The sequence below is a fragment of the Novosphingobium guangzhouense genome, from assembly GCF_002896965.1.
GTDB classification, from domain to species: Bacteria; Pseudomonadota; Alphaproteobacteria; order Sphingomonadales; family Sphingomonadaceae; genus Novosphingobium; species Novosphingobium guangzhouense.
In genome coordinates this window covers 1-49,266 of record NZ_LYMM01000045.1, presented here as the reverse complement: position 1 = coordinate 49,266, position 49,266 = coordinate 1, and the positions used below count along the sequence as shown (strand labels likewise).

Here is a 49,266-nt window from a genome sequence, read left to right as displayed (position 1 = left end):
ATGACCGACGTCAGGGTTCGCGTCTTGAGCGGCCATGGGTCATCCGGGATAGGACATCCGATGTCCCGCCGTATGTCGCAGGATCAGGCAGATGCCACCTTTCCAGAAGCCGAGAGGACGGTCCGGGTCTTCGAACGAACGCGTGGGGTGCGTGATCACGGCTTTTGAAACCGCATCCCGGCCCACGACGCCGACCCGATACACCGGGGCGACGTGTACCTCGTCACCCCGGATGCTGGGCCATATAGCCTATATGGTTATAAATGTCAAGGTTTCACGGGCGGGTTCGGATAGGCGATCACCAGCGAAAGCGGTTCATCACCGCGCTGCCAGATGCCCACCACGGCACCGTCGTAAAGGTAGGCCGTCATGCCCGGGGTCAGCTTCGCCCGCTTGCCATCGGACAGCACTTCGCCCTGGCCTGAAAGTACGTAGTAAACTTCGTCATGCGCGATGGGATGTTCGCCGATGGCGGCACCCTTGTGCAGCACGCGGCGACGGAATTCCATGGTGCGTGGCGGCGGCGCGGCGTCGGAAATACGATAGGCGGTGCTCATCCCGATTGCACCGTGCGGAGGGGCCTCGTCGCGCACGGTGTCGCGCTCATCGATCACCGCCATCGGTGGCGCCGCCGCCGCTGCAATGCTTTGCGCATTCACTCCAAGTATCAGATATATAAGCAGAAATACGAATTTTTGCGCGCCGTTTTTCATGGCCGATCTCCCGTGAGCAGAGGTTCTTGACACCGCGACCTCACTGCTGCACATATTGATGACACCGGTTACCAAGGATCGCAAGGATGATCTTCGGAGCGGGTGCGGCGATTTTGGAGGTCGTCTGAGGTGCTCCTTACAGGGGCGGGAGTAGAGGTGCCGGAACAATGCGCGCGTTAGCCGCGCTTCCTTCTGACACCGGTATCATTATTGGCCCGATGGGGTCGTGAGGGGATGTTGCCATGCGCCAGCATGTTACCGGAATTTCGCTTTTGAAGGCTGCCCTGTTTGCGGGCAGCGCACTCGTTTCCTCGGCGGCGATGGCGCAGGATGCGGCGCCCGCACAGCAGGACGCGACCGATGTGGCTGCGCCTGCGCCTGCGCCTGCGGATGAGGCCGCCAGTGCCAACGACATCATCGTCACCGGTTTCCGCCAGTCGCTGCAGGCCGCGCTCAACGTGAAGCGCGATTCGATCTCGGCGGTCGATGCAGTCGTGGCCGAGGACATGGCCAAGTTCCCCGATCAGAACCTTGCCGAATCGCTGCAGCGCATTCCCGGCATCTCGATTCAGAAGGACGGCGGCGAAGGTCGTGCGATCACCGTTCGCGGCCTGGGCGCGCAGTTCACCCGCGTGCGCGTGAACGGTCTGGAAACGATCGCAACCAGTTCCGACGGCGCTTCGGCCAACCGTGACCGCGCGTTCGACTTCAACGTCTTCGCCTCGGAACTGTTCAGCAGCCTCGTCGTCCACAAGACTGCAGAAGCCAGCCTCGACGAAGGTTCGCTGGGCGCGGTGGTCGATCTCAACACCGGCAACCCGCTGGCGGGCAAGAAGGGCCTGACCGCCGTTCTCAACGTCCAGGGTTCGTACAACGACCTGTCCGAAAACGTTGGTCCGCGCATCGCCGGCCTGCTGTCCTGGCGCAACGATGCGGGCACGTTCGGCGTCAATCTTTCGGCCGCTTATTCGCACACCGACACGATCGAAAGCGGCAACAACTCCGTCCGCTGGTCGCAGGCCTATTTCAATTCGGTCAACGGCAATCCGTGCTTCTATTCGGACGTCGGGCCGAGCGGCGGCAACCCGGTCAGCAGCGGCGGTGGCTACCGTCCTTCGGCATCGTGCGATGAGGCTGCGCTTTCGTTCCACCCGCGCATTCCGCGCTACGGCGTGGTCGAGCACGACCGCCGCCGTCTTGGCCTGACCGGCTCGATCCAGTTCGAGCTCAGCGACAAGACCAAGTTCTCGATCGACGGGCTCTATTCCTCGTTCAAGGAAACCCGTGCCGAACAGTGGCTTGAAGTGCTTGCCCGTTCGAACGAGCGCCGCTTCGACGTGGTGGACCCGGTCTACGACGACAACGGCAACATGGTCAGCGCGACCTTCAATAACGCCTATGTCCGCACCGAAAGCTACCTGCGCAAGTCGGAAACCGAGTTCTGGCAGGTCGGCGCGACCTGGGACCAGGAGATCAGCGACACCTTCCGCTTCACTGCGCTGGGCGGCATGTCGCAGTCGAACGCGGACATCCCGGTCGAGACGACTTTCGCCTACGACAACAAAAACGCCAACGGCTTCAGCTACGACTATTCTGACATGAAGTCGCCGGTACTGAGCTATGGCCTCGACGTTACCGATCCGGCGAACTTCCAGCTCGCTGAAATCCGCGATCGTCCTTCGTATGTGAAGAACAAGTTCAAGACCGCGCAGCTGCGTACCGAGTGGGACATGACCGATGGTCTCACGGTGAAGGCGGGCGCGGTGTGGCGTCGCTATGACTTCCGCACCCAGCTGTTCCAGCGCGACACGGCGGCTTGCGGCGCCAACGGCACGCAGGACCTGATCCTTGGCACCGTGACCTGTTCGTCCAGCGTCTACGGCCTGCCGGTGACTTCGGACATCTCGCAGCTGATCAACCTTGGCGATGCCGGCCAGCCGAGCGGCACCACCAACCAGTGGCTGGTGGCCGATATCGCCAAGGCGGCCGCCTACACCAACCTCTACGGCCGCACCGCGGTGGAGGATCTGGGCAACAACCGTCAGGTGCGCGAGACGACTTCGGGCGGCTACGTGCAGTTCGACGTGAAGGGTGAGATCTTCGGCCTCGAATACGCGGGCAACGCGGGCATGCGCTATGCCCACACCAACCAGGTTTCCACCGGCTACACGGCGGGCATCGCCAAGACCGTCGAGCGCAGCTACGACGACTGGCTGCCGGCGATGAACCTGGCGTTCTACCCGCACCGCGACGTGATCCTACGCGGCGCCATCGCTAAGGTCATCACCCGTCCTTCGCTGGGCAACCTGAATCCGGGCGGTTCGGTGGACGGCTTCAACTACCGCATCACCTTCGGCAACCCCGAACTCAAGCCCTATCGCGCGACCAACTTCGACCTTTCGGTCGAATGGTACTTCGCTCCGCAGGCGCTGTTCTCGGTGGCCGGCTTCGTGAAGAAGATCGAGAGCTTCCCGGTTGCCGGCTCGTATGAATCGACGCTGCCTGCGATGGGCTTCGACCGTTCGGTCCTTGGCGCCAGCACGCCCGCGTACATCAATTATGATCCCAACCAGGTCTATGTGGTGTCGACGCAGGTGAACGGCGAAGGTGCGACGCTGAAGGGCGTGGAAATCGCGCTGCAGATGCCCTTCACCTTCCTGCCGGGCATCCTCAGCCACACCGGCTTCCAGGGCAACGCCACCTTCATCGACAGCGATGCGGACTACACCATCACCGGTCCTGCCGTTTCGGCCTGCACCCGTAACGCAACCACCAACGCGTGCGGCCTGAGCGGCGTCTCGCAGATCTACAACCAGACGCTGCTGGGTGTGTCGAAGAAGGCATGGAACGCCACGCTGTACTACGACGACGGCAAGTTCTCGATCCGTGGTTCGGTCAGCTATCGCGGTCCGTTCGTGGATGCCACCAGCGCCACGGGCAACATCTTCGAAGGTTACGGTTCGTACACCAGCGTCGATGCAGCGATCCGCTACAAGGCGACCGAATGGCTGGAGCTGTCGATCGACGGCAACAACCTGACGGACGAGTATCGCTATCGCTTCAACGACGTCTACGCGACGCGCAGCTACGAAAACAATCACTTCGGGCGCACGATCCTGTTCGGCGCGCGCGCGAAGATCTGATCTCCTCCACTAAGGCGGGGTTCGCGGGCTTCGGCCCGCGGACCCCGCTCCTTTTTGTTTCCCATGGGAGCCTGATGTGGATTTCGATCGCAGAACCCTGATCGCAGGCTCTCTTGCCGCTGCCGGCCTTGCCGCAAGAGCCCCAAGTCCAGCCAACGCGCAGACGCCGCCGCCCGCCGCTTCCAAAGCGCTGCCGCCCGGCCTGCCGCAGCCGACCGAAACCATCGATCTGTGGCCCAAGGGCGTCCCCGCGCGCCTTAAGGCGTCGCTGACCGAGACGGTGGACGAGCGTTCGACCGATGCCCTTGTCACCGACCGCGCGGTCTATGGGATCACCCGTCCGCGCATGGCGGTGTTCCGTCCCGACCGGCCAAACGGTGCGGCGGTGATGATCACACCGGGCGGTGGCTATCGCTGGATCGTGGTCGACAAGGAAGGCTATGAGATCGCCCGCTGGCTGACCGCGCGCGGCTTCACTGCCTTCGTCCTGTTCTACCGCCTGCCGGGCGAGGGCTGGTCGAGCGGCCCGGATACCTCGCTGGCCGACGCGCAGCGCGCCATGCGCCTGATCCGCCACCGCGCGAAGGACTTCGCCATCGATCCCGAACGCGTCGCGGCGATGGGCTTTTCCGCAGGAGGGCACCTCTGCGCCGATCTTGGTGCGCGGTTCGCCGCCAAGGTCTACGAGCCCGTGGATGCGGCCGATGCGCTCTCTGCCAAGCCGTTCTGCGCCGCGCCGATCTATCCGGTGGTGAGCATGGAGCCCGCGATCGCCCATGCCGGATCGCGCAATCTGCTGCTTGGCCCTTCGCCGACGGCCGAGCTTGAGGCCGCGCATTCGCCCGACCGCGTGGTGCCGGCCGATGCGCCGCCGCATTTCCTTGTCCATGCAGAGGACGACGATGTCGTGCCTGCGGAGAACTCCGTGCGCCTGCGCGCAGCGCTCAAGGCCCGCAAGGTGCCGGTGGAAGCGCACTTCTTCGCCAATGGCGGTCACGGCTTCGGCCTGCGCCGCGCGATCGGCAAGCCGGTGGAGATCTGGCCGGAGATGTGGCGCGCCTGGGCGCGGACCGTCGGGTTCGGGTAATCCCGCGAGGGGGCAGGCGCTACGCCCGCACCACCATCGTCATGGCCAGCGTTTCATCGGGCTCCAGCGCGGTCATGCCGCCCTCCGCCCGCCCGAAAGCATCGGGCATCGCCGTGGTGGGCTCGATGCACATGAAATCCTCTCCCGGCGGGGCGTAGAGGTGCACGAACCCGGCCTGGGGCGCGGTCACTTTGACGGTTCCCAGCCGCGCTTCACCCTGCCAGCCGAACCAGCAGTTGTCGGTGAGCATCACCGGATCGGGCACCGCTCCGCCTGCGAAGTCTCCGAAGGTATCGGCAGGTGCGGTAACGCTGGGGATCATCCGCGCGTCGCTCAGCCAGACCCCTTGCGCGGCGAAGGTCACCTGCGCACCGGGTTCGCGTACGAAGTAGGGGTGCTGGCCCAGCGCGCAGGGCATGGCGCGGTCTGACCGGTTTACGACCTCCAGCGTCACATGCAGGGCGCCGTCTTCCAGCACGAAAGTCTGCGTCGCCATCCAGTCCCAGGGCCAGTGCGCGTCGGCCGCATGGATGCAGGCAAGCACGGCGCGGTCGGTATCTTCGGCGCGGACCATCCACGGCATGATCCAGCCAAGGCCGTGGATCGGGTGCTCGAAGCCCGCGACGTTCTGGGGCACGGCGTAATCCTCTCCGGCGAAGGAGAATCGCCCGTCGGCGATGCGGTTGGCGTAAGGCACCAGCGGGAAGCAGGCGGCGTCCAGCGGGCTTTCGGCGGCCGCAGAAGTCGGGCGCAGGATATCCCTGCCCCCGACCGCGAAGGAGCCGATCGATCCGCCCAGATGCGGCAGCAGCGTGGCTTCGCTGCTGCCCGAACGCAGCTGGATCAAGCCGCCATCTCCTCAAGCGTGCGGCCGCGCGTCTCGGTGACCATGGCACGTACGAAGAAGAACGAGAGGAACGCGCTCAACGCATAGAACCCGTAAGTCAACGGCAGGCCAAGCCCGGCGGCCATCGCCGGGAAGCTGACCGAGATACCGAAATTGGCGATCCACTGGGCAAAGCCCGATACCGCCAGTGCGGAGCCGCGAATCTGGTTGGGGAACATTTCTCCCAGCATCACCCACATGACCGGCCCCCAGCTGACGTTGAAGAACACCACATAGGCGTTGGCCGCGATCAGCGCTACCGTGCCGGTCTGGTCGGAAAGGGTCAGGTGGCCGTCCACGAAGCTGCCGCTGGCAAAGCACACCGCCATCGTGCCCAGCGTCACTGCCATGCCCGCAGAGCCCACCAGCAGCAGCGGCTTGCGGCCCAGCTTGTCGATCAGCAGCACGGTGACAAGGCAGGCCAGGATCGAAAGCGTGCCCGACAGGATGTTGATCAGCAGCGCATCGCTTTCGGAAAAGCCGACCGACTGCCACAGCACCGCGCCGTAATAGAACACGATGTTGATGCCGACCAGCTGCTGGAACACGGCAAGGCCGATGCCCGCCCAGACCAGCTTGCGCAGGCGGCCGGTGGCAGGGTCCTTGAGGTCGGCGAAGCTGGGGCGGTGGTGGTCGGCTGCGATGGCAAGCAGGCTGGCACGGATGTCGGCGATCATCTTGGCGGCGGTTTCCGCGCCGAAGATGCGGGTAAGCACCGCCTGCGCCTCTGCCTCGCGCCCGCAGGCGACAAGGAAGCGCGGGCTTTCCGGGATCAGGAACAGCGCCACAAGGTAGATCACGGCCGGGATCACCTGCATCCAGAACATCCAGCGCCAGGCGGGCAGGTCAAGCCACAGCGGGTCGGTGCTGGACCCTGCATGGCGCGCCAGTGCCCAGTTGGCCACGAAAGCGCCGGTCAGGCCGGTGATGATCATGATCTGCTGCAGGCTGGAAAGCCGTCCGCGGATTGATGCGGGAGTGACTTCGCTGATGTAGACCGGCGCCAGCACGCTTGCCGCGCCGACGCCGACGCCGCCGATGAAGCGGGCGATGATGAACAGCAGCGAACTTGTTGCCGCGCCCGCGCCCAGTGCGCTGACGACGAACAGCGCCGCGCCGATCATCATCACGCTGCGGCGGCCCCAGACGTCGGCGAGGCGACCCGCCACGAAAGCGCCCACTGCGCAGCCCAGCAGGATCGCGCCCACGTTGAGCCCGGTGCCCAGTGCGGAAAGGTCGAAGGCGCTCTCCAGCCCGTCCTGCGTGCCGTTGATGACCCCGCTGTCGTACCCGAACATGAAGCCGCCGATCGTCGCCACTGCCACGATCATGGCGACGAAGGCCATGTTGACCTTGCCGCCGTACTCCACACCAGAAGGCGCGCCGCCCATGTCTATCGCCGCCATTCGTTTACATCCTCTATGCTTGTTCTTGTCGTTACGGCCCGCTCAGGCTGTGGGGTATCCCGGCGGGAGGCCCGGCACCGCCAACGTGAAGGTGAAAAGGTCTCCGGCGTGGGGTTGTGCCGCCAGTTCGGCCGCTGACAACCCCTTGCGCGCGGTTGTCGCATAGACCGTGGTGAGGTCCGCGCCGCCGAAGGCGATCTTGGTGACATTGGCGACCGGGAACTCCACCCGGCCCAGAAATTCGCCATCGGGGGCAAACCGCGCGACGCCCCAGCCGCCGAACAGGCCGACCCAGACGATGCCCGCGCTGTCCACCACTGGTCCGTCGGGATAGCCCATGCCCTCCGGCAAGCGGGCGAAGAGCCGTGCCTCGCCGGGGTGCCCGTCTGCGCCGATCTGCGCCGACAGGATCACCCGTTCCAGCGTGTCGACGAGATAGACGGTGCTGCCATCGGGCGAAAAGGCGGGTCCGTTGGTGATGACCATCGGGTCCGGGGACAGGGCGGTGCAGGCACCGGCGTGCAGGCGGTAATAGCCGCCGCTCGGCGCTTCCTCGGCGTTGTCCATGGTGCCCAGCCATACCGATCCGTCCGGGTGGACAGCGGCGTCATTCAGGCGGTTGCCGGGCAGGTCAGGCTCTACCGCGTGGAGCAGCGCGAAAGCGTTGTCCTCGAAGCGGTGCACACCCGATTGCGCCCCTACCAGCAGTGCGCCGTCGGCCAGCGGGATCACCCAGCCGGGCTCCTCGGGTGCGTCGATGGTCTCCAGCGCGCCAACGGACGGATCGAAGCGGTGGAGCTTGTGGCCCTTGATGTCCACGAACCACAGCCAGCCGCGCGCGGCGTCCCACATCGGGCCTTCACCCAGCGTCGCGCCGACCCTGCAGGCAACCTGCGGTGTCATGGAAAGCGTCATCTCAGCGCCAGCCGGCATCGACGAAATACTCGTGGCCCGTGCACATCCGCGCATCGTCGGAGGCGAGGAACAGCGCCAGCGCCGCCACGTCGGCAGGCTGGACGCGGGACTTGAGGCACTGCGCATCAAGGATCTCGCGCTCGCCCTCGGGAGTGTACCACTTTTCCTGCCGGGGGGTCTGGACGTTGCCGGGCACGATCGCGCAGACGCGGATATTCCGCTCGCCCAGTTCGCGGGCCATGGCGCGGGTCATCCCCTCGATCGCGGCCTTGGCGGTCTGGTAGAGCGAGAGCTGATCGAGCGCGAGGTGCCAGCTGATCGACCCGAAGTTCAGGATCACGCCGCCGCCGGCCGCCTCCATGAAGGGAACGGCGGCCTGCGCGGCGAAGAACAGGTGGCGCAGGTTCACCGCCATGCGGTCTTCCCAGTATTCCGGCGTCACTTCTTCCAGCGCGTGCCGGTCGTCGTTGGCGGCGTTGTTGACCAGTACGTCGAGCCCGCCAAGCGCGGCGTGCGCGGCAGCGACCTGCCCCTTCACGAAGTCGAGATCGCGAAGGTCGCCTGCCACGAAGCGGGGGGTGAACTCCACCGCGCCGTCAAGGCTGGCGACGAGCGCCTCCGAAGGGCCGGCAGCGATGTCGACGAAGAACACTTTCGCGCCCTGCCGCGCGAACGCCTCGACCAGCGCGGCGCCGATGCCGGAGCCGCCGCCCGAAACGAACACCCCCTTGCCCGCGAGCGAGGGAAAGCGCGCAGTCTGGACGGCGGGAGAGGGGGTGGTGGTGGTCAACATGATGGTCCTTGAAAGCCGAAAGAAGAGGTCAGGCGACCGCGTGCGCGGCGGTCTTGAGCAGCCCGCGCGCGGCGAGGTTGCGGTAAAGGGCGGTGATGCCGGTTTCCCATGGCGGCGCCTCGCCGGACGTGGCGACGGTGTTGACCAGCGTGCCGAGCCGGTCGCTGGAAATCGCCACGACGTCCCCGATCCGGTGGGTGAAGCCGCGCCCCGGCGCCTCACGGTCCTGCGTCGGCGCGAACAGCGTGCCCAGGAACAGCACGACGCCGTCGGGGTACTGGTGCTCGGAGAAGCACTGGTGCAGCAGGTCGAGCGGCGGACGGCTGATTTCCGACATGCGGCTTTCGCCTACGAGCAGGAACCCGTCGCGCCCCTCGATCCGCAGCAGGACTTCGGCGTTCTCCACGTCGGCCATCGTGTAGCCTGCGTCGAACAGGCGCACGAAGGGGCCGATCGCGCAGCTGGCGTTGTTGTCCTTCGCCTTGCCGAGCAGCAGGGCGGAGCGCCCTTCGAAATCGCGCAAGTTGACGTCGTTGCCCAGCGTGGCGCCCACGGCCTTGCCGCGCGCGTCGGACAGGATGACGATTTCGGGCTCGGGGTTGTTCCAGTCCGAATCCGAACGCACGCCGATCGTCGCGCCCGTGCCCACGGTGGAGAGCACCGGTGCCTTGGTGAAGACTTCCGCGTCCGGCCCGATCGCGACTTCAAGGTACTGCGACCACATGCCGTCCTCGATCAGTGCGGCCTTGAGCGCTGCCGCTTCGGCGGTGCCGGGCCCGACCGAGCGGATCGAGCCGCCGATGCGTTCTTCCAGCCCGCCGCGCACCGCCTGCGCCTTGGCGGCATCGCCGCGTGCGCGTTCCTCGATCACGCGTTCCAGCGCCGATACGGCGAAAGTGACGCCTGCCGCCTTGACGCACTGCAGGTCGATCGGGCTGAGCAGGGTGGCTCCGGCCAGAACGTCCTTGGCCGCACCAAGCGCCTTGCCCTGCGCGGGGTCGAAGGCGGCCGCGTCGACAAGGTCGGCAACGGTCGGGGCCACGCGGCTCATGTCATATACCGTGCCGCCGCTCAGCAGCACGGGGGTCGGCCCTTCACCAAGGTCGATGCGGCCAAGGAACAGGCCGTCCTTCCAGTCGGCGGGGAGCATGGAGAGAGTGTCGGTCATCGCGATATGTCCCTTCAGAGCGCGCGGAACTTGAAATTGCTGAAGCGGGCCTCACCTTGTCCCGCCGAGTAGAGCCCCGGCCGCAGCATCAGGAAGCCGCCGCGCACATTATGATGATACCCTGAGACTTCCATGCCCCGGTCGAAGCGCTTCCACGTCTTGCCGCCGTCACCGCTGGTGTGGAACGACACGATATGGCGGTCGTTGCGCACCCGCATCAGCATCTTGCGGCCGTGGTAGTTGGCGGGGCGCCCACGCTCGATACCGTACTGGTGCGTCACGAACTTGGCCGCGTCGAAGCCGAGGCCGCAGTAGAGTTGCTGGTCGTAGAACAGCAGCAGCCCTGCGGTGACGCCGGGGTCGATGTCGATCTCGCAGCTGAATTCGTAAGCCTGATCGCCCGCGATCAGCAGCAGCGGCGATGAATCGACCGGGGCCTTGCCGGTGGCGGTCAGATGCAGGGTGTTGTTTGCCACCCGCGCGCGGTCGCGCTCGGTGGGAGAGGGTTTGAAGAAGTTCCAGCGGCGGCCGATCTCCAGCGTCGAGAAATCGTCCGACAGCGGCAACCCGTGCGGCCCCGCCTTGCGTCCGCCCCTGGGGGCGCGGATCGGCTTCGACAGGTCGCCGCCTTCCATGCGGAACCAGCCGTCCGCGGTCCAGCTGATCGGATCGAGCAGGGTCTGGCGGCCCAGCGTCCAGAAGTCCTTTTCATAGCCGTGGTAGACCGACCACCAGTCTCCGCCCGGCCCTTCGAAAAGGGTGGCGTGGCCGCGCGACCACCAGGCTTCGGACAGGTCGGTGGTGCGCACGATCGGGTTGTGCGGGCAGTTTTCCCAAGGGCCGTGGATCGACTTCGAGCGCGCGGCGATGACCATGTGCCCGGTCGGCGGACCGGCGGTGCCGCCCACGGCCGTGACCAGGTAGAAATACTCACCGCGTCGCACGATCTTGGGGCCTTCGGGCGAGAACCCCTCGACGTCCCAGTCCTCCGGATAGTGCCAGGGATCGTAGACGTGCTCCACCGCGCCCACGGTGGAGAGGCCGTCCTCAGACAGCCGGATGCGGTCGCCGCCCGAAAGGAACAGCCAGCGCGAACCGTCCTCGCCTACGGCGTGGCCGGGGTCGATGTGATCGGGCAGGCCGAGGCTGACGGGCTCGCTCCACGGGCCTTCGGCCTTGTCCGCCCAGACGACGTATTGCGCGTTGGGCGTAGCCTTGACCGTGAAATAGATGAAGAAACGGCCGTTGTGCTTGCTGATGTCCGGCGCCCAGACCGAGCCGAGGTTCTTCGTCAGCGCCGCAGTCAGGGGCCGCCAGTTGATCAGGTCGGCCGAATGCCACACGACCAGCCCCGGATAGGAATCGAAGGTCGAGAAGGTCATGTAATAGTCCTTCCCGTCCCGCACGATCGTCGGGTCGGGATGGTCGCCCGCCATCAGCGGGTTGAGGTACGTGCCGTTGCCCTGATCGGGGATGCGCTGGTCATCGAACCCGCGACGATACTTCGAGGCACCGGCGGAGGGCTTGGCAGCCGACGATGCAGCTGCCGTGGCAGCGCTTGCACTGCCGGCCAGCGCCCCCAGCGATGCTGCGCCGCCTGCTGCGCCCAGCGCTGCCGTGAACAGGGCCTCTCGGCGGTCGAACTTCATGCCTCTCTCCGGTTTGATCTGATTTATGCTAGCGCTATCATTTGTACCGGGGCTGTCAATGAAAATTGCAGGAATGCTTGATCGTGCCAGCGCAGGCCATACAAGCCTAGCGATGCAAGAAATCCCTGCAAGACCGCGCGAAGGCGACCCGACGATAGAGGATGTTGCCGCCGCCGCCGGGGTGTCGATCCGCACCGTTTCGCGCGTGCTCAACAAGTCGCCCAAGGTGAATGCCGAGACGCGCGCCCGGATCGAGGCGGCGATCGCCGCGCTCAACTTCCGGCCGAGCGCACGGGCGCGGGCGCTGGCGATGCGGCGCTCCTTCCTGATCGGGCTGATCCACAACGATCGCAATGCGCTGGTGCTCGATTCCATCCAGCGCGGCGTCGTCGCCCTGACCGCGCCGCGCGGCTACGAGGTGATCGTCCACCCCACCCCGCTGGAGGCCGAAGCGGCGATCCGTGACGTGCTGGGCTTCGTCGAACGATCGCGCGTGGATGGGCTGGTGATCCTGCCGCCGGTCTCGGGCGTACCGGGTCTGGCAGAGGCTCTGGCCGAAGCGCAAGTACCGGTGGCGGCGCTGTCCGCTGTGCCGATCGCGGGCTTTGCCGATGTCATCGTCAGCGAGGAGCGGGCGGCGGGCGCGCAAGTCGCGCGGCACCTGCTCGATCTGGGGCACCGGCGGCTGGGCATCGTCAATGGGCCTGCCGACACCGCTTCCGCCATGGAGCGCCGCGCGGGGTTCATCGAGGAAGCAATGCGGGGCGGGGCCAGCGTGGCCGAAGCGCCGGGCGACTACGATTTTGCCTCGGGCGTGGCAGGGGCAGAGCAACTGCTGGCGCAGGCAAACCGGCCGACCGGCATCTTCGCGGCGAACGACATCATGGCGGCGGGCGTGCTCAAGGCTGCAGCGACGCGGGGCATTGCGGTGCCCGCCGGGCTGTCGGTGGTCGGCTTCGACGGCAGCCTGGTGACGCGGATGCTGAGCCCGGCGCTGACTTCGGTGCTGCGCCCCTTTGGCGACATGGCGGCGGCAGCGGCGGAACGGCTTATCGCCAGGATCGAGGGAGGGGAGGCGCCGCAACCCTTCGACGTGGAATTGCGCGTAGTGGCGGCGGAATCGACGGGACCGGCGCCGGATTTCTGACCGACGCCGATTTTCTGACCGACGCCGGCCCCTTTCGACAACCTCAGGCCGTCACGCCCTCCAGCCGTCCCGCTTCCAGTGCGGCCAGCCCGGCTTCCACGGCGCCAACGAAACGCCCGTCAGAGCCGAGATCGCCGAATACTTCGCGCATCGCAAGAACGCTGCGCCAGTCGCTCGCGCGTTCCAGCAGCCCGGCGGCCAGCGGGTCGGTGATCGTGCGGCCATCGCGCGCAGCGCCGGCAAGGAAGCGCAGCCATGCCGCGATGGGCAGTGCCAGCCGCTCCACCGGACGGCCGGCTGCAAGCGCATCGCGCGTGGTATCGAGCAGGCGATAGGGCAGCTTCTGCGACCCGTCCCAGGCGATCTGCGACAGCAGGTGGCGGATCTCGGGATTGCGGAAACGTGCCAGCACGTCGGAGATGTAGCCGCCAAGGTCCAGCCCCGGTGGAGGCGTGATCGACGGCGCGATGTCCTCACGCATCAGCCGCTCGGCAAAGGCGGCCAGTTCGCTGTCTGCCATCGCCTCACCAACGGTTTCAAGCCCGCGGCCAAGACCGATATAGGCGAGCGAGGAATGTGCGCCGTTGAGCAGGCGCAGCTTGGCCTTTTCGAACGGGCGTACTTCTGCGGCGAAGGTCACGCCTGCAAGATCCAGGGCGGGGCGTTCCCCGGCGAAGCGGTCCTCGATCACCCATTGGGTGAAGCGTTCGCGCTGGATCGGCCAGGCGTCTTCCAGCCCGGTGGCCGCAGACACGCGGGCGCGCAGGGCATCGTCGGTGGCAGGCGTGATCGAATCGACCATCGCATTGGGGAAGGCGACGTTATCGGCAATCCAGCGCGCGGTGTCGGGATCGATCGCCTCGGCCAGAGCGATGGTGGCGGCTTCCAGCTTGCGGCCGTTGTCGGCAAGGTTGTCGCAGCACAGCACGGTCACCCCCGGCAACCCGGCCAGGCGCCGTGCCTGCAGTCCGCGCACCAGCCAACCGGTGAACGAACCCGGTGTCCAGCCTTCCGTGCGCGAGGCATCGAGATCTGCCCTGATCGCCGCGTTCGCGAAGTCCAGCGCGCCGTCCGCGCCGAGGCAGTAGCCCTTTTCGGTCACGGTAGAACTGACGATGCGGGTGTCCGCATGGGTCAGCGCGCCGAGGATCGCGGCCGGATCATCCTTGGTGAGCACGCCGCCGATGGAGCCGATCACGCGGTATGCGACCTCGGTGTCGAGCAGGGCGAGGGTATAGAGCCCATCCTGCGGGTTCAGCGCATCGGCCACCCCGCGCGAATTGAGGCTCACCCCGGTCAGCCCCCAGCGCGGGTCCTGCGTCAGCAGCGTGTCGAAGGCGGCGGCCTGATGTGCACGGTGGAACGCGCCCGGCCCGAAATGCACGACGCCGCGCTTCACCGCCGAACGGTCGTACTGCGGCTGGCTTATACCTGCGGGAAGGGCGGTGAGGGTTGTTTGCGAAAGACGGGTCACGCCGGTTCCACCTCACGCGCCGGAGCTTCCAGGTTGTAGGCCTTGCGGACCAGCCCGACGGTCAGTTCGTGGGCAAGTTCGGCTGCTTCCCAGTCCTCCATGCGGTGTTCCGCGACGAGACGAGCAAGGAAGCCGCAGTCGATCCGCCGCGCGACGTCGTGGCGCGCCGGGATCGAAAGGAACGCACGGGTATCGTCGTTGAAGCCCACGGTATTGTAGAAGCCTGCCGTCTCGGTGGTCATCTCGCGGAAGCGGCGCATGCCTTCGGGGCTGTCGTGGAACCACCACGCCGGGCCGAGCTTGAGGCACGGATAGTGCCCCGCCAGAGGCGCCAGTTCACGGGCGTAAGTCGTCTCGTCCAGCGTGAAGAGGATGACCTTGAGGTCGGGCTCGTTGCCGAACAGGTCGAGCATCGGGCGCAGCGCTTCGACATATTCGGTGGCGCGCGGAATGTCGGCGCCCTTGTCGCGGCCGTGACTGGCGAAGAGGCGGGCGTTGTGGTTGCGGGTGGAGCCGGGGTGGATCTGCATGGTCATGCCGTCCTCCACGCTCATGCGCGCCATTTCGGTCAGCATCTGGGCGCGGAACAGCTCTGCCTCGTCGGCGTCCGCTTTTCCGCCCATGACCTTGGCGAACAGCGCCTCACACTCTGCGGTCGAGAGGTTGGCGGTGCGGGCGGTGACGAAGCCGTGATCGGTCGCTGTCGCGCCCATCGCGCGAAAGTCCGCACGGCGCTTACGGTGCGCGGCAAGGTAGCCGGTCCAGCTCTCGACGTTTTCGCCCGAAAGGTCGGCAAAGCGCACGATATCGCGCGCGAAGCTGTCATGCTCGGGGTCGATCACCGAATCGGGGCGGTAGGTGGTGACCACCTTGCCCTGCCAGCCCGATGCCTGAATCGCCTTGTGATGCTTCAGATCGTCGCCCGCGCCCTCGGTGGTGGCAAGCAGTTCGATGTTGAAACGCTCGAACAGCGCGCGCGGGCGGAACGCGGGAGAGGCAAGGGCCTCGCCGATGGTGTCGTAATAGAAGTCCGCCGTGCTCTCATCGAGCGCCACGTCGATGCCGAAGACTTCGCCGAACACGTGGGGCAGCCACATGCTCGACGGGGTGCCGCGGAACAGCTTCCAGTTGGCGGCGAACAGGCGCCACGCCTCGCGCGGGTCGGTGGCGGGCATGACGCCGCCCTTGCGGGGAACCGCCAGCGCGTCGAGATCGACCCCTTGCGAATAGAGCATGCGGAACAGGTAGTGGTCCGGGGCCAGAAGCAGTTCAGTTGCGTTGGTCCAGGCTGCGTCAGTGGCGAACCATTCCGGGTCGGTGTGGCCGTGCGGGCTGATGATCGGCAGGCCGGCGACTTCGGCATAGAGTTCGCGGGCAATGGCGCGCGTCGTCGGGTCGGCCGGCAGCAGGCGGTCGGGGTGCAGCGAGAGCTTGGGCATCCTTTAGGCTCCTCGAAGAGTGCGTTTGCCGCTCGATTACCGAGTTGTGCCAGCGCTGGCAATGCTGTATCGGCGGGGCATGATCGAAACGCTTTCCAAACCTGTCATCGTGATGCGGATTTCCGCCGAGGATCACGTCGCCGTCGCCCTGCAGCCGCTTGAGGCGGGCGCGGAGGTCGTGGTGGACGGCCAGGCGGTAAGGTTGATCGATGCGATTCCGGCGGGGCACAAGTTCGCCGTCGTGCCGATTGTGGCTGGCGCGCCGGTGCGTCGCTATCGCGCGCCGATCGGCCTTGCCACGCGCGACATCGCGGTGGGTGAACATGTCCATGTCCACAACGTCCACACCGCGTTGTCGGGTGAAAAGGCCTATGCCTTTTCCGGCGCGCAAGTTGAGGAGCACGCGGCACAGTCCTCGCGCACGTTCCGGGGCTACGTCCGGGCCGATGGCAGCGTGGGCACCCGCAACGAATTGTGGATTCTGCCCACGGTCGGCTGTGTCGGCCGGCTGGGGGAACGTCTGGCGGCGAAAGGCAATCTGCGGGCGCCGGCGAACGTTGATGGTGTCCATGCCTTCAACCACCCGTTCGGCTGTTCTCAGCTGGGGGCGGACCTTGACGGTACGGCCGCGGTGATCGCCTCGCTGGCGCTCAACCCCAATGCGGGCGGCGTGCTGCTGCTGGGGCTGGGCTGCGAATCGAACCAGCTGGAGGAACTGCTCAAGCGTATTCCGGAGGATCGCCGAGATCGTCTGCGCGTGCTGCGCGCCCAGTCCGAGAGTGATGAGTTCGCCGCGGGGGAGGCGCTGATCGACGAACTGCTCGGCCTGATGGTCGCCGACGAACGCGAGGAAGTGTCGCTTTCCAAGCTGCGCCTGGGCGTGAAGTGTGGCGGATCGGATGCGATGAGCGGGTTGACCGCCAATCCTCTGATCGGGCTCATGGCCGATGCCGTGACCGAAGCGGGCGGGGCAGCGATCCTGACGGAAATCCCTGAAATCTTCGGCGCCGAGAACCTGCTGCTGGAGCGCGCGACCAGCGAAGAGGTGTTCGAAAAGCTGTCCGGTCTGGTCAATTCCTTCAAGCGCTACTTCATCGAGAATGGAGAGCCGGTTTCGGAGAATCCCAGCCCCGGCAACATCGCGGGTGGCATCACCACGCTGGAAGAAAAGTCGCTCGGCGCGGTGCAGAAGGGCGGCCTTGCCCCGGTGTGCGACGTGATCGGCTATGGCGAGCGGATTGCCACGACGGGGCTTACCGTTCTGGAAGCCCCCGGCAACGATGCCGTGTCCACCACTGCGCTGGCGGCGGCAGGGGCGACGATCACGCTGTTCTCCACGGGCCGCGGAACGCCGCTTGGCAGCCCTGTGCCGACGATGAAGATCGCCTCCAACCACGCGCTTGCAGAGCGCAAGCCGGGCTGGATCGACTTCGACGCGGGACTTGTGCTGGAAAAGGGCATGACCGGCGCGGCGGACTTGCTGCTGGACCGCATCATTGCCGTCGCCAGCGGGGAACCGGCCCGCAACGAAAGCAACGATGAGCGCGCAATCGGCATCTGGAAACGCGGCGTTACGCTGTAAGGCCTAGTGCCGGAATTCGGGTGAGACGGTGAAGCATGCCCCCTTATCGCTGGGGGCAAGCGATATTTCCAGATGATGCCGCTCTGCGATGGCCCGGCACAGCGCCAGGCCCAGCCCCGCGCCTTCGGTGCCCAGCGAACTGCCGCCACGCGCAAACTTCTCGAAGATGCCATCGCGGTGTTCTGGCGCGATGCCGGGCCCATCGTCGCTGACGATCAGCACCGGGCCGCGCCGAAGCGTCAGGCGGACTGTGCCGCCCGGCGGCACAAACTTGAAGGCGTTGTCCAGCAGGTTGGTGACCAGCCGGGTAAGCGACATTTCCTCGCCCGCGATCGCCACGCCGGCTTCGATGTCAAGGATCAGGCGGTGGTCGGATTCTTCGGCGCTGTCGGCGTAGAGTTCGCCCAGCCGGGCGGTGAGCGCGCTGAGATCGACCGGCGAAAGCCCGTGGCGGTCCCCCCGCCGCGCTTCGCTTGCAGCGATGTCGAGCAGCGATTCCAGCATGCGGATGATCCCACGGATTTCGGTGCGGGCATCGGCGATGCGGGCGGCGGTTTCGGCATCGGGCGTGGCCGCCAGCGCCTTCACCAGCCGATTGTCGAGGTGCATAAGCGGGGTGCGCATTTCGTGCGCGACATGGTCCGTCGTTTCGCGGTGGGCGGCGGCGAGGCGCTTGAGGCGGGCAAGCGCGTTGCCGGAATGGGCGGTGAGTTCGTCGATCTCGTCATGCCCGGCGGACCCTCGCGCCAGTTCTTCCAGAGCCAGGTCGTCCGGCTGGCGGAAGGCGGCATTGATTCGTTCCAGCCTGCCCGCCAGCCGATGCGCGGCCGTCCAGCCGCCCAGCGCAACGGCCAGCGTTGCCAGTACGCCGCCGGTCAGGAACACCAGCGCGACTTGCCGAAGGAGTGTCGAAAGATCGCGATACTCGTGGGCAACCAGAAGCTTCAGATCCGGGCCAAGTTGCGTTGCGCGCGCGAAGGCCAGGTTGCCGCTAGTGATACGAATGTCGGCGGCCTGCGAGGTGCTGGCGCGCAAGCCCGGCCATTGCGTCAGGTCGCCGGCAATCCGCCTGCCGCGCCCATCTGCGAGGAGATAGTGCGCCGCATCCCCGTTGCGCGGCGCGAGCGCCAGACGGTCCTTGATGCGCTTGGTCAGTTCTTCGCGGTCGCCGCTGGCGTAGATATCGACCATGCCGGCAAGATCGACGTCGACCGCGCGTTCCAGTGCCTGCCGGTTGGAGCGCTCGATCGTGGCGTTGGTCAGCAGCCAGAGACCGAACGTGATCACCGCCGCCGTGGCGATGGCCCAGCCGACGATCTGCGCGAAGATCGAATTGCGGATGAACGCCAGCCGCTTCATGCGCGATGGCGGCGCCCCGGCGCTTTCACCGTCCGTCCAGAAGCCTGTAGCCGGAGCCCCAGATGGTTTCGAGCGCAGGCGTATCGAAGCCGTCTTCCAGCTTGCGGCGCAGGCGGCCGATGTTGACATCGACCACGTTGGTCTGGGGGTCGAAGTTCATCTTCCATACGTCGCGCAGCAGCATTTCGCGGGTCAGGACCTCGCCCGCATTTTCCATGAAGTAGCGGAACAGCTCGAATTCCTTGGGGCTGAGCGGGAGGTGGCGGTTTTCGCGAAAAGCAGTGCGCGCTTTGACGTGGCATTCGAAGGCACCATGGAGGATGACGGCGGAATGCTCGCGCCCCGAAGCCCTGCGGTGTAGGGCGCGCAGGCGGGCAAGCAGTTCTTCTCCCTCGAAGGGTTTGGCAAGGTAATCGTCCGCACCCGCATCCAGTCCTTCGGCGCGGTCGGTCGTGCGGCCGAGCGCGGAAAGCAGCAGGACCGGTGTGCCGACGCCGCTTTCGCGCAGGCGCGACAGGATCGTGATGCCGTCGATGTCGGGGAGCATGCGGTCAAGGACGATAACGTCGAAGCGTTCGCCGCCTGCACGTTTGAGGCCGTCCTTGCCGCTTGCGCACCAGGTCAGCTTGTCACCGGAATGGGCGGCCAGCTCCTCCACTTGGGAAGCTGCGCGCGTGTCGTCCTCAATATAAAGGATGTTCAATGCGTTCATCAGGGTGCTTCCGCAATGAACTGATATTTTGCTGGCTTCAGCCTCGGTAATTTATGTCCGAAGCCATGTCCTCTGACAATGCCTGTCATTGCGGCGCTGTTATGAAAAAGGCGGGCCTTGGGCCCGCCTTCCATGATTTTATCTTCCGTTGCGCTTCAGCCGAAGAAAAAGTTCCAGATGCTGCTGATCCTTGCCGTTCCGGTATCCAGATTTCCCGGTATGGTTTCAATGGCCCGCGTATTGGCGGCTGTTGCCGAAAGAACAAGTGCCAGACTTGCTGTGGCAAAAGCAATTTTCTTCATCGAAACGGCCCCTTTCGATCATCGGAAATGACGAATCTGAACATGTCATCGTTCAATAAACTGAAGATACGCTTCGTCTCATGTCCGTCAATAAAAAGGTAAGCTGCCAAACTACTGCGCTTTGGGCGCCGCAGCAGAAGCATCAACGGGCAGTCCGCCCAGTTGAGTGACGAGCTTGGTGTAGGCATCGAGATAGGCCAGCACGATGATCTGGCCGATCTGTGTGTTCTGGTATCCGCCGCCACCGACCGCGCCGAACGTGCCGCCGAAGAAGCCGCCGCCGCCGCCACCGCCGCCGAAGCTGACGTCGGACTTGCGGGCATAGCCCTCGGTCAGCGCTTCTTCCACGGTCGTGCGCGAATTGACGATCGACAGCGTGACGTTCGCCTCACCCTTCTTGATGTTGAGGCCGCCGGCGATGGCGCCCACGCCACGGCCGAAGAAGCCGCCGACACCGCCCAGCACGCCGCCAAGGCCGCCGCCGCCGGAGTTGTTGTTGGTAGAGACGATATCGGGTTGGAGGAAGTAATCGGCGGCCTTGATCTGGCCCTTGCCGATGTTGGAACCCTTCTGCAGTTCGCCCTGTTCTGCCAAGGCGCGCTCCATGGCGCTGTTCTGCAGCGAGCGACCGCGGTTGACCATGGTGAAGCAACCGGACTTCTGTACGAAGACGCGCAGGATCGCCTCGGGGCTGCCCAGGCTCAGTTCGCGCCACCACTGGCTGTCGGGCTCGATGATCGCGACGGTGCCCAGGTTCTTCGTGCAGACGGGGATCGCCTGCTGCCCCTTCTCCTGCAATTTGCGGCCGGAGGACTGGTCGGCAAAAGCGGGGGTGGCCGAAACGGCGACAAGCGCGGCAAGCGCGCAGACGAACGACTTCATTGGTAGGCTCCCTATTCTATCGCGCACAGGCGCGATTTGCCCAATCCCCAGGGCGACGAACTGCTTATGCCTTCACTCTTGCACGAACAAATGACGATGTCTGTGAGAATCTTTCGCAAATTCAATACGGCTAGGGGTTTACTGCCATGTTGTCGATCAGTCGGGCAGGGCCGATCCGGGCCGCCACGATAAGGCGCATGGGCCGGTGGGAGCGCGTGTTCAGCACCTTCAGGTCATCAGCATCGCGCAGTTCGGCGTAGTCGACCGAGCGGAAACCGCCCGCCACGATATCCGCTTCCAGCGCCGCCAGCGTCGCAGGCACATCCGCGCCGCCCTCGATCGCGGCGATCGCCGTGCGCATCGCGGTGGGAAGAGAGACTGCCGCTGCGCGCTCCTCGGCCGAAAGGTAGGCATTGCGCGAGGACATGGCGAGGCCGTCCGCCTCGCGCACGGTGGGAACGCCCAGAATCGCGTCGGCCGCCGGGCGCGTCAGGTCAAGGTCGCGGGCCATGCGGCGGATCACCGCCAGTTGCTGCCAGTCCTTTTCCCCGAACAGGGCGATATCGGGCATGACCTGGTTGAACAGCTTGCAGACCACGGTGGCCACTCCGTCGAAGTGACCGGGCCGCGATGCGCCGCACAGGCCCTCGCTTACCCCGGCGACCGAAATGTTCGAGGCGAACCCGGCCGGGTACATCGCTTCTGCCGTGGGTGCCCACAGGATATCGACCCCTTCGGCCTCCAGCAGCGCCGAATCGCGGGCAAGCTGGCGCGGATAGGCGTCGAGATCCTCGTTCGCACCGAACTGGAGCGGGTTGACGAAGATCGAGACGACAACCGCCGCGCCGCGCTTTTTCGCCTCGCGCACCAGCGTCAGATGGCCGTCATGCAGTGCGCCCATTGTGGGGACGAGCGCGACCGGGGCGGCCGTCCGCAGTTCGGAAACCGCATTGCGCAGTGGATCAAGGGCGTGGACGGTTTGCATTGGGCTTGGCTGCTCCGGTATGATGGTCAGGACCGAAAGGTGCGTTTCGGGCCTTAGCCCCGGCGCACCTGCGGGGGCAATGATTTCAACGTCGGGCCGGGTTCGGTCCCGCGAGCAGGATAACGGTCACGTGACAGCGCATCGCATCGTCTTCGCCAACGAGAAGGGCGGCACCGGCAAGTCCACCACCGCCGTCCATGTCGCCATCGCGCTTGCCTATCAGGGCGCCAACGTGGCCTGCATCGACCTCGATCACCGGCAGCGCACGCTCTATCGCTATCTTGAGAACCGCATCGAGACGGAGCGCAAGCGCGAAATCGCGCTGCCCGGCGCGCGTTTCGCGGTCTATGATGGCGACGATATCGCCGAGCTTGACGATCTGGCCGAACAGATCGCGGACGGGTACGACTTCCTGGTGTTCGACACGCCGGGCCGCGACGATCCTTTCGCCCGCCACGTCGCCACCACCGCCGACACGCTGGTGACGCCGCTGAACGACAGCTTTGTCGACTTCGACCTTCTGGGGCAGGTGGAAAGCGAGACTTTCAAGGTCAAGCGCCTGTCGTTCTATGCCGAAGTCATGTGGGAGGCGCGCAAGAAGCGCGGCCTCAAGACCATCAACGAAGGGCGCCGCGAACTGGACTGGGTTGTGGTCAGGAACCGCGTCCAGCACGTCGAAGCGCGCAACATGCGGCGTATCGACGGGGCTCTTCAGGAACTCTCGAAGCGGGCGGGCTTCCGCGTGGCGGCCGGCCTTTCCGAGCGCGTCATCTTCCGCGAACTGTTCCCTTCGGGGCTGACCCTGCTCGACAAGGGACATCTTGGCGATCTTGGCACCAGCCATCTTGTGGCGCGGCAGGAACTGCGTGGGTTGGTTGCGGGGCTCAACCTGCCGGTGCCGGCACGGCGGGAGCCGGAAGCGGCCTTCGCCGCCGCAGGCTGACGGGGGCGGAGATGATCAAGCTGCTCTGGCTGATTGCGCTGGGCTGCATCGTCTGCCGGATGCTTCTTGGTCGCTGGCCGTGGGAAAAGAAGCGCAAGGTGGCTGGCCCGTCCTTCGAGACGGCGCAGGCGCGGGCGCTGCTGGGCGTGGACGCCGGGGCGGATCGTCGCGAGATCGTGGAGGCGCATCGTCGCCGCATCGCGCTGGTCCACCCTGACCGTGGCGGCAGCTCCGAGCAGGTCCACGAGGCCAATGCCGCGCGCGACCTGCTGCTGGGGCTGCTTTGCGCCGATTAATTGGTGCGTGAGACCTGGAAACCCGCGAACGACTGGTTCACCGGCATCAGTTCCAGCGTGTTGATGTTGACGTGCGGGGGAAGCGTGGCAACCCACAGCACGGTCCCGGCGATGTCGTCCCCGGTCATCGGGTCGACGCCTGCGTAGAACTTGTCAGAAGCACCCTGATCGCCGCCGTTGCGGACCACGGTGAATTCGGTTTCGACCATTCCCGGCTCGATCGAGGTTACGCGCACCCCGGTTCCGTTGAGGTCAGAGCGCAGACCCAGCGAGAACTGGCGCACGAAGGCCTTGGTGCCGCCATAGACGTTGCCGCCGGTGTAGGGGTACGTCGCCGCGACCGAGGACAGGTTCACGATCGCGCCCTTGCGCTCGATAAGGCCCGGCAGCAGCTTGTGAGTGAGGGAAACCAGCGCGGTGACGTTGGTGTCGATCATTGTCTTCCACTGATCGAGGCTGGAAACCTGCGCAGGGGCGGCACCAAGGGCGAGGCCCGCGTTGTTCACCAGGCAATCGATCTGCGCGAAGTCGCCGGGAAGGGCGGCCAGCGCGGCATCGCGGGCGGCTTCGTCACGCACGTCGAAGACGGCCGGGTGGAACGCGTCCGCTCCCAGTTCGTCCACCAGTGCCTGCAGCCGTTCGGCGCGGCGGCCGGTGCCGACGACGCGCCAGCCGGCCTTGGTGAAGGCGCGGACACAGGCTTCGCCGATCCCGGAGGTGGCGCCGGTTACAAGGACGGTCTTCATGGGGCAGGTTCCTTCAGTCTGCGGAAAGGACGGTCACATCCATGCGGAAGCTGCGCCCTTCGCCGGGCGGCAGCGTGACAACGCCGGGCTTGTCGCGAAAGTCGCCGGTAAAGCCAAGCGGGTCGGCATGGCCTTGCCATGGCTCGATGCACAAGTAGGACGCACCGGGTTTCTGCCAGATGCCCAGCATCGGCGTGTCCGGGAAGGCGATCGCCAGTTGGGTTCCGCCCGGCGCTCCGTAAGTCAGCGCGCGGCTGGAAAGGCGGTCCCAGATCAGCGCGTCTTCCTCGAACAGCGCGCCGTCCAGCGGCAGGATATGCCCGTCGACGGGCGTTGCCAGCGGTTCGGGCAGCAGCAGGCCGCTGGCGCCGTCGATGCGGCGGATGGGCTGCGGTTCGGGCTGTTCGAAGGCGATGACGTGGTCGGCCTTGGCCGCGCCTCCCGGCAGAGGCCAGGCGAATGCCGGGTGGAAGCCGAAGCTGAAGGGCATCGGCTCGTCTTCGTGGTTCTGGACGATGGCTTCCATCGAGAGCGTGGTGCCCGCGATCCGGAAGCGCATCTCTAGCACGAAGGCGAAGGGATATGCGCCCTTTGCGTCTCCGGTGAAGATGGCGAAGCGGGCGATGTCCGGGCCTGCTTCCAGCACTTCGAACATGGCGTGGCGGGCGAATCCGTGCTTTGGCAGCGAAAATTCCTCGCCGTCCAGCCGGAAGCGATTGCCGTTCAGTGCGCCGACGATCGGGAACAGCAGAGGTGCGTGGCCGGTCCAGAATGCCGGATCGGCGTTGGTCATGTATTCGCGGCCGAAGCTGTCGGTGAGCGACCAGAGTTCGGCGCCAAGCGGGTTGATCCGGGCGGTAAGATCGCCGGAGGAAATGGTCACGAAGTCCACGTCAGGCACCGGCAATCTCCGTCATGATACACGTCCTTGCCCCGTCCCGTCATTCCCGCCTTTGCGGGAATGACGGAGTTCGAGCAGCATTACCCCCGCAGCACTGCGCCAAGCTTGGCCGCAGCTGCGGTCACCTTCTCGCTGATAGCCTTGAGGTCGGCTTCCTTGTAGCTGGCCTCAATTGGCTGGAGGGTGACCTCCAGCGCCAGCGACTTCTGGTCTTCGGGCACGCCGGCCCCGCGGAAATCGTCGAAGAGGCGCACGGCAACGATGTTTGCCTTGTCCGACCCCTGCACCATGCGCACCAGATCGCCCGCGGGCAGATCGGCGGGCACCAGGAAGGCATAGTCGCGCGTTACCGCCTGCAGCGCCGGCGGCGCGTAAGAGACGCGGGCAAAGCCGGGTGTGCCCTTCTTGCCAGGAATCGCGTCGAGGAAGAGTTCCGCAACCGCCACCGGTCCATCGACGTCGAACTGCTTTGCGGTCTTGGGGTGCAGCATGCCGAAGCGCGCCAGCACCGTCTTGGGGCCGAGGCGCAGCGTGGCCGACTGGCCGGGGTGGAACTGGGGGCCGGCCTCACCCATGACCTGCAGCTTGTCGACTGGGGCACCGGCTTCGGCCAGCAGCGCCAGCACTTCGGCCTTGGCATCGTAAGCATCGAACGAAGTCGCCTTGCCGGTCGCCCAGCCACGTGCGGTCTTCTCGCCCGCAAGGACGACGCCCAGCGTCAGGCGTTCATCGCTGATGCCGCCGTTCCCACGCAGGTAGCGGCGGCCGATCTCGAACAGGCGCAACGATGCCGCACCGCGATCGAGGTTGCGCTTGGCCGCCATCAGCAGGCCCGGCAGCAGCGAGGGGCGCATGGCCTTCATGTCTTCGCTGATCGGGTTGGCGAGCACCCACAGCGGACCTTCGGCGAAGGCTTCGGCAGCGGGTTCGGGCAGGAACGACCAGGTGACGGCTTCCTGCAGCCCGCGCGCAGCAGCGGCACGGCGAACGCGGCGCTCCTGCGCCTGCGCCGGGGTGGCGGTGGGCTTTGCCACGCCGTCTGCGCGGGGAAGCGGCACGCTCTCCACCTTGTCGAGGCCGTGGATACGCACGACTTCCTCTACGATGTCGGGGGCGCCGTCCACGTCAGGGCGCCAGCCGGGGACGGTGACGGCCCAGTCGTCGCCCTCGACCACCGAGAAGCCGAGGCTTTCGAGAATGCGCTGCTGTTCGCCGGGAGTGACGGTGACGCCGCCCAGCTTCTCGACCAGCGAGGGCGCGAAGTGGACGATCTTGGGCGTGCCCGGAGCGGCACCCGCGCGCACGATCTCTGACACTTCGCCGCCGCACAACTCGACGATCAGGTTGGTCAGCAGGGCCAGCCCGGTGTCGAGGAACTGCGGGTCGATCCCGCGTTCGAACCGTCCACGCGCGTCGGAGGTGAGGTTCAGCTTGCGGCCGGTCCTGGCGATGCGCTCGGGATCGAAGTAGGCGATTTCAAGCAGGACGTCGGTGGTGGCTTCGGTGCAGCCCGAGTGCTGGCCGCCCATGATGCCCGCGATATCGTGGACGCCGCTGTCGTCGGCGATCACGGTCATCTCGGCGTCTAGGGTGTAGGTCTTCTCGTTCAGCGCCTCGACGGTCTCGCCTTCCACGGCGCGACGGGCAACGACGGCGCCGGTCAGCTTGGCAATGTCATAGGCGTGCGCCGGGCGACCATACGTGAGCATCACGTAGTTGGTCGCATCGACCAGCGCCGAGATCGGACGCTGGCCTGCAGACTTGAGCGCATCCTGCAGCCACTGCGGCGAGGGGCCGTTCGTTACGCCCTTGATGACGCGGCCGTAGAATGCCGGGCAACCCTCGGCGTCGTCGGTGCGCACTTCGACGGGGCACGGGAACGTGCCGGCTGCCTCAGGCGCGACGATGGGCTTCAGTGAGCCAAGACCCGCCGCCGCGAGATCGCGCGCGATGCCGTAGACGCCCATGCAGTCCGGGCGGTTGGGGGTGATCGCCACGTCGATGACCGGATCGGCGCCGTGATACTGCGCGAAAGGCGTGCCGACCGGCGCATCCTCAGGCAGTTCGATGATGCCGTCGTGGTCTTCGCCCAGCTCCAGCTCGCGCGTGGAGCACATCATGCCGTTCGATTCGACGCCGCGCACGGCGGCAACCTTCAGCGCCATGCCGTTGACCGGCACTACCGCGCCCGGCAGGCCGAGCACGCCGACCAGCCCCGCTCGCGCGTTCGGCGCGCCGCAGACCACGGTGAGCACCTTGTCGCCGGTATCGACGGTCAGCACCTGCAGCTTGTCCGCCTGCGGGTGCTTTTCAGCCGTGAGCACCTTTGCCACGCGGAAGCCTTCCAGCTTCGCGGCGGGGTCTTCGATGCCTTCGACTTCAAGGCCGATGGCGTTGAGGCTGGCAGCGATCTCCTCGATCGTCGCTTCGGTTTCCAGGTACGTCTTGAGCCAGGAGAGAGAGAACTTCATCTTTGTATCCTTCCCGCCTTAGGCCGGTGTACCGACGCCGCCCGAAAGGGTCGGCACGTCGAGGGCGGAGAAACCGTAGTGGGAGAGCCAGCGCACATCGCCGTCGAAGAAGGCGCGCAGGTCGTCCATCCCGTACTTGAGCATGGCAAGGCGATCGACGCCGATGCCGAAGGCGAAGCCCTGCCATTCGTCGGGGTCGATACCGCCCGCCGCGATTACCCGGCGATTGACCATGCCCGAACCCAGCACTTCCATCCAGGCATGGCCCGGCGCATCGCCCGACCCGCCGACGACCCTGCGCCCGCCTTGGCTGGAATAGCCCACGTCCACCTCGATCGAGGGTTCGGTGAAGGGGAAGTAGCTGGGGCGCAGCCGCAGGACGATGTCGTCGCGCTCGAAGAATGCCTTGAGGAAGGCTTCCAGCGTCCACTTCAGGTGGCCGAGGTGGATGCCCTTGTCGATGACGAGGCCCTCGATCTGGTGGAACATCGGCGTGTGCGTGGCGTCGCTGTCCGAACGGTAGACGCGGCCCGGCGCGATGATGCGGATCGGCGCGCCCTGCTGGATCATCGAGCGAATCTGCACCGGCGAGGTATGCGTGCGCAGCAGCATCTCGCGGCCGTCATCGTTCCTGTCCGGAAAATAGAACGTGTCATGCATCGCGCGCGCCGGGTGGCTTTCGGGCATGTTGAGCGCGGTGAAGTTGTGCCAGTCGTCCTCGATCTCCGGCCCGGTGGCCACGGCGAAGCCAAGGTCGGCGAAGACTTCCGCCAGTTCGTCCATCACCTGCGAAACCGGGTGGACCGCGCCGCGCGGGGTAGAGGGCGCCGGGAGCGAAAGATCGATCGTCTCGGCCGCAAGGCGCGCGTCGAGTGCGGCGGTTTCGAGGGTGTCCTTGCGGACGGCGAGCGCCTCGCTCACGCTTTCGCGCAGGGCGTGGATCTTGGGGCCTTCGACCTTGCGCTCTTCGGGGTCGAGCTTGCCAAGCGTCTTGAGCAGGCCCGAGATCGAGCCCTGTTTGCCCAAAAATTCGACGCGCAGGGCCTCCAGCGTATCGAGATCATCGGCGCCCGCGATGCGGGCTAGCGCCTCCTGGCCGGTTGCTGCGTGGTCCACTGGTCGTCTGCCTGTCTGAATGAGGATGAATGCTGCGCCGCGTCCTTAAGGGGCCATCAGCCGAACCGCAACGCATGAAGGTCGCAAACGCGAAAAGGGCGCGGACGGCACATGCCATCCACGCCCTTTGAAATCGCGCGATGAAGCTGAGGAGCTTTACGCGTGCGGTGGCTTACGCCGCCGCCGGCAGAGCTGCCTTCGCCTGCGCGATGACGGCGCTAAACACGCCGCCTTCGTTCATGGCGAGGTCGGCCATCGTCTTGCGGTCCAGTTCGATCCCGGCGAGCTTCACGCCATGGATGAACTGCGAGTAGGTCAGGCCTTCAGCGCGGACAGCCGCGTTGATGCGCTGGATCCAGAGAGCGCGGAAGGTCCGCTTCTTGATCTTGCGGTCGCGGTACGCGTACTGGCCGGCCTTTTCGACGGCCTGGCGTGCGACGCGGATGGTGTTCTTGCGGCGGCCACGGTAGCCCTTGGCCTGTTCCAGAATCCGCTTGTGCTTTGCGCGGGTGGTGACACCCCTCTTGATACGGCTCATTCGTCAGTACTCCTCAGTTGAGCCCGTAGGGCGCCCACTTCTTGATGACCTTGGCATCGGCGTCGGAAATGACTTCGGTGCCGCGGTTCTGGCGGATGTACTTGCCGTTATGGCTCATGAGGCGGTGGCGCTTGCCGGCAACGCCGTGCTTCACCTTGCCGGTGGCGGTGAGCTTGAAGCGCTTCTTCACGCCGCTCTTGGTCTTCAGCTTGGGCATTTTCGTCTCCTTTGATCGGGACACGTCCCGCCGGCCATGGCAGCCCTTTTCGCCAGGCCGACCCGCGAATCTTCGCTGCGGAAGACTCGACCGTGTCGATTGAAGGACGCGCCCTTAGTGGCTGGGCGCACGAAAGGCAAGCGACGAGTAAGCCTTATGACGTGAGGCGCGCAGCCATTCGAGGAAGTCCGCCCCGATGAGGTGGCCACCCCGGCAGGCACCACGCCAGACGTAGACCTGCGCAGGCGTTCGCGCGCCGCCATCCGTGCGCACCGGAAGCGTGACGCGCCGGTATTCCGGTCCTTCGTAACTGTCGAGCCGCGCCAGATCACCGTGTCTCAGACGCAGGTGGCACACAGTACCCCACACGCGGCCTGCGCCGCGCATCAGGGCTGGATACCATCCGTGCCGGTCGGGTAGCGCGTACAGCCTGCCCGGCACCGACCCGCGTTCCGCACGGGTCACGCGTTCGGCGATCCAATGCGCCATCGCAGTGGCTGCATCGGGGCGTAGCGTGCCGTAGAAGAAGAACTTCAGGTCAGTCGTGATGGTGGCAGGCCATGGCTTCGATCACGTCTTCCAGGCGGGCCGGATCGCCGATCGCCAGCACCTCGCCACCCGAATCTGCGTTGAGCGGTTCACCATTCCAGTCGCACATGATGCCGCCCGCGCCCTCGACGATCGGGACCAGTGCTGCCCAGTCGTGCAGCTTGAGACCGGCTTCGCAGACAAGGTCGATGTGGCCGTTGGCAAGCAGACCGTAATTGTAGCAATCGCCGCCGAACATCATGCGCTTGTGATCGGTCTTCGCGGCGAGAGCCATGAAGTGGTCGCCTTGATGGTCGTCGAAATACTGCGGCCCGGTGGTCGCGAGCATCATGTCCGACAGTTCGCGGCAGGGGCGGGTGCGCACTTCGCGGCGGTTGAAGGTGGTGGCATGGCCGCTCGCGCCCACCCAGCGCTCATTGAGGATGGGCTGGTCGATGATGCCCAGGACAGGCCAGCCGTCCACCAGAAGCGCGATCAGAGTGCCGAAGGTGGGGCGGCCACCGATGAAGGACACGGTGCCATCGATCGGATCGAGCACCCACGTCCGATTCGATCCGCCGCTTTCGGTGCCGAATTCTTCCCCGATGATGCTGTCGCGCGGGGCTTCTGCCTTGAGAATGCGGCGCATCGCTTCTTCCGCGGCCCGGTCCGCCACGGTGACGGGCGAGGCGTCAGACTTGCGGTCGGCAGCCAGGCCGGTGCGAAAGTGGGGGCGAATCGCTTCACCGGCTGCGTCGGCAAGGCGAAGCGCGAGGGCGATGTCCTGATCGAGTTTCATGCCATCTGCTGTGCCTCCTTGACGGTGATCCGGTCAAGTTCCTTGGCTAAGGAGTGATACCTGCAAGAAAATACTAGGCAGCTACCCGCTCCCATAGTTTTTCTCGCATTGCCCCCGGGGGTTTGCGCAATTATCGCGTTTCAGGGGCATCTTTTAAGCCAGAGTAATCATGCAGCGCAAAACCCGCCCTGCGCTCGATCCGACGATCGAGCCGCAGCAGGGCATGACCCGTGACGGACAGCCTTTGTCCTACAACCGTGCGCCGTCGCCGGATCTGGCGCCCTGGCTTGGGCGACTGTACGTGACGAAAGTCGATCTGCCTGAAGATTACACCCTATCCTGCGGCCTGTTCACGGATACCAGCACCGTGCGAATTCAGCTTGCCGGCAATTGGGTGGCGCAGACGGTGGACGGGCAGATCACGACCCGGCGCGGAGCTTTCTATTTCGGCCCGCATTCGCGGCGCATGCCGATCTCGGTAACCGGCAGTTTCATCAGCGTGGGCTTTGCCATCCGGCCGGGTACGGGCACTTCCCTGAACCTGCCGCACGTTGGCAAGTTCGTTGACAGGATCGTTTCCACCGATGCTCTTTCCGGTCCTGAGGAAGACTTCATGGCCGCGCTGAAGCCTGAAGCAAGCCCGGAGGAATGGCTGCAGGCCATTGAGGATGTCGTCAGGGGGCAGATCAAGGAACTGGGCGGGGCCTTGCCCAACCCCCTCGCGGCCCGGTTCGAGGAGATCAGCCTGCGTAATCCGGCTATTTCCGTCAGCGATGCAGCGGAAGAATGCGGGGTCGATCGCCGGAAGCTGGAGCGTGTGGTCAGCAGGGACTTCGGTATGCCGCCCAAGCAGGTGCTGCGTCGGGCCCGAGCCCTCGATATGGCCAGCCATCTGCGCGGTGTCGCCGATTCGCGTGAGGGCGACGAGATCGCCTTGCGCTATTATGACGAAAGCCACCTCATCCACGAATTCACCGAACTGTTCGGCATGTCGCCGCGTCGGTTCGTGACCCGCCCGCAGCCGATCTTGACACTGGCGCTCGAATCCCGGCAGGCGCGGCGGCTTGAGGCGCTGCACCGGCTGGAGCCGGGGCAGGCGAGGCCCTGGGAGTAATTCGGCCCCGGAAATAACCGGCAAGAGGTGTGAAAACGAAGAACCCCGGAAAAGCAGGCCGCTGCTTTTCCGGGGTTCTTTGCATTTCCGGCAATGGAAAGTGTCGTGATCAGTCGAAGAGGCTGGAGACCGAGCTTTCGTCAGCGATACGGCGGATGGCCTCGCCGATCAGCGGCGCGATCGTCAGGATACGGATCTTGTCCGAAGCCTTGGCCGCCTCGGTCGCCTGGATCGAGTCGGTGATGACCAGTTCCTTGAGGGCGGAGTTGGTGACGCGGCTGACGGCCGCGCCGGACAGCACGCCATGCGTGATGTAGGCAGTGACGCTGACTGCACCCGCTTCCATCAGGGCCTGCGCGGCGTTGCACAGGGTACCGCCCGAATCGATGATATCGTCGATCAGGATGCAGGCGCGACCCTTCACATCGCCGATGATGTTCATGACTTCCGACTGGCCCGGCTTGTCCCGGCGCTTGTCGACGATCGAGAGCGGCGCGTTGTCGAGGCGCTTGGCCAGCGCGCGGGCGCGAACCACGCCGCCCACGTCAGGCGAAACCACCATCAGCGACTGGTCGCCGTAGCGGGCCTGAATGTCGGCGGCCATGACAGGCGCGGCGAACAGGTTGTCGGTCGGGATGTCGAAGAAGCCCTGGATCTGGCCGGCGTGCAGATCCACCGAAAGAACGCGGTCGGCGCCTGCTTCGGTCAGCAGGTTGGCCACCAGCTTGGCCGAGATCGGGGTGCGCGGGCCGGGCTTGCGGTCCTGACGGGCGTAACCGAAGTAGGGCACCACTGCGGTGATGCGCTTGGCCGATGCGCGGCGCAGTGCGTCGATGCAGATCAGCAGTTCCATCAGGTTGTCGTTGACGGGGTAGCTAGTGGGCTGGACCACGAAGACGTCTTCGCCGCGCACGTTCTCGTGGATCTCCACGAAGATTTCCTCATCCGCGAAGCGGCGGACGGCGGCGTCGGTGAGCGGCAGTTCAAGATAGCCTGCGATCGCGCGTGCGAGCGGCAGGTTGCTGTTGCCGGACATGATCTTCATTTGCGAATCCCCGTGACGGTGCCTGGACGGTCGGTCGTTGGGACCGGCCCTGTAGCCCGGAGTCGCGGGAATGCAATAGTCCGCCTTGGGTTTTCACCTTGCCAGAGCGCCGGATCGGGGCGGTCGAAAGGCCACTCGCGCCGGCGCGGGCCTGGCCTTTCATATTTCAACCAAAGGGTTGGGTCAGATCCGGTGTTCGCCCTTGATCCAGCGAACGGTGCCTGAACTGGCGCGCATCACGACGCTTTCTGTAGTCATGATGCCGCCCTTGCGGCGCTTTACGCCGTCAAGCAGCGACCCGCTGGTCACGCCGGTGGCGGCGAAAATGCAGTCTCCCTTGGCCAGTTCTTCAAGCTTGTAGATCTTGTCGAGGTCAGTGATGCCCCACTTGCGGGCGCGGCTGCGCTCGTCCTCGTTACGGAACAGCAGGCGGCCGTTGAACTGGCCGCCGACGCAGCGCAGCGCCGCTGCGGCAAGCACGCCTTCGGGCGCGCCGCCTGAGCCCATGTAGAGGTCGATGGTCGTATCCTCGTCGGTCACGGCGATCACACCGGCCACGTCGCCATCGCCGATCAGCACGACACCGCAGCCGATGTCGCGCAGTTCGTCGATCAGTGCTTCGTGTCGCGGACGGTCGAGCACGCAGACAATGATGTCCGAAGGCTTCACCCCCTTGGCCGCAGCAACAGCCTCGACGTTCTGGGTGGGCGTCTTGTCCAGGTCGATCACGCCGTCAGGATAGCCGGGGCCGACCGCGATCTTGTCCATATATACGTCGGGTGCGTTCAGCAGGCCGCCTTCTTCGGCTGCAGCCAGCACCGCAAGCGAGTTCGGCCCCGCCTTCGCGGTGATCGTGGTGCCTTCCAGCGGATCGAGGGCGATGTCGATCTTCGGGCCTTTGCCCGGAGCGCCGCCGACCTTTTCGCCGATGAAAAGCATCGGGGCTTCATCCCTCTCACCCTCGCCGATAACCACCGTTCCGTCGATGTAGAGACCGTCAAAGGCCTTGCGCATTGCCTCCACTGCGGCATGATCGGCTGCCTTCTCGTCTCCGCGCCCGATGAGGCTGGACGCGGCGATGGCGGCAGCCTCGGTGACGCGCACCATTTCGAGGACCAGAACGCGATCTAGTACGTGACTTGCGGGGGTCGTGTTTTCGGACATGTTCACTCCGGAATAATCCAGGGAGGAAAGATTTTCACCGCTTATACAGAGGATTTTGAATTGTCGAGAAGCTGGATATACCCTTTCGCAATCGCAATAACCGTCCCCGCTCCGGCGATTGCTCAGGACGCGTCCGGCGCTTCTGCGGCAGATCGTGTGATTGCGGAAAAGATGCTTGGGGCCGGTGGGCGAATTACGAAGGATACTTCGCGCAACGCGTGTCTGCGCACGATGAAGCAGGGTGAAATCGTGGTCTGCGCCCCCGAGCCGGACCAGTACCGCGTACCCTCCACCGGCGACGATGACCCGACCGGCGTTGGCGCCAACGACGGACGGCCAAGGACCCCGGATGTTTCCGGCAACGGGATTTTCAAAGGCAAGGCGACGATGAGCGGACTGTGCATGATCCCGCCCTGTCCGCCCGAGCAGCCCTATATCATCGATCTTTCGACGATCCCTGAGGCTCCGGCCGGTTCGGACGCCGACAAGATTGCAAAGGGGGAACTGCGCGCGCCATGATCGTGGCGTCCCGGAGTGGCGGCTCCGGGAAGACGGCCGATACCTGTGCGGGCAAGGGATGCCCCGATTGAGGGCGCCCCCGGTTTCCTCTCAGGCGCCGATGATCTGCATCACCAGCGGCTTTGCGGTCAGGCTGTCCGACCCGTCAAGAATGCGCATTGCTTCGGTGACTGCGCTCTCCGGCCCCGGATGCGTGACGATCGCCAGGATAACCTCTCCGTCCTGATCGGGATCGCCCTTCTGGATCAGGCTCTCGATGGAGACCCCGGCATCGCGCATGGCGGCGGTAATGTCGGCCAGCACGCCGGGACGGTCCGGGACGGTGAACCGGATATAGGCGCTGCCCACGCGATGCCCGCTTGCCGCGGGTTCCATAGCTTCCAGTTCACCCGCCGGCATCGAGAATGCCGCGCTTTTTTCGCCGCGGGCGATGTCGATGATATCGGCCACAACTGCGCTGGCGGTCGGCCCGTCGCCTGCCCCCGCGCCCTGGAACAGCAGGCGACCCATGAAATTGCCTTCGGCCACAACCGCGTTGGTCGCGCCGTCTACATGAGCCAGAGGGTGATCGATGGGCACGAGATGCGGGCGTACGCGCTGGAACAGGCGCGGCGAACCGCTGGCTGTGTCCACACCTGCCATGCCCAGCAGACGGATAACGTAGCCAAGCGCGCGCGCCTGCTCGATGTCAGCGGCCTTGACGCGGCTGATGCCCATCGTCTCGACCGCATCGAACCGCAGCTGCGATCCGAAGGCGATCGCCGCCAGGATCGACAGTTTGTGTGCGGCGTCGATCCCCTCGATATCGAAGGTCGGATCGGCCTCGGCGTAGCCAAGGCGCTGGGCTTCGGCGAGCACGTCGCCGAAATCGGCGCCGGTGTCCTCCATGGTGGAGAGGATATAATTGCAGGTGCCGTTGAGGATGCCATAGACACGCTCGATGGCATTGGCCGCCGCGCCTTCGGACAGGCCCTTGATGACCGGAATGCCGCCGGCGACCGCGGCCTCGAACTTCAGTGCGACCCCGTTGGCTTCCGCGGCTGCCGCCAGTTCCAGCCCGTGATGCGCGATCATCGCCTTGTTCGCCGTGACAAGGCCCTTGCCCCCGGCGATCGAATTGCGGGCGAGGGCAAGGGCGGGCCCGTCCGAGCCGCCGACCATCTCCACTACGACATCCACGTCGTCACGCGCGGCAAGGGCCGCGGTGTCATCGACCCAGTCGTAGCGCGAAAGGTCGACACCGCGATCCTTTGTGCGGTCGCGCGCGCTGACGGCGGCGATGCGGATCGGGCGCCGGGCGCGGCGGGCGATAAGCTCGGCGTTGGTCTCGATAAGACGGACGACGCCGGTGCCGACGGTCCCCAGTCCGGCAAGCGCGATATTCAGCGGTTCGGCCATGCTAGCTCCTTGTTCGGGAGCGGGCACTAAGGCAGCCTGTCGTCAAATTCCAGCACGAACGCCTGTCGAAGTGTCACTTAAGTGTGCGTGTGCAGGGGCCGAGCTGGTTCAGCACCATCCGATAGTCGGAAAGGGCACGCTGCTGCTCCTCGAAACTGCCCGAGACATTGGCGCCGGCAGGAGGGGTTTTCGGCAGGAAGCAGGCGAGGCGATACCATTCGAGCGTATCGGGTTCAGGCGGATGGCCGACGTCGGCTACCAGTTCGGAGAACGATACGCCCCAGGCCGGCGCCTGCCCCTGTTCGTGCTTTACGGTGATCGATGCGGCCGAATTGTCATGCGTGTTGAGGAATATCTGCGTCTCGCCTTGCCCGGCAAGGTTGCCCGGCACGAACAGCAATTCGCGCACGCCCGTGATCTTCGCCGGAGCGTCGGGCGCAACAAGCGCCTGCAGGATCGAGCGCAGCCGCGCCTCGCGCGCGGGCGTGGATATCTGTTGTGCGGTCGGCCAGACCAGCTGAAGCTCTCCGGGGCGCCCCGGCACGGCGCGCGCGAACAGGAACACCACCTGCTTCTTCAGTTTGGCGGGCTTACCCTTGGCGTCGAGAGGAAGGTCTACGAGATAGCGCACCGATTCGCCCAGCGGCGCCTTGCCAACAAGAAGGGCTCTGGTTTGCGCCTCTATATAGAAGCGTCCGTGTCCCGGAGTGAGACCGCGCGCGCGTTCATTCTCGATCCGGGTCATTTTCGCGATCTGGACTTGCACGACCAGCCCTGCCGAATCGGCAAGGTCGGCGATGTCGGCGTATGTGACCTCGCCGGGCGTCTCAAGCGGCCCCTGGGCGCTCGCTGCAAGCGGCGCCAGCGCGAGATAGGTACCTGCCAGGACCGCTGCAAGGGGGCGCGAAATCAGGGGCATGAACGATAAACTCCGTGGAAATGCGATGGCTTATAGCCATTGAGTGGTTTCAACTCAAAATTGCACTGGATCAATTTGAGCTAACCGGGCATGAATCGTGCGTTAACCCCTGCTGGGCCGATAAGGCGTTGCGTGGGGTGGGCTTCGACGTTAAGAAGCCTGCAAAATGGGGCAAAAATAGCAAAAGCTCCTCGGTTCGCCTCCCGTTTCGTATTGTCGTCGGATGGGCAGACTGTTAGCCGTCAGGGTGGGTAATTTGGAGTTTCGTCATGGGTTCCCTCTTTCCGGGGGGGAGTCCATGGGCGCCTTTGGGCATGTTCTTCCGGGAACCTCTGCCCGGGGCTTGGTAATGGAGTGATGCGTCTGAATGGCTTACGCTGACCAGCAGATGAGCACCAACAAGGTTGTTGCTCTTGTCATTGTCGCCTTGATCCATGTCTTCGTCGGCTATGCGCTCGTCACCGGCTTGGCCTATGAGGCGGCGAAGAAGGTCATCAACAAGGTGACCACCGTGGATATCAAGGAAGAAAAACCGAAGGAGGAAGAGCCACCGCCGCCTCCGCCGGAGCAGCCGGATACGCCGCCGCCGCCTATCGTGGCGCCGCCGCCGCCGATCAACATCGCCCCGGCTCCGCCGCCGGTGCAGACTGTGATCACCCCGCCGCCGGCGCCGCCGGTGGTTATCCAGACCGCTGCGCCGCCGCCGGCTCCGCCGCCGCCGCCGCCCGGTCCGTCGAAGGCTCGTGGCGTCAGGCCGAAGGGCCAGAGCAGCTGGGCTGGTCGTATCCAGTCGAACTATCCGACCCGCGCCGCTCGTGAAGAGCGCGAAGGCCGCGTTGGTGTTCGTGTGCAGATCGGTACCGATGGCAGGGTTTCGGCCTGTTCGGTTTCCGCGTCGAGCGGCAGCCCGGATCTGGATGAGGCCGCCTGCGACGGTATGCAGCGCTATGCGCGCTTCGACCCGGCGCTGGACGACCAGGGCAATGCGATCTCGTCGTCGTACTCGACCGCGATCGTTTACAAGCTCAACTAATCTCCAAGGGGTCGGCACTTTTCGGTCCTTGGGTAATTCGACCGGACGCCGATCACATCCTGCATTCTTCTTGAGAGGTATATCGCATGCTTATCGTTGACATCCTTGCCGCCGCCGGCGCGCCGCAGAACAAGTTCGGCTTCGCTGAAGCGCTCGAACAGGGCGGTTTCATCGCTTACGCGACCGTGATCATCCTGGGCATCATGTCCTTCGGTTCGTTCTACATCCTGTTCACCAAGTGGTTCGAACAGTCGAAGATCCTGCGCCAGTTCGGTGCCATCCGCACCACCTTCTGGAAGGCTCCTACCCTGCGTGAAGGCGCTGCCAAGCTTGAGAAGAACAGCGCATGGCGCCAGCTCGTCGAAGACGGCATCGCCGCTGAAGACCAGCACGCCAAGATGACCGATTCGCTCGAAGCGCACGACTGGCTTCACGGTTCGCTCGCTCGTTCGGAAGCGACCATCAACGCTCGCCTTGCCGGCGGTCTGCCCTTCCTCGCCACCGTCGGTGCGACCTCGCCGTTCATCGGTCTGTTCGGTACCGTCGTCGGCATCTACCGCGCTCTGATCGCGATCGGTCTTGCCGGTTCGGCTTCGATCGACAAGGTCGCCGGCCCCGTCGGTGAAGCTCTGATCATGACCGCGCTCGGTCTGCTCGTCGCCGTTCCGGCCGTGCTTGCCTACAACTACCTGCAGGCTCGCAACAAGCGCATCGCCGAACTGCTGACCGGCTTCTCGAACGACGTTCTCGCGAACATCAACTCGAAGGGCGCCATCAAGCCGACCGTCGCCGTCGCTGCGAAGGCTGCTCCGGCCCCCGCCAAGCCGGCTGCTGCTCCCGCCAAGCCGTAAGAGCACGGGGACCCAAGCGGATCGGTTCATTCACCTGACCCGATCCGCCCCCGTCGGGGTGAAGAAGAAGGCGGTGGCTCGAAGCATGCGAGAATCCACCGTCCACCCCCAGGCAACGCAAGGATTAGGATAAGACTATGGCGATATCCACGGGCGGAGGCGGTGCAGAGACACCGATGTCCGACATCAACACGACGCCGCTCGTCGACGTCATGCTGGTGCTGCTCATCATCTTCCTGATCGCGGTCCCGGTCGCGATCCAGACGATCGAGAAGCTGCGCATTCCCGTCATCGTGGCGCAGGAGTCGAAGGACAAGGTGGAGAACCTCCTCCTTACCGTCTCGACCACTGACGCTGCGGGCAAGAGCGCGGGCGAACCTGGTTTCCAGGGTGCGAACCGCGGCGGTGAATGCCGCATCTACATCAACAACGTGACTCCGGTGACTTCCGAGGAGCTGCGCGACCAGGCTTTCAAGCGTCTCGATTCGATCGTGAAGCGTGAAGGTGGTCCGCAGGCCCTCATGGCGAACCCGGATCTCATCCCGCAGGTCCACATTCGCGGTGACGTCGAAGCGCCTTGGCGCTGCGTTGCCGGTGCGATCTACAACGTCCAGATTTCGGGTTATCCGACGGTTGGCTTCATCACCAACCCGATCGATCCGAACTGACGCGCGGAACAGGAGTAACATCTCATGGCAATGTCAGGCGGCAAGGAAGATGGCTCGCCGATGATGGAGATGAACACGACGCCGTTGATCGACGTCATGCTCTGCCTCCTCATCATGTTCATCATGTCCATCCCGGTTGCGACGCACTCGATCGATATCGATCTTCCCGTTGCAACTCCTCCGACGGACACTCCGCCCCCGATCGACCCGGTGAAGAACAAGATCGTGCTGACTCAGGACAGCAAGATCATGTGGAACGGCACCCAGATCGATCAGGGACGGCTGATCCAGACGCTCGAAGCCACCACCCGCATGACCCCCGAGCCGGAACTTCAGTTCCAGCCCGAGCCGGAAGCCAGCTACGAGCTGTCGGCGCAGGTTCTGCAGGTGATCAAGGCCTCGGCCGTCACGAAGTTCGGCTTCGTCGGCAACGAACAGTTCGCGACCTTCGGCAAGTAAGCCGATCGTTCAAAGACTGGTCCCGAAAGGGGCACCCAAAGGGGCGGAGAAATCCGCCCCTTTTCGTTTTCTATTCAGTCTGTTTCTTCCGGATCGAGGCGCATAGCAACCGAAGCCAGACTTTCAGCTTCGAGCAGAAGGTCGTCATCCGCAGCGCCGGAAGGCAAACTTTCCCGACCGATCATCGATAGCGCAGGCACAGCGAGGGGGCTGATCCGATCGAGTATCACATGGTCCACTTCGCGTGCGGCCCGATCAAGCACATCGGCGACGCGCGCCACATCGGTCATGCGGGCACGGGCATCGGCCCAGGCCGCTTCGATCAGCAGGTGATCGGGCTCGTACTTGCGCAGGACGTCATATATGAGATCAGTCGAGAAGGTGACCTGACGGCCTGATTTGCGCTGGCCCGGTTGCTGCCGTTCGACAAGCCCGGAGATCACCGCGACCTCGCGGAAAGCGCGGCGAAGCAGATAGGATTGCTGCACCCAATCGACGAATTCGTGCGTCAGGATATCGGGAGAGAGCAGCGCGGCGGGATCATCGACCGCCTTCAGGCTCCAGACGACGAGCGTGTAGTCCGTCGCTACGAATCCCAACGGGCCCAGGCCGCGATCTTCCATCCGCCGAGTGATCAGCATCCCCAGAGATTGGTTCGCGTTCCAGCCTTCGAACGTATAATAGCTCGTATAAGACAGATTCCGGTGGGGAAAGCTTTCGACCAGTAGCCGGCCCGGCGCGGGCAGGTGTGACCGCCAGTCCTGCACTTCCAGCCATTCGCGCACATCGTCGGGGAATCGCGCCCACCCGGCGCGGTCGGAAAGCATCGTCCGCACCCGCTCGGCCAGATGGGTGGAGATCGGCATGCGCTGTCCCATATAGCTTGGGATCGTCGCCGAACGCTTTGCAGCGCGCACGATCAGTTCCAGATCCTTGAGCGATTCCACTTCGAGATCCATTCCGGCGAAACGGAACGTGTCGCCCGGCTCAAGGCTTGCGCCGAAGCCTTCTTCCACTTTGCCGAGCGAGCGGCCGTTGCGAAACCGCACATCCAGCATCTCGGCGTCGACGATGATCCCGGCGTTTAGGCGGTGGCGGGCGGCGTGCTCGGGATGGGTCAGGCGCCAGGTGCCGTCCCTGTCGCGCACGATCCGGCGAAAACGGTCGTAGGAGCGCAGAGCGTAGCCGCCGGTGGCCACGAATTCGACCACGCGCGCAAAGATCGCCTCGTCTACCCAGGCATAGCTGAGCGAGGATCGGATTTCGGCAAGCAACTCCCCTTCGCGGAAGGGGCCGCAGCAGGCCATGGCCATGACGTGCTGGGCCAGCACATCGAGCCCGCCTGGGCGGAAGGCATCGCCGTCGCGCTGTCCCTCCCGAACGGCCTCCTGCGCGGCAAATGCCTCCAGGAATTCGAAGCGGTTGCCGGGCACGAGCACTGCCGCGCTGGGGCTATCCAGCCGGTGGTTGGCGCGTCCGATCCGCTGAAGCAGGCGTGAGGAGCCTTTTGGGGCGCCCATCTGCACGACAAGGTCGATGTCGCCCCAGTCGATGCCGAGATCGAGGCTGGCGGTGCAGACCAGTGCTCTCAGCTTGCCGTCCGCCATCGCCGCTTCCACTTTGCGGCGTGCCTCGCGCGACAATGATCCATGATGGATGCCGATCGGCAGGTTATCCTCGTTGGCATCCCACAATTCCTGGAAGATGTACTCGGCCAGAAAGCGCGTATTGGTGAAGATGAGCGTCGTGCGATGCGTCTTGACCTGCTCTATCAGCTGCGGGATGGCCCATGTCGCGGCATGACCGCTCCACGGGATACGCTCTTCACGCGGAAGGAGTATGGCGACATCGGGTTCGGCGCCGGGTTCGCCCTCGACCAGTTCTACACTGTCGATCTCACCCCACGGGGCAAGCCAGCCCCGGTATTCGTCAGGTTCGGCCAGCGTTGCTGACAGTGCGGCGCGTTGAAGGCGCGGAGCGATGGCCTGCAGGCGGCTGAGCGACAACGCCAAGAGGTCGCCGCGTTTGCCGGTGGCGAAGGCGTGAACTTCGTCGATCACGATCCGCCGCAGCCCGGCGAACAATTCCGGGGCCTCCGGGTAGCTGAGCAGCAGCGACAGCGATTCCGGTGTCGTAAGCAGGATATGTGGCGGTTTTGCGCGCTGTCGGGCCTTGCGATCGGACGGGGTGTCGCCGCTGCGGGTCTCGATGCGGATCGACAGGCCCATCTCCTGCACGGGTGTGAGGAGGTTGCGCTGCACGTCGGTAGCCAGCGCCTTCAAAGGCGAAACGTAAAGGGTATGCAAGCCTTCTGGTGGCTCTCCCGCCCCGATCCGGGATGGGCAGAAGGCAGCAAGCGTGGGTAAGAAGCCCGACAGCGTCTTGCCTGCGCCGGTATCCGCCACCAGCAGCGCATGATGGCCGCGATCTGCAGCCGCCAGCATGTCCGATTGGTGACGGCGTATGCGCCATTGACGCGCATCGAACCATGCAGCGATCTCGGACGGTATCTGGCCGGGCTGCGGTGTCATCGCGTGCATCGGAGAGAACATATCTGCACTCTGATCTAAAAGCACCGCAGTGGATGCAGTTTCACGGCAAATCGCGATGGCTAACGTCCCGCCGATTTCACAAGGCCGGAAGCCGCAAGGTGATCGTCGATCTGAGCCAGGAGCCTTTGCAGCCCCTCCGGCGTGTCGCTCTCTGCCCGCGCGGTGAGGGCTGCTTCGGTATTCGATGCGCGTAACAGCCACCAGCCATCGGGCGTGCTTACGCGCACACCGTCTATCTCTGTCATCTGGGCGCCCGCATGCTTCAGCCTTTTCGCGGTTTCCTCAACAACCTGGAACTTGCGCAAATCGTCGGCCGGAAAGCGCAATTCCGGCGTTTTGAAAAGGGCCGGTATGGCATCGCGAAGCGCCGTTACGCTGGCTCCGATCCGGACGATGGCGGCAATCAGCCTGATCGCGGCGTAAAGGCCATCGTCAAAGCCGAACCAGTCGTCAGCGAAAAAGAAGTGGCCGCTTGTTTCTCCACCCAATGCAGCGCCGGTCGCCTTCATCCGCGCCTTGATATGGGAATGGCCCGAGGGCGCCATTTCTGCCTGTCCACCAAGCGTATCTATCCCGTCGAATACCGTTCGCGAAGCCTTGACGTCGGCAATTACCCGAGCGCCGGGATGGCGCGCCAGCACATCGCGCGCGAAGAGAAGCAGCAGCTGATCTGCATCGAGAACCCGACCGAGGCTGTCGATGACCCCGATTCGGTCGGCATCACCGTCAAAAGCTAGTCCGAAGTCGAGGTTCTTCGCCGCGACCAGTGCGCGCAGGTCTGCAAGATTGGCGTCGATCGTGGGGTCGGGATGGTGATTGGGAAAACGGCCATCCACTTCGGAGTAAAGCAGATGGTGTTCGCCCGGCAATTGAGCAAGCAAACGTTCCAGGCTCGGGCCGGCAGCCCCGTTGCCTGCATCCCAGCCGACACGCAATCGGGAGAGGCCGGACGGATCGCAAGCGGCCAGACCCTGGATCAGTCGGTCGACATAGGCCGGCAGCACGTGCTTGTGCGTGACGGCGCCCCGGTGTTCCGCAGCCGGGCAAGCGCCGGAAGCGGCTATGCTGCCAAGCCGGGTGATATCCGCCCCAAAGAAGGGCGCTCCGGCAAATACCATCTTGAAGCCGTTGTGATCGGCGGGATTGTGGCTGCCAGTTACCTGAATGCCGCCCTTCACTTGTGGAACTGACGCTTCGGCGAAATACAGCATCGGTGTCGGACCAAGGCCCACCCTGATTACGTTCACGCCAGCGTCTGCGAGGCCGTGAACCAGCGCAGCTTCGAGAACGGGGGAACTCAGCCGCCCGTCGCGACCGACGACTATGCTCTCGCGGGGCCCCAGGATTGCCCCGAAACTGCGGCCCAGTGCATAAGCGTCCGCTTCGAAGAGCGTTTTGCCGAAGGTGCCGCGAATGTCATACTCGCGAAGGATGCTGGGGGCGAAGTTATGCGCGAAGTCGGGGCAGGGGATTCTCATTGCTTCCTTTTCCGGGGCATCAGGCTGATCGTCTTCGGGCGCAGGCCTGAGCTGCGACTTGCACCGTCCAATGCCTCCCGGTCAAATCCCCGAGTTCACGCCCGATACAGCAGGACTTTTCTTCTTGCGCCCACCCCCCTAAAGCGCGCCGATGAGCACTTCGCCCCATCAGTCCCGCCGCACTTTCGCGATCATCTCGCACCCAGACGCGGGCAAGACCACGCTGACCGAGAAGCTGTTGTTGCAAGGGGGCGCGATCCATCTTGCCGGACAGGTCAAGGCGCGCGGCGCCGCGCGGCGCGCGCGGTCGGACTGGATGAAGATCGAGCAGCAGCGCGGCATTTCAGTGACCAGCTCGGTCATGACGTTCGAGCGCGATGGCATCACGTTCAACCTGCTCGATACGCCGGGTCACGAGGACTTCTCGGAAGATACATACCGCACGCTCACGGCGGTCGATTCGGCGATCATGGTGATCGACGCGGCCAAGGGCATCGAACCGCAGACTCGCAAGCTCTTCGAAGTTTGCCGCTTGCGCTCGGTGCCGATCATCACCTTCATCAACAAGGTCGATCGCGAAGGCCGCGCCTGCTTCGACCTGCTGGACGAAGTGGCGGATATGCTCGCGCTCGATGTTTGCCCGATGTCCTGGCCAGTCGGCATGGGCGGTGTGTTCGAGGGCATTCTCGATATCAAGAGTGGCGGTATCAGCCGCCCCGAAGGCGCGTCGAAGGAGTTTCTCGGCAAGATCGATCACGGCGCTGCGCTGCCTGATGCGGTCGCGGAAGAACTGGAACTGGCGCAGGCGGGCTATCCTGAATTCGATGTGGATGCTTACCGGGCCGGTGACCTTACGCCGGTGTATTTCGGATCCGCATTGAAGAATTTCGGCGTCATGGAATTGATAGACGCGATTTCGCGCCATGCTCCGCCGCCGCGCCCGCAGCCTTCTGAGCAGGGCATGATCGAGCCGGATAACAAGGAAGTCACCGGCTTCATCTTCAAGGTGCAGGCCAACATGGACCCGATGCACCGCGATCGTATCGCCTTCATGCGGCTGGTTTCCGGCACCTTCAAGCGCGGGATGAAGCTGACGCCGTCAGGTCTGGGCAAGCCGATCGCGGTCCATTCGCCGATCCTGTTCTTCGCGCAGGACCGCGAGATCGCGGACAATGCCGAGCCTGGCGATATCATCGGGATTCCCAACCACGGCACTTTGCGGGTGGGTGATACGCTGTCGGAGAAGAACGACGTGCGCTTTACCGGCCTGCCCAACTTCGCGCCGGAAATCCTGCGCCGCGTTGCGCTGAAAGATCCCACTAAAGCCAAGCAGTTGCGCAAGGCCCTCGACGATCTTTCGGAAGAGGGTGTGATCCAGGTCTTCTACCCGGAGATCGGTTCGCAGTGGGTGGTCGGTGTTGTCGGCCAGTTGCAGCTTGACGTGCTGATCAGCCGTCTCGAGGCCGAATACAAGGTCGAGGCCGTGCTGGAACCTGCCCCGTTCGACACCGCACGCTGGCTCAAGGGTGATGACAAGGCGCTGAGAGAATTCGGCGATTTCAACAAGATGAGCCTGGCGCGCGACCGTGATGGCGACCCGGTGTTCATGGCGCGGTCGGCCTGGGATGTGGGCTATCAGCAGGAACGCAACCCCGACCTGACCTTTAGCGCCACCAAGGAACGCTGAACGCACGTAACGGCACTCAGACTGCACACAGCGGCACCTAACGCGACCATAACGGTCACGAAGGAACCTGACGGCGCTTCGACGGATTGCTAAAGAGGCCACCCCGCCGGAGCCTTTTCGTTGCAGATCAAGTTCGCCAGCTACAACATCCACAAGGCCGTCGGTCTCGATCGGCGGCGCGACCCCGATCGCATCCTGACCGTGCTGCGCGAGGTCGATGCCGACATCGTCGCCCTGCAGGAAGTCGACCGTCGCTATGGCCGCCGTATGGCGGTACTGCCGCTTGAAGCGATTCATGCGGCGACCGACTATGTCGCCGTGCCCATGTCGATGAAGCCTGACAGCCTTGGCTGGCACGGTAACGCGATCCTCGTGCGCAAGGGCATCGATCTGGTCGAGGCCGCGCCGGTGCCGCTGCCCGTGCTGGAGCCGCGCGGCGCGGTGCGGGCGGACCTCATGGTCGAAGGGCGGCGGCTGCGGGTGGTCGGCATGCACCTTGATCTGTCAGGCATTCGGCGGCGGCATCAGGTCCGTTCCGTGTTGTCTCATTGCGCTGACTGCGGCGAGCGGGTGCCGACAGTGATGATGGGCGATCTCAATGAATGGGCGCAGCGTGGCGGCTGCCTGCGGGAGTTCGGCGAAGGCTGGCAGGTTCTGGCGCCGGGCCGTAGTTTTCCGTCTCGGCGGCCGATGGCGCTGCTTGATCGCATTGTTGTGTCCGCCGAGTGGGAAATCCTGGGAACCAATGTGCATCACAGTCCGTTATCGGCGATAGGATCTGACCATCTGCCCGTCTGTGCCTCGCTTGCACTGCCTAAAATTTAGGCAACTGCTCATGAATCGAGCGGTGTTGCGTGCCTTGAGCGCGATCTACGGATTATCCACCAGCTGAATCGCCACTGATTTTTGCCGATTGGTAAATTGGCACACCCCTTGCTTAGTCATTGTTAGCCGGCGCTGGGGCCGGTGGCTAACAGGGGATAGGCATGAAGTTCATCATCGCCATCATCAAGCCCTTCAAGCTGGACGAAGTGCGGGAGGCGCTTGGGGGCATTGGCGTCGCCGGCATGACCGTTTCGGAAGTGAAGGGCTTCGGTCGCCAGAAGGGTCAGACGGAGATCTACCGCGGCGCCGAATACTCGACCAACATGCTGCCCAAGGTGAAGATCGAGGTCGCTGCACCCGACGATCTGGCGCCCAAGATCGTCGAGACGATCCAGCAGGTCGCAAGCACCGAGGCCATCGGTGATGGCAAGATCTTCGTCCTGGACCTCGCTTCGGCCGTGCGTATCCGCACCGGCGAGGCTGGCGACACCGCGCTCTGAGGGGAGCACTCATGATGAACCGCAAGTTTCTTGGTGGCATCGCGGCGACGGTAACGTCGCTTGCCGTCTCCACCGCTGCCTTCGCACAGGACGCTGCCGCGCCCGTGCCGAACCCTGGTAACAACGCCTGGATGATGGTCTCGACGATCCTTGTCCTGATGATGATCCTTCCCGGCCTCGCACTGTTTTACGGCGGCCTGACCCGCTCGAAGAACATGCTCTCCACGATGACCCAGATCGGCGGCGTCACGGCGCTTGCCATGCTCATGTGGGTGATGTTCGGCTATGGTCTGGCTTTCGGTCCCGAAGGCAACCAGTTCATCAGCTGGGGCAAGTTCTTCCTTGCAGGCGTCACGCCCGATGCAACCGCCGCCACCTTCACGGACGGCGTGGTCATTTCCGAACTTATCTTCGTCTGCTTCCAGATGACCTTCTCCGCGATCACCATCGCGCTGGTCCTGGGTTCGGTGGTCGAACGCATGAAGTTCTCGGCCGTCATGGTCTTTGCCATCGTGTGGCTGCTGATCGTGTATTACCCGATCGCGCACATGGTCTGGGAAGCGCGCGGCGTCTTCTTCGTGATGGGCGCTCTGGACTTTGCCGGCGGCACCGTGGTCCACATCAACGCCGGTGTCTCGGCGCTGGTCGCCGCGATCATCCTGGGCAAGCGCAAGGGCTACCCGACCGAACCGATGGCTCCGCACTCGCTGACGCTGACGTTCGTGGGCACCGGCCTGCTGTGGGTGGGCTGGTTCGGCTTCAACGCCGGGTCGGCGCTGGAAGCCAACGGTTCGGCTGCGCTTGCCATGATCAACACTTTCACGGCCACTGCTTCTGCCGCTCTGTTCTGGATGCTTGCCGAGAAGTTCTCGGGTCACAAGGGTTCGGCGCTGGGCTATTGCTCGGGCATCATCGCGGGCCTCGTCGCGGTCACTCCGGCGGCCGGTAACTCGGGGCCGTTCGGCGCGATCGTGCTGGGTGCCGTTGCCTCGATCGTCTGCTTCATCTTCGTCTCGAAGATCAAGCCGGCCTTCGGTTACGACGACTCGCTCGACGCCTTCGGCATCCACGGCGTTGGCGGCATCATCGGCGCCATCGGCACCGCCATCGTCTACGCTCCGTCACTCGGCGGCCCGGGCGGTGCGGACTTCGCCATCGGCTCGCAGCTGGTGACCCAGATCGCCGCTGTCGCTGCAACGATCGTCCTTTCGATTGTCGGCACCACGGTTGCGATGTTCATCGCCAAGGCAGTCACCGGCCTGCGCGTCAGCCCCGAAGTCGAAGCCGACGGTCTCGACATCGGCGAGCATGGCGAGCGCGCCTACAACTAAGAATCTCCAGTTTGGCGGCGGCGGGAACTTCCTCCTCTCCTCCCTCCCGTCGTCGCCAACCGATGTTCCTCCTGCGAACACAACCTTCAAAGGGCCGGAGCCAGCCGCTCCGGCCCCTTTTTTATGCGCGTGACTTGTGGAATGCTGCGCATCCTGAGGGCTGCAAGTGGGCGGTGCGGCCAGTGGGGGAACGCGGATGAAGTACGTCACGGCCATCATCAAGCCGTTCAAGTTCACCGAAGTGAGGGATGCGCTCGCGGCCTCGGGTATTTCGGGAATGACGGTTTCGGAAGTCAGCGGTTTCGGGCGCCAGAAAGGGCAGACCGAAGTCTATCGCGGCGCCGAATACGCATCGAGCATGCTGCCCAAGCTACGGCTGGAGATCGCGGTGCCGGATGCGCTGGCGGCGCACGTCGTCGAGATCATTCGCGCCCATGCGAACAATGACGAGATCGGTGATGGCAAGATTTTCGTCTTCCCGCTCGACCGGGCAGTGCGGATCCGCACAGGCGAGCAGGATGACAACGCGCTATAGCGCGTTTTCAAGGCCGGTTACGAATAAGGCGCCCTTGCGAATCGGGGGCGAATCGCGACAGGGCTGAAAAGGGACGTTCAGCGGCCGGCTGAGAGCATTTCGATCAGCTGGCGTACCGGGCTGACGTCATAACCGGCGCCTGCCGCCTTCGATGCGATAACGGCCGGGCTGTCGCCTGCCTTGGCGCGAGCCAGCGCCCACAGCAGCGTCGACCGGGTGCCCGAACGGCAATAGGCAAGCACCGGTCCTTCGACGTCCAGGGCCTGCTCCATCGCATCGACCTGCGCCTGGCTGAAACCGGCGTGAGTCACGGGAATCGCAACATAATCGATACCGGCGGCGCGGGCCGCAGTCTCGATCGCATCGCCGGGAGTCTGGTCTTCGCTTTCGCCTTCGGGGCGATTGTTGATGATGCGGATCACGCCCAGCGCCTTGGCCTCTGCGATCATGTCGACATCGATCTGCGGGCTTGCAAAGACGGTCTCGGTGATTTGGCGGAACATCTGCGCATTCTCCCGTAATCGAGCGACCGGACGGAGCCGGAAACCGGCCTTCAAGACGCTTCACGTCGATCAGGCAAGCCCATTCGTCGCTTAAAAACCGCTAATTCGTCGCGAAGCACTGCAAGGACCTCGCATTTCCGTTCGCCATCGCGTTTGGAGTCGTGTAAGAGTCATGATTGCAGGAGATGGCCGGGCGTTGCCCAGCCGTTTGCCTGACGTTTGGCGTGGATCGTCCGCCCGCCTGACGAATACTTCTGGGGCGCAGCGAAGGTACGCTAGTAGACATGGGTTTTGATAGAGGTCGTCGCGGAAGGGGACGCGACAATAAGCGGGGCGGTGAGGACGAATTCGATCCGTTCTACGCTGGCGGCGGAGATCGCTTTGGCGGCGGTGACCGTTTCGGTGGCGGCGGCTTCGGCGGCGGTGACCGCGGCGGCTTCGGCGGCGGTGGCGGCTACGGCGGTGGCGGTGATCGCGGCGGCTTCGGT

The 49,266-nt window shown here is 64.7% G+C and carries 46 protein-coding genes and 1 pseudogene; 18 read left to right on the top strand and 29 right to left on the bottom strand.

What is annotated here, in order from left to right:
• Positions 1 to 266: 266 nt before the first annotated feature.
• Positions 267 to 620, bottom strand: a complete 354-nt coding sequence (locus tag A8V01_RS17015) for a cupin domain-containing protein (protein WP_103097193.1) — start codon at positions 618 to 620, stop codon at positions 267 to 269.
• A 335-nt stretch (positions 621 to 955) separates the two neighbouring features.
• Between A8V01_RS17015 and A8V01_RS17010 the strand changes: the two genes are divergently transcribed.
• Both A8V01_RS17010 and A8V01_RS17005 read left to right on the top strand, forming a co-directional pair.
• Positions 956 to 3,856 carry a TonB-dependent receptor gene (locus A8V01_RS17010; protein WP_103097179.1) on the top strand — a complete coding sequence of 967 codons (2,901 nt, stop codon included), beginning with the start codon at positions 956 to 958 and terminating at the stop codon, positions 3,854 to 3,856.
• A 76-nt stretch (positions 3,857 to 3,932) separates the two neighbouring features.
• Positions 3,933 to 4,943, top strand: a complete 1,011-nt coding sequence (locus tag A8V01_RS17005) for an alpha/beta hydrolase (protein WP_103097177.1) — start codon at positions 3,933 to 3,935, stop codon at positions 4,941 to 4,943.
• 19 nt (positions 4,944 to 4,962) lie between these two features.
• Here A8V01_RS17005 and A8V01_RS17000 read toward each other — a convergent pair whose 3' ends face one another.
• The 6 genes from A8V01_RS17000 to A8V01_RS16975 are packed head-to-tail and all read right to left on the bottom strand — an operon-like array spanning position 4,963 to position 11,760.
• Positions 4,963 to 5,790, bottom strand: coding sequence for an aldose 1-epimerase (locus tag A8V01_RS17000; RefSeq protein ID WP_103097175.1), 828 nt, complete (start codon positions 5,788 to 5,790; stop codon positions 4,963 to 4,965).
• A complete protein-coding gene (locus A8V01_RS16995; protein WP_245892665.1) occupies positions 5,787 to 7,235 on the bottom strand; it encodes a sugar porter family MFS transporter in 1,449 nt (482 codons plus the stop codon). The genes A8V01_RS17000 and A8V01_RS16995 overlap by 4 nt, the downstream gene beginning before the upstream one ends.
• Before the next feature lie 42 nt (positions 7,236 to 7,277).
• On the bottom strand, positions 7,278 to 8,168 hold the full coding sequence (locus tag A8V01_RS16990; RefSeq protein WP_103097173.1) for an SMP-30/gluconolactonase/LRE family protein: 891 nt from the start codon (positions 8,166 to 8,168) through the stop codon (positions 7,278 to 7,280).
• A complete protein-coding gene (xylB, locus tag A8V01_RS16985; protein ID WP_103097171.1) occupies positions 8,152 to 8,943 on the bottom strand; it encodes a D-xylose 1-dehydrogenase in 792 nt (263 codons plus the stop codon). Before xylB ends, A8V01_RS16990 begins: the two co-directional genes overlap by 17 nt.
• Positions 8,944 to 8,971: 28 nt before the next feature.
• The gene (locus A8V01_RS16980; protein WP_103097169.1) at positions 8,972 to 10,111 is read right to left on the bottom strand and encodes a fumarylacetoacetate hydrolase family protein; all 1,140 of its coding nucleotides are present in this window, start codon (positions 10,109 to 10,111) and stop codon (positions 8,972 to 8,974) included.
• A 14-nt stretch (positions 10,112 to 10,125) separates the two neighbouring features.
• The gene (locus tag A8V01_RS16975) at positions 10,126 to 11,760 is read right to left on the bottom strand and encodes a family 43 glycosylhydrolase (RefSeq protein WP_103097168.1); all 1,635 of its coding nucleotides are present in this window, start codon (positions 11,758 to 11,760) and stop codon (positions 10,126 to 10,128) included.
• 112 nt (positions 11,761 to 11,872) lie between these two features.
• Between A8V01_RS16975 and A8V01_RS16970 the strand changes: the two genes are divergently transcribed.
• The gene (locus tag A8V01_RS16970) at positions 11,873 to 12,907 is read left to right on the top strand and encodes a substrate-binding domain-containing protein (protein WP_103097189.1); all 1,035 of its coding nucleotides are present in this window, start codon (positions 11,873 to 11,875) and stop codon (positions 12,905 to 12,907) included.
• Between the two features lie 43 nt (positions 12,908 to 12,950).
• Here the strand turns inward: A8V01_RS16970 and A8V01_RS16965 are convergent, their stop codons facing one another.
• Positions 12,951 to 14,381, bottom strand: a complete 1,431-nt coding sequence (locus A8V01_RS16965) for a mannitol dehydrogenase family protein (protein ID WP_103097167.1) — start codon at positions 14,379 to 14,381, stop codon at positions 12,951 to 12,953.
• On the bottom strand, positions 14,378 to 15,820 hold the full coding sequence (gene uxaC / locus A8V01_RS16960) for a glucuronate isomerase (RefSeq protein WP_103097165.1): 1,443 nt from the start codon (positions 15,818 to 15,820) through the stop codon (positions 14,378 to 14,380). Before uxaC ends, A8V01_RS16965 begins: the two co-directional genes overlap by 4 nt.
• 79 nt (positions 15,821 to 15,899) lie before the next feature.
• Between uxaC and A8V01_RS16955 the strand changes: the two genes are divergently transcribed.
• Entirely contained in the window at positions 15,900 to 17,402 is a 1,503-nt protein-coding gene (locus A8V01_RS16955; RefSeq protein ID WP_103097187.1) for a UxaA family hydrolase, read from the top strand.
• 3 nt (positions 17,403 to 17,405) lie between these two features.
• Here A8V01_RS16955 and A8V01_RS16950 read toward each other — a convergent pair whose 3' ends face one another.
• From A8V01_RS16950 to panC, 5 genes are all read right to left on the bottom strand, one after another.
• Positions 17,406 to 18,761, bottom strand: a complete 1,356-nt coding sequence (locus A8V01_RS16950; protein WP_103097164.1) for a sensor histidine kinase — start codon at positions 18,759 to 18,761, stop codon at positions 17,406 to 17,408.
• A 25-nt stretch (positions 18,762 to 18,786) separates the two neighbouring features.
• Complete coding sequence (locus A8V01_RS16945) at positions 18,787 to 19,473, bottom strand: response regulator transcription factor (protein WP_103097162.1); 687 nt, start codon at positions 19,471 to 19,473, stop codon at positions 18,787 to 18,789.
• Between the two features lie 155 nt (positions 19,474 to 19,628).
• Entirely contained in the window at positions 19,629 to 19,775 is a 147-nt protein-coding gene (locus A8V01_RS28680; RefSeq protein ID WP_170065959.1) for a hypothetical protein, read from the bottom strand.
• 111 nt (positions 19,776 to 19,886) lie between these two features.
• On the bottom strand, positions 19,887 to 20,657 hold the full coding sequence (locus A8V01_RS16940; RefSeq protein WP_103097160.1) for a CsgG/HfaB family protein: 771 nt from the start codon (positions 20,655 to 20,657) through the stop codon (positions 19,887 to 19,889).
• 130 nt (positions 20,658 to 20,787) lie between these two features.
• Positions 20,788 to 21,642 (bottom strand): pantoate--beta-alanine ligase, encoded by an 855-nt coding sequence (gene panC, locus A8V01_RS16935; protein ID WP_103097159.1) that lies wholly within the window; start codon positions 21,640 to 21,642, stop codon positions 20,788 to 20,790.
• 130 nt (positions 21,643 to 21,772) lie between these two features.
• On the opposite strand from panC, the gene A8V01_RS16930 reads away from it, so the two are divergent.
• Together A8V01_RS16930 and A8V01_RS16925 are read left to right on the top strand one after the other, a co-directional pair.
• A complete protein-coding gene (locus A8V01_RS16930; RefSeq protein ID WP_103097157.1) occupies positions 21,773 to 22,585 on the top strand; it encodes a division plane positioning ATPase MipZ in 813 nt (270 codons plus the stop codon).
• 11 nt (positions 22,586 to 22,596) lie between these two features.
• Entirely contained in the window at positions 22,597 to 22,881 is a 285-nt protein-coding gene (locus A8V01_RS16925) for a J domain-containing protein (RefSeq protein ID WP_103097155.1), read from the top strand.
• Here A8V01_RS16925 and A8V01_RS16920 read toward each other — a convergent pair.
• The 8 genes from A8V01_RS16920 to hisN form a co-directional block, all read right to left on the bottom strand.
• A complete protein-coding gene (locus A8V01_RS16920; RefSeq protein ID WP_103097153.1) occupies positions 22,878 to 23,627 on the bottom strand; it encodes an SDR family NAD(P)-dependent oxidoreductase in 750 nt (249 codons plus the stop codon). The two genes, A8V01_RS16925 and A8V01_RS16920, sit on opposite strands and share 4 nt — an antisense overlap.
• Positions 23,628 to 23,640: 13 nt before the next feature.
• On the bottom strand, positions 23,641 to 24,528 hold the full coding sequence (locus tag A8V01_RS16915) for an aldose 1-epimerase family protein (RefSeq protein WP_103097151.1): 888 nt from the start codon (positions 24,526 to 24,528) through the stop codon (positions 23,641 to 23,643).
• Between the two features lie 80 nt (positions 24,529 to 24,608).
• Positions 24,609 to 26,999: a phenylalanine--tRNA ligase subunit beta gene (gene pheT / locus A8V01_RS16910; protein WP_103097149.1), complete on the bottom strand. Its 2,391-nt coding sequence runs from the start codon at positions 26,997 to 26,999 to the stop codon at positions 24,609 to 24,611.
• Positions 27,000 to 27,017: 18 nt separating this feature from the next.
• The gene (gene pheS, locus A8V01_RS16905; RefSeq protein ID WP_103097147.1) at positions 27,018 to 28,115 is read right to left on the bottom strand and encodes a phenylalanine--tRNA ligase subunit alpha; all 1,098 of its coding nucleotides are present in this window, start codon (positions 28,113 to 28,115) and stop codon (positions 27,018 to 27,020) included.
• 172 nt (positions 28,116 to 28,287) lie between these two features.
• Positions 28,288 to 28,653, bottom strand: coding sequence for a 50S ribosomal protein L20 (gene rplT, locus A8V01_RS16900; protein ID WP_103097146.1), 366 nt, complete (start codon positions 28,651 to 28,653; stop codon positions 28,288 to 28,290).
• Positions 28,654 to 28,666: 13 nt separating this feature from the next.
• A complete protein-coding gene (gene rpmI / locus A8V01_RS16895; RefSeq protein WP_008829613.1) occupies positions 28,667 to 28,870 on the bottom strand; it encodes a 50S ribosomal protein L35 in 204 nt (67 codons plus the stop codon).
• A 114-nt stretch (positions 28,871 to 28,984) separates the two neighbouring features.
• Positions 28,985 to 29,407: a gamma-glutamylcyclotransferase family protein gene (locus tag A8V01_RS16890; RefSeq protein WP_103097144.1), complete on the bottom strand. Its 423-nt coding sequence runs from the start codon at positions 29,405 to 29,407 to the stop codon at positions 28,985 to 28,987.
• A gap of 1 nt (position 29,408) precedes the next feature.
• A complete protein-coding gene (gene hisN / locus A8V01_RS16885) occupies positions 29,409 to 30,197 on the bottom strand; it encodes a histidinol-phosphatase (RefSeq protein ID WP_103097142.1) in 789 nt (262 codons plus the stop codon).
• A gap of 169 nt (positions 30,198 to 30,366) precedes the next feature.
• Here hisN and A8V01_RS16880 point away from each other — a divergent pair, with 169 nt between their 5' ends.
• Positions 30,367 to 31,311 (top strand): helix-turn-helix transcriptional regulator, encoded by a 945-nt coding sequence (locus tag A8V01_RS16880; protein ID WP_103097140.1) that lies wholly within the window; start codon positions 30,367 to 30,369, stop codon positions 31,309 to 31,311.
• Between the two features lie 109 nt (positions 31,312 to 31,420).
• On the opposite strand, the gene A8V01_RS16875 is transcribed toward A8V01_RS16880, so the two are convergent.
• Together A8V01_RS16875 and glpX are read right to left on the bottom strand one after the other, a co-directional pair.
• Complete coding sequence (locus tag A8V01_RS16875) at positions 31,421 to 32,356, bottom strand: ribose-phosphate pyrophosphokinase (RefSeq protein WP_103097138.1); 936 nt, start codon at positions 32,354 to 32,356, stop codon at positions 31,421 to 31,423.
• 183 nt (positions 32,357 to 32,539) lie between these two features.
• Positions 32,540 to 33,520 (bottom strand): class II fructose-bisphosphatase, encoded by a 981-nt coding sequence (gene glpX / locus A8V01_RS16870; RefSeq protein ID WP_103097136.1) that lies wholly within the window; start codon positions 33,518 to 33,520, stop codon positions 32,540 to 32,542.
• A 231-nt stretch (positions 33,521 to 33,751) separates the two neighbouring features.
• Here glpX and A8V01_RS16865 point away from each other — a divergent pair, with 231 nt between their 5' ends.
• Positions 33,752 to 34,039 carry a hypothetical protein gene (locus A8V01_RS16865; protein ID WP_245892661.1) on the top strand — a complete coding sequence of 96 codons (288 nt, stop codon included), beginning with the start codon at positions 33,752 to 33,754 and terminating at the stop codon, positions 34,037 to 34,039.
• A 90-nt stretch (positions 34,040 to 34,129) separates the two neighbouring features.
• Here A8V01_RS16865 and A8V01_RS16860 read toward each other — a convergent pair whose 3' ends face one another.
• Both A8V01_RS16860 and A8V01_RS16855 read right to left on the bottom strand, forming a co-directional pair.
• Positions 34,130 to 35,437 carry a homoserine dehydrogenase gene (locus tag A8V01_RS16860; RefSeq protein WP_103097134.1) on the bottom strand — a complete coding sequence of 436 codons (1,308 nt, stop codon included), beginning with the start codon at positions 35,435 to 35,437 and terminating at the stop codon, positions 34,130 to 34,132.
• A gap of 73 nt (positions 35,438 to 35,510) precedes the next feature.
• On the bottom strand, positions 35,511 to 36,356 hold the full coding sequence (locus tag A8V01_RS16855) for a hypothetical protein (RefSeq protein WP_103097132.1): 846 nt from the start codon (positions 36,354 to 36,356) through the stop codon (positions 35,511 to 35,513).
• A gap of 367 nt (positions 36,357 to 36,723) precedes the next feature.
• Between A8V01_RS16855 and A8V01_RS16850 the strand changes: the two genes are divergently transcribed.
• The 4 genes from A8V01_RS16850 to A8V01_RS16835 all read left to right on the top strand — a co-directional run bounded on the left by A8V01_RS16850 (position 36,724) and on the right by A8V01_RS16835 (position 39,367).
• Positions 36,724 to 37,389, top strand: coding sequence for a TonB family protein (locus A8V01_RS16850; protein ID WP_103097130.1), 666 nt, complete (start codon positions 36,724 to 36,726; stop codon positions 37,387 to 37,389).
• A gap of 86 nt (positions 37,390 to 37,475) precedes the next feature.
• Positions 37,476 to 38,240: a MotA/TolQ/ExbB proton channel family protein gene (locus tag A8V01_RS16845; RefSeq protein ID WP_103097128.1), complete on the top strand. Its 765-nt coding sequence runs from the start codon at positions 37,476 to 37,478 to the stop codon at positions 38,238 to 38,240.
• A 137-nt stretch (positions 38,241 to 38,377) separates the two neighbouring features.
• Positions 38,378 to 38,908 carry an ExbD/TolR family protein gene (locus tag A8V01_RS16840; protein WP_211295042.1) on the top strand — a complete coding sequence of 177 codons (531 nt, stop codon included), beginning with the start codon at positions 38,378 to 38,380 and terminating at the stop codon, positions 38,906 to 38,908.
• Positions 38,909 to 38,932: 24 nt separating this feature from the next.
• Positions 38,933 to 39,367, top strand: coding sequence for an ExbD/TolR family protein (locus A8V01_RS16835; protein ID WP_103097124.1), 435 nt, complete (start codon positions 38,933 to 38,935; stop codon positions 39,365 to 39,367).
• A gap of 74 nt (positions 39,368 to 39,441) precedes the next feature.
• Here the strand turns inward: A8V01_RS16835 and A8V01_RS16830 are convergent, their stop codons facing one another.
• Complete coding sequence (locus A8V01_RS16830) at positions 39,442 to 41,898, bottom strand: ligase-associated DNA damage response DEXH box helicase (protein ID WP_103097183.1); 2,457 nt, start codon at positions 41,896 to 41,898, stop codon at positions 39,442 to 39,444.
• Between the two features lie 80 nt (positions 41,899 to 41,978).
• A complete protein-coding gene (gene pgmG / locus A8V01_RS16825; RefSeq protein ID WP_103097122.1) occupies positions 41,979 to 43,397 on the bottom strand; it encodes a phosphoglucomutase/phosphomannomutase PgmG in 1,419 nt (472 codons plus the stop codon).
• A gap of 151 nt (positions 43,398 to 43,548) precedes the next feature.
• Here pgmG and A8V01_RS16820 point away from each other — a divergent pair, with 151 nt between their 5' ends.
• From A8V01_RS16820 to A8V01_RS16800, 5 genes are all read left to right on the top strand, one after another.
• Positions 43,549 to 45,084, top strand: coding sequence for a peptide chain release factor 3 (locus A8V01_RS16820; RefSeq protein WP_103097120.1), 1,536 nt, complete (start codon positions 43,549 to 43,551; stop codon positions 45,082 to 45,084).
• A 120-nt stretch (positions 45,085 to 45,204) separates the two neighbouring features.
• A complete protein-coding gene (locus A8V01_RS16815) occupies positions 45,205 to 45,909 on the top strand; it encodes an endonuclease/exonuclease/phosphatase family protein (RefSeq protein WP_103097118.1) in 705 nt (234 codons plus the stop codon).
• A gap of 161 nt (positions 45,910 to 46,070) precedes the next feature.
• Positions 46,071 to 46,409 carry a P-II family nitrogen regulator gene (locus A8V01_RS16810; protein ID WP_008832047.1) on the top strand — a complete coding sequence of 113 codons (339 nt, stop codon included), beginning with the start codon at positions 46,071 to 46,073 and terminating at the stop codon, positions 46,407 to 46,409.
• Between the two features lie 14 nt (positions 46,410 to 46,423).
• Positions 46,424 to 47,740, top strand: coding sequence for an ammonium transporter (locus A8V01_RS16805; protein ID WP_103097181.1), 1,317 nt, complete (start codon positions 46,424 to 46,426; stop codon positions 47,738 to 47,740).
• Positions 47,741 to 47,936: 196 nt separating this feature from the next.
• Positions 47,937 to 48,275 carry a P-II family nitrogen regulator gene (locus A8V01_RS16800; RefSeq protein ID WP_103097116.1) on the top strand — a complete coding sequence of 113 codons (339 nt, stop codon included), beginning with the start codon at positions 47,937 to 47,939 and terminating at the stop codon, positions 48,273 to 48,275.
• Between the two features lie 77 nt (positions 48,276 to 48,352).
• Here the strand turns inward: A8V01_RS16800 and A8V01_RS16795 are convergent, their stop codons facing one another.
• The gene (locus A8V01_RS16795) at positions 48,353 to 48,778 is read right to left on the bottom strand and encodes a protein tyrosine phosphatase family protein (RefSeq protein ID WP_103097114.1); all 426 of its coding nucleotides are present in this window, start codon (positions 48,776 to 48,778) and stop codon (positions 48,353 to 48,355) included.
• A gap of 284 nt (positions 48,779 to 49,062) precedes the next feature.
• Between A8V01_RS16795 and A8V01_RS29335 the strand changes: the two are divergent.
• Positions 49,063 to 49,266, top strand: a pseudogene (locus A8V01_RS29335) (cold-shock protein); the annotation flags it as partial.

Coding starts and splice junctions, on each gene's coding strand:
- A8V01_RS17015 (WP_103097193.1), bottom strand. CDS start 620: ATGGCGGTGATCGATGAGCGCGACACCGTGCGCGACGAGGCCCCTCCG.
- A8V01_RS17010 (WP_103097179.1), top strand. CDS start 956: ATGCGCCAGCATGTTACCGGAATTTCGCTTTTGAAGGCTGCCCTGTTT.
- A8V01_RS16995 (WP_245892665.1), bottom strand. CDS start 7,235: ATGGCGGCGATAGACATGGGCGGCGCGCCTTCTGGTGTGGAGTACGGC.
- A8V01_RS16990 (WP_103097173.1), bottom strand. CDS start 8,168: ATGCCGGCTGGCGCTGAGATGACGCTTTCCATGACACCGCAGGTTGCC.
- xylB (WP_103097171.1), bottom strand. CDS start 8,943: ATGTTGACCACCACCACCCCCTCTCCCGCCGTCCAGACTGCGCGCTTT.
- A8V01_RS16980 (WP_103097169.1), bottom strand. CDS start 10,111: ATGACCGACACTCTCTCCATGCTCCCCGCCGACTGGAAGGACGGCCTG.
- A8V01_RS16975 (WP_103097168.1), bottom strand. CDS start 11,760: ATGAAGTTCGACCGCCGAGAGGCCCTGTTCACGGCAGCGCTGGGCGCA.
- A8V01_RS16970 (WP_103097189.1), top strand. CDS start 11,873: ATGCAAGAAATCCCTGCAAGACCGCGCGAAGGCGACCCGACGATAGAG.
- uxaC (WP_103097165.1), bottom strand. CDS start 15,820: ATGCCCAAGCTCTCGCTGCACCCCGACCGCCTGCTGCCGGCCGACCCG.
- A8V01_RS16955 (WP_103097187.1), top strand. CDS start 15,900: ATGATCGAAACGCTTTCCAAACCTGTCATCGTGATGCGGATTTCCGCC.
- A8V01_RS16950 (WP_103097164.1), bottom strand. CDS start 18,761: ATGAAGCGGCTGGCGTTCATCCGCAATTCGATCTTCGCGCAGATCGTC.
- A8V01_RS16945 (WP_103097162.1), bottom strand. CDS start 19,473: ATGAACGCATTGAACATCCTTTATATTGAGGACGACACGCGCGCAGCT.
- A8V01_RS28680 (WP_170065959.1), bottom strand. CDS start 19,775: ATGAAGAAAATTGCTTTTGCCACAGCAAGTCTGGCACTTGTTCTTTCG.
- A8V01_RS16940 (WP_103097160.1), bottom strand. CDS start 20,657: ATGAAGTCGTTCGTCTGCGCGCTTGCCGCGCTTGTCGCCGTTTCGGCC.
- panC (WP_103097159.1), bottom strand. CDS start 21,642: ATGCAAACCGTCCACGCCCTTGATCCACTGCGCAATGCGGTTTCCGAA.
- A8V01_RS16925 (WP_103097155.1), top strand. CDS start 22,597: ATGATCAAGCTGCTCTGGCTGATTGCGCTGGGCTGCATCGTCTGCCGG.
- A8V01_RS16920 (WP_103097153.1), bottom strand. CDS start 23,627: ATGAAGACCGTCCTTGTAACCGGCGCCACCTCCGGGATCGGCGAAGCC.
- pheT (WP_103097149.1), bottom strand. CDS start 26,999: ATGAAGTTCTCTCTCTCCTGGCTCAAGACGTACCTGGAAACCGAAGCG.
- rplT (WP_103097146.1), bottom strand. CDS start 28,653: ATGAGCCGTATCAAGAGGGGTGTCACCACCCGCGCAAAGCACAAGCGG.
- rpmI (WP_008829613.1), bottom strand. CDS start 28,870: ATGCCCAAGCTGAAGACCAAGAGCGGCGTGAAGAAGCGCTTCAAGCTC.
- hisN (WP_103097142.1), bottom strand. CDS start 30,197: ATGAAACTCGATCAGGACATCGCCCTCGCGCTTCGCCTTGCCGACGCA.
- A8V01_RS16880 (WP_103097140.1), top strand. CDS start 30,367: ATGCAGCGCAAAACCCGCCCTGCGCTCGATCCGACGATCGAGCCGCAG.
- A8V01_RS16875 (WP_103097138.1), bottom strand. CDS start 32,356: ATGAAGATCATGTCCGGCAACAGCAACCTGCCGCTCGCACGCGCGATC.
- glpX (WP_103097136.1), bottom strand. CDS start 33,520: ATGTCCGAAAACACGACCCCCGCAAGTCACGTACTAGATCGCGTTCTG.
- A8V01_RS16865 (WP_245892661.1), top strand. CDS start 33,752: ATGAAGCAGGGTGAAATCGTGGTCTGCGCCCCCGAGCCGGACCAGTAC.
- A8V01_RS16860 (WP_103097134.1), bottom strand. CDS start 35,437: ATGGCCGAACCGCTGAATATCGCGCTTGCCGGACTGGGGACCGTCGGC.
- A8V01_RS16855 (WP_103097132.1), bottom strand. CDS start 36,356: ATGCCCCTGATTTCGCGCCCCCTTGCAGCGGTCCTGGCAGGTACCTAT.
- A8V01_RS16850 (WP_103097130.1), top strand. CDS start 36,724: ATGGCTTACGCTGACCAGCAGATGAGCACCAACAAGGTTGTTGCTCTT.
- A8V01_RS16845 (WP_103097128.1), top strand. CDS start 37,476: ATGCTTATCGTTGACATCCTTGCCGCCGCCGGCGCGCCGCAGAACAAG.
- A8V01_RS16840 (WP_211295042.1), top strand. CDS start 38,378: ATGGCGATATCCACGGGCGGAGGCGGTGCAGAGACACCGATGTCCGAC.
- A8V01_RS16835 (WP_103097124.1), top strand. CDS start 38,933: ATGGCAATGTCAGGCGGCAAGGAAGATGGCTCGCCGATGATGGAGATG.
- A8V01_RS16830 (WP_103097183.1), bottom strand. CDS start 41,898: ATGACACCGCAGCCCGGCCAGATACCGTCCGAGATCGCTGCATGGTTC.
- pgmG (WP_103097122.1), bottom strand. CDS start 43,397: ATGAGAATCCCCTGCCCCGACTTCGCGCATAACTTCGCCCCCAGCATC.
- A8V01_RS16820 (WP_103097120.1), top strand. CDS start 43,549: ATGAGCACTTCGCCCCATCAGTCCCGCCGCACTTTCGCGATCATCTCG.
- A8V01_RS16810 (WP_008832047.1), top strand. CDS start 46,071: ATGAAGTTCATCATCGCCATCATCAAGCCCTTCAAGCTGGACGAAGTG.
- A8V01_RS16805 (WP_103097181.1), top strand. CDS start 46,424: ATGAACCGCAAGTTTCTTGGTGGCATCGCGGCGACGGTAACGTCGCTT.
- A8V01_RS16800 (WP_103097116.1), top strand. CDS start 47,937: ATGAAGTACGTCACGGCCATCATCAAGCCGTTCAAGTTCACCGAAGTG.
- A8V01_RS16795 (WP_103097114.1), bottom strand. CDS start 48,778: ATGTTCCGCCAAATCACCGAGACCGTCTTTGCAAGCCCGCAGATCGAT.